The 57,671-nt window shown below is 31.9% G+C and carries 48 protein-coding genes and 1 other annotated feature (2 of these 49 cut by a window edge); of the genes, 13 read left to right on the top strand and 35 right to left on the bottom strand.

What is annotated here, in order from left to right:
- The 9 genes from cimA to EDC18_RS04285 all read right to left on the bottom strand — a co-directional run.
- Nucleotides 1-1,262: the 5' portion of a citramalate synthase gene (cimA, locus tag EDC18_RS04325; RefSeq protein ID WP_132250647.1), read on the bottom strand. The gene continues 328 nt to the left of window position 1, outside the view; the window shows 1,262 of its 1,590 coding nt (coding positions 1-1,262); its start codon is at nucleotides 1,260-1,262; its stop codon lies beyond the left edge, outside the window.
- Nucleotides 1,240-2,793: a 2-isopropylmalate synthase gene (locus EDC18_RS04320; protein WP_207669165.1), complete on the bottom strand. Its 1,554-nt coding sequence runs from the start codon at nucleotides 2,791-2,793 to the stop codon at nucleotides 1,240-1,242. Before EDC18_RS04320 ends, cimA begins: the two co-directional genes overlap by 23 nt.
- 344 nt (nucleotides 2,794-3,137) lie before the next feature.
- Entirely contained in the window at nucleotides 3,138-4,130 is a 993-nt protein-coding gene (gene ilvC, locus EDC18_RS04315) for a ketol-acid reductoisomerase (protein WP_132250643.1), read from the bottom strand.
- Nucleotides 4,131-4,163: 33 nt separating this feature from the next.
- On the bottom strand, nucleotides 4,164-4,664 hold the full coding sequence (gene ilvN, locus EDC18_RS04310) for an acetolactate synthase small subunit (protein ID WP_132250641.1): 501 nt from the start codon (nucleotides 4,662-4,664) through the stop codon (nucleotides 4,164-4,166).
- A 325-nt stretch (nucleotides 4,665-4,989) separates the two neighbouring features.
- Nucleotides 4,990-5,232: a binding site (T-box leader), on the bottom strand.
- Nucleotides 5,233-5,369: 137 nt separating this feature from the next.
- Nucleotides 5,370-7,784: a homocysteine S-methyltransferase family protein gene (locus EDC18_RS04305; RefSeq protein ID WP_132250639.1), complete on the bottom strand. Its 2,415-nt coding sequence runs from the start codon at nucleotides 7,782-7,784 to the stop codon at nucleotides 5,370-5,372.
- Nucleotides 7,781-9,583, bottom strand: a complete 1,803-nt coding sequence (locus EDC18_RS04300; protein WP_132250637.1) for a bifunctional homocysteine S-methyltransferase/methylenetetrahydrofolate reductase — start codon at nucleotides 9,581-9,583, stop codon at nucleotides 7,781-7,783. Before EDC18_RS04300 ends, EDC18_RS04305 begins: the two co-directional genes overlap by 4 nt.
- Nucleotides 9,584-9,595: 12 nt before the next feature.
- On the bottom strand, nucleotides 9,596-11,704 hold the full coding sequence (locus tag EDC18_RS04295; protein ID WP_132250636.1) for an ASKHA domain-containing protein: 2,109 nt from the start codon (nucleotides 11,702-11,704) through the stop codon (nucleotides 9,596-9,598).
- Between the two features lie 161 nt (nucleotides 11,705-11,865).
- A complete protein-coding gene (locus EDC18_RS04290; RefSeq protein ID WP_132250634.1) occupies nucleotides 11,866-12,363 on the bottom strand; it encodes a hypothetical protein in 498 nt (165 codons plus the stop codon).
- Nucleotides 12,364-12,391: 28 nt separating this feature from the next.
- Complete coding sequence (locus EDC18_RS04285) at nucleotides 12,392-12,844, bottom strand: hypothetical protein (protein WP_132250632.1); 453 nt, start codon at nucleotides 12,842-12,844, stop codon at nucleotides 12,392-12,394.
- A 178-nt stretch (nucleotides 12,845-13,022) separates the two neighbouring features.
- Between EDC18_RS04285 and EDC18_RS04280 the strand changes: the two genes are divergently transcribed.
- On the top strand, nucleotides 13,023-13,508 hold the full coding sequence (locus EDC18_RS04280; RefSeq protein WP_165878474.1) for a L,D-transpeptidase family protein: 486 nt from the start codon (nucleotides 13,023-13,025) through the stop codon (nucleotides 13,506-13,508).
- Nucleotides 13,509-13,659: 151 nt separating this feature from the next.
- On the opposite strand, the gene EDC18_RS04275 is transcribed toward EDC18_RS04280, so the two are convergent.
- Complete coding sequence (locus EDC18_RS04275) at nucleotides 13,660-15,078, bottom strand: hypothetical protein (RefSeq protein WP_132250630.1); 1,419 nt, start codon at nucleotides 15,076-15,078, stop codon at nucleotides 13,660-13,662.
- 318 nt (nucleotides 15,079-15,396) lie between these two features.
- Between EDC18_RS04275 and EDC18_RS04270 the strand changes: the two genes are divergently transcribed.
- Nucleotides 15,397-15,609, top strand: coding sequence for a transposase (locus tag EDC18_RS04270; RefSeq protein ID WP_279230902.1), 213 nt, complete (start codon nucleotides 15,397-15,399; stop codon nucleotides 15,607-15,609).
- A gap of 174 nt (nucleotides 15,610-15,783) precedes the next feature.
- On the opposite strand, the gene EDC18_RS04265 is transcribed toward EDC18_RS04270, so the two are convergent.
- The 7 genes from EDC18_RS04265 to EDC18_RS04235 form a co-directional block, all read right to left on the bottom strand.
- Nucleotides 15,784-17,052: an HlyC/CorC family transporter gene (locus EDC18_RS04265; protein WP_132250628.1), complete on the bottom strand. Its 1,269-nt coding sequence runs from the start codon at nucleotides 17,050-17,052 to the stop codon at nucleotides 15,784-15,786.
- 79 nt (nucleotides 17,053-17,131) lie between these two features.
- Complete coding sequence (locus tag EDC18_RS04260) at nucleotides 17,132-18,319, bottom strand: cation:proton antiporter (protein ID WP_442929344.1); 1,188 nt, start codon at nucleotides 18,317-18,319, stop codon at nucleotides 17,132-17,134.
- Nucleotides 18,320-18,685: 366 nt separating this feature from the next.
- The gene (locus EDC18_RS04255) at nucleotides 18,686-21,001 is read right to left on the bottom strand and encodes a DNA topoisomerase (protein WP_132250626.1); all 2,316 of its coding nucleotides are present in this window, start codon (nucleotides 20,999-21,001) and stop codon (nucleotides 18,686-18,688) included.
- Between the two features lie 119 nt (nucleotides 21,002-21,120).
- The gene (locus tag EDC18_RS04250) at nucleotides 21,121-22,056 is read right to left on the bottom strand and encodes a DUF4349 domain-containing protein (protein ID WP_132250624.1); all 936 of its coding nucleotides are present in this window, start codon (nucleotides 22,054-22,056) and stop codon (nucleotides 21,121-21,123) included.
- Nucleotides 22,057-22,210: 154 nt separating this feature from the next.
- Nucleotides 22,211-23,290, bottom strand: a complete 1,080-nt coding sequence (locus EDC18_RS04245) for a tetratricopeptide repeat-containing glycosyltransferase family 2 protein (protein WP_132250622.1) — start codon at nucleotides 23,288-23,290, stop codon at nucleotides 22,211-22,213.
- 64 nt (nucleotides 23,291-23,354) lie between these two features.
- Nucleotides 23,355-24,242: a hypothetical protein gene (locus tag EDC18_RS04240; RefSeq protein ID WP_132250620.1), complete on the bottom strand. Its 888-nt coding sequence runs from the start codon at nucleotides 24,240-24,242 to the stop codon at nucleotides 23,355-23,357.
- A 178-nt stretch (nucleotides 24,243-24,420) separates the two neighbouring features.
- Nucleotides 24,421-25,686 carry a hypothetical protein gene (locus EDC18_RS04235; protein ID WP_132250618.1) on the bottom strand — a complete coding sequence of 422 codons (1,266 nt, stop codon included), beginning with the start codon at nucleotides 25,684-25,686 and terminating at the stop codon, nucleotides 24,421-24,423.
- A gap of 218 nt (nucleotides 25,687-25,904) precedes the next feature.
- Between EDC18_RS04235 and hydE the strand changes: the two genes are divergently transcribed.
- The 3 genes from hydE (at nucleotide 25,905) to EDC18_RS04220 (ending at nucleotide 28,876) form a co-directional block, all read left to right on the top strand.
- Entirely contained in the window at nucleotides 25,905-26,948 is a 1,044-nt protein-coding gene (gene hydE, locus EDC18_RS04230) for a [FeFe] hydrogenase H-cluster radical SAM maturase HydE (protein ID WP_132250616.1), read from the top strand.
- Nucleotides 26,949-26,950: 2 nt separating this feature from the next.
- Complete coding sequence (gene hydG, locus EDC18_RS04225; protein ID WP_132250614.1) at nucleotides 26,951-28,327, top strand: [FeFe] hydrogenase H-cluster radical SAM maturase HydG; 1,377 nt, start codon at nucleotides 26,951-26,953, stop codon at nucleotides 28,325-28,327.
- A 123-nt stretch (nucleotides 28,328-28,450) separates the two neighbouring features.
- On the top strand, nucleotides 28,451-28,876 hold the full coding sequence (locus tag EDC18_RS04220; RefSeq protein ID WP_165878473.1) for a pyridoxamine 5'-phosphate oxidase family protein: 426 nt from the start codon (nucleotides 28,451-28,453) through the stop codon (nucleotides 28,874-28,876).
- 87 nt (nucleotides 28,877-28,963) lie between these two features.
- On the opposite strand, the gene EDC18_RS04215 is transcribed toward EDC18_RS04220, so the two are convergent.
- The 4 genes from EDC18_RS04215 to EDC18_RS04200 form a co-directional block, all read right to left on the bottom strand.
- Entirely contained in the window at nucleotides 28,964-29,206 is a 243-nt protein-coding gene (locus EDC18_RS04215) for a DUF1450 domain-containing protein (RefSeq protein WP_243115053.1), read from the bottom strand.
- A gap of 134 nt (nucleotides 29,207-29,340) precedes the next feature.
- The gene (locus tag EDC18_RS04210; RefSeq protein ID WP_132250610.1) at nucleotides 29,341-30,624 is read right to left on the bottom strand and encodes a glycoside hydrolase family 18 protein; all 1,284 of its coding nucleotides are present in this window, start codon (nucleotides 30,622-30,624) and stop codon (nucleotides 29,341-29,343) included.
- A 129-nt stretch (nucleotides 30,625-30,753) separates the two neighbouring features.
- Nucleotides 30,754-31,788, bottom strand: a complete 1,035-nt coding sequence (locus EDC18_RS04205) for a DNA methyltransferase (RefSeq protein WP_132250608.1) — start codon at nucleotides 31,786-31,788, stop codon at nucleotides 30,754-30,756.
- 3 nt (nucleotides 31,789-31,791) lie between these two features.
- On the bottom strand, nucleotides 31,792-32,448 hold the full coding sequence (locus EDC18_RS04200; protein WP_132250606.1) for an NlaIII/IceA1 family type II restriction endonuclease: 657 nt from the start codon (nucleotides 32,446-32,448) through the stop codon (nucleotides 31,792-31,794).
- A gap of 91 nt (nucleotides 32,449-32,539) precedes the next feature.
- Between EDC18_RS04200 and EDC18_RS04195 the strand changes: the two genes are divergently transcribed.
- A complete protein-coding gene (locus tag EDC18_RS04195) occupies nucleotides 32,540-33,613 on the top strand; it encodes a DNA adenine methylase (protein WP_132250604.1) in 1,074 nt (357 codons plus the stop codon).
- 61 nt (nucleotides 33,614-33,674) lie between these two features.
- Here the strand turns inward: EDC18_RS04195 and EDC18_RS04190 are convergent, their stop codons facing one another.
- Nucleotides 33,675-34,694, bottom strand: a complete 1,020-nt coding sequence (locus EDC18_RS04190; RefSeq protein ID WP_132250603.1) for an aromatic acid exporter family protein — start codon at nucleotides 34,692-34,694, stop codon at nucleotides 33,675-33,677.
- A gap of 92 nt (nucleotides 34,695-34,786) precedes the next feature.
- Between EDC18_RS04190 and EDC18_RS04185 the strand changes: the two genes are divergently transcribed.
- A complete protein-coding gene (locus tag EDC18_RS04185; RefSeq protein WP_132250601.1) occupies nucleotides 34,787-35,086 on the top strand; it encodes a hypothetical protein in 300 nt (99 codons plus the stop codon).
- Between the two features lie 68 nt (nucleotides 35,087-35,154).
- Here EDC18_RS04185 and EDC18_RS04180 read toward each other — a convergent pair whose 3' ends face one another.
- On the bottom strand, nucleotides 35,155-37,128 hold the full coding sequence (locus EDC18_RS04180; protein WP_132250599.1) for a methyl-accepting chemotaxis protein: 1,974 nt from the start codon (nucleotides 37,126-37,128) through the stop codon (nucleotides 35,155-35,157).
- A gap of 174 nt (nucleotides 37,129-37,302) precedes the next feature.
- On the opposite strand from EDC18_RS04180, the gene msrA reads away from it, so the two are divergent.
- A complete protein-coding gene (msrA, locus tag EDC18_RS04175; protein ID WP_132250597.1) occupies nucleotides 37,303-37,785 on the top strand; it encodes a peptide-methionine (S)-S-oxide reductase MsrA in 483 nt (160 codons plus the stop codon).
- 42 nt (nucleotides 37,786-37,827) lie between these two features.
- On the opposite strand, the gene EDC18_RS04170 is transcribed toward msrA, so the two are convergent.
- From EDC18_RS04170 to EDC18_RS04135, 8 genes are all read right to left on the bottom strand, one after another.
- A complete protein-coding gene (locus EDC18_RS04170; RefSeq protein ID WP_132250595.1) occupies nucleotides 37,828-39,579 on the bottom strand; it encodes a S8 family peptidase in 1,752 nt (583 codons plus the stop codon).
- A 19-nt stretch (nucleotides 39,580-39,598) separates the two neighbouring features.
- Nucleotides 39,599-41,344, bottom strand: a complete 1,746-nt coding sequence (locus EDC18_RS04165) for a S8 family peptidase (RefSeq protein WP_132250593.1) — start codon at nucleotides 41,342-41,344, stop codon at nucleotides 39,599-39,601.
- A gap of 14 nt (nucleotides 41,345-41,358) precedes the next feature.
- Entirely contained in the window at nucleotides 41,359-43,089 is a 1,731-nt protein-coding gene (locus tag EDC18_RS04160) for a S8 family peptidase (RefSeq protein ID WP_132250591.1), read from the bottom strand.
- Nucleotides 43,090-43,534: 445 nt separating this feature from the next.
- Entirely contained in the window at nucleotides 43,535-44,905 is a 1,371-nt protein-coding gene (locus EDC18_RS04155) for a hypothetical protein (protein WP_132250589.1), read from the bottom strand.
- A 209-nt stretch (nucleotides 44,906-45,114) separates the two neighbouring features.
- A complete protein-coding gene (locus tag EDC18_RS04150; protein WP_132250587.1) occupies nucleotides 45,115-46,788 on the bottom strand; it encodes a sensor domain-containing protein in 1,674 nt (557 codons plus the stop codon).
- A gap of 126 nt (nucleotides 46,789-46,914) precedes the next feature.
- Entirely contained in the window at nucleotides 46,915-48,369 is a 1,455-nt protein-coding gene (locus EDC18_RS04145) for a sensor histidine kinase (RefSeq protein WP_132250585.1), read from the bottom strand.
- Nucleotides 48,359-49,051, bottom strand: coding sequence for a response regulator transcription factor (locus tag EDC18_RS04140; protein WP_207669164.1), 693 nt, complete (start codon nucleotides 49,049-49,051; stop codon nucleotides 48,359-48,361). Before EDC18_RS04140 ends, EDC18_RS04145 begins: the two co-directional genes overlap by 11 nt.
- Before the next feature lie 101 nt (nucleotides 49,052-49,152).
- Nucleotides 49,153-49,725 (bottom strand): DUF4342 domain-containing protein, encoded by a 573-nt coding sequence (locus tag EDC18_RS04135; protein WP_132250582.1) that lies wholly within the window; start codon nucleotides 49,723-49,725, stop codon nucleotides 49,153-49,155.
- A 194-nt stretch (nucleotides 49,726-49,919) separates the two neighbouring features.
- Between EDC18_RS04135 and EDC18_RS04130 the strand changes: the two genes are divergently transcribed.
- Nucleotides 49,920-50,840 (top strand): diacylglycerol/lipid kinase family protein, encoded by a 921-nt coding sequence (locus EDC18_RS04130; RefSeq protein WP_132250581.1) that lies wholly within the window; start codon nucleotides 49,920-49,922, stop codon nucleotides 50,838-50,840.
- A gap of 116 nt (nucleotides 50,841-50,956) precedes the next feature.
- Here the strand turns inward: EDC18_RS04130 and EDC18_RS04125 are convergent, their stop codons facing one another.
- Nucleotides 50,957-52,195, bottom strand: a complete 1,239-nt coding sequence (locus EDC18_RS04125; protein ID WP_132250579.1) for a DUF3179 domain-containing protein — start codon at nucleotides 52,193-52,195, stop codon at nucleotides 50,957-50,959.
- A 133-nt stretch (nucleotides 52,196-52,328) separates the two neighbouring features.
- Here EDC18_RS04125 and EDC18_RS04120 point away from each other — a divergent pair, with 133 nt between their 5' ends.
- Genes EDC18_RS04120 through EDC18_RS04110 form a run of 3 tightly spaced genes read left to right on the top strand, consistent with a single transcriptional unit; the run spans nucleotide 52,329 to nucleotide 53,388 of the window.
- Nucleotides 52,329-52,523, top strand: coding sequence for a spore coat associated protein CotJA (locus EDC18_RS04120; protein ID WP_132250577.1), 195 nt, complete (start codon nucleotides 52,329-52,331; stop codon nucleotides 52,521-52,523).
- Nucleotides 52,524-52,539: 16 nt separating this feature from the next.
- Nucleotides 52,540-52,791, top strand: coding sequence for a spore coat protein CotJB (locus EDC18_RS04115; RefSeq protein WP_132250575.1), 252 nt, complete (start codon nucleotides 52,540-52,542; stop codon nucleotides 52,789-52,791).
- A gap of 24 nt (nucleotides 52,792-52,815) precedes the next feature.
- Nucleotides 52,816-53,388: a manganese catalase family protein gene (locus EDC18_RS04110; RefSeq protein ID WP_132250573.1), complete on the top strand. Its 573-nt coding sequence runs from the start codon at nucleotides 52,816-52,818 to the stop codon at nucleotides 53,386-53,388.
- 110 nt (nucleotides 53,389-53,498) lie between these two features.
- Here the strand turns inward: EDC18_RS04110 and EDC18_RS04105 are convergent, their stop codons facing one another.
- A complete protein-coding gene (locus EDC18_RS04105; protein ID WP_132250571.1) occupies nucleotides 53,499-54,137 on the bottom strand; it encodes a hypothetical protein in 639 nt (212 codons plus the stop codon).
- A gap of 187 nt (nucleotides 54,138-54,324) precedes the next feature.
- Between EDC18_RS04105 and EDC18_RS04100 the strand changes: the two genes are divergently transcribed.
- Nucleotides 54,325-55,656 carry an aminotransferase class V-fold PLP-dependent enzyme gene (locus tag EDC18_RS04100; RefSeq protein WP_132250569.1) on the top strand — a complete coding sequence of 444 codons (1,332 nt, stop codon included), beginning with the start codon at nucleotides 54,325-54,327 and terminating at the stop codon, nucleotides 55,654-55,656.
- A gap of 16 nt (nucleotides 55,657-55,672) precedes the next feature.
- Here the strand turns inward: EDC18_RS04100 and EDC18_RS04095 are convergent, their stop codons facing one another.
- Nucleotides 55,673-56,968 carry a ferritin family protein gene (locus EDC18_RS04095; protein WP_132250567.1) on the bottom strand — a complete coding sequence of 432 codons (1,296 nt, stop codon included), beginning with the start codon at nucleotides 56,966-56,968 and terminating at the stop codon, nucleotides 55,673-55,675.
- Between the two features lie 240 nt (nucleotides 56,969-57,208).
- On the bottom strand, nucleotides 57,209-57,671 hold the 3' portion of the coding sequence (locus tag EDC18_RS04090) for an L-lactate MFS transporter (RefSeq protein WP_207669163.1). The gene runs 731 nt beyond the window's last position; 463 of the gene's 1,194 nt are visible here — the last part of the coding sequence; its start codon lies beyond the right edge, outside the window — the gene reads right to left on this strand; it ends in the stop codon at nucleotides 57,209-57,211.

Here is a 57,671-nt window from a genome sequence, read left to right as displayed (position 1 = left end):
ACCTTTACCATTGCATAGGCACTAAATTTTGAGTCTTTGGCTGGTTTTTCTCCGATAATTTTGAAGTTTTCTAATTCAAAGAATGATTTGTATTTGCCTAAATGCTTTCTTATAATTAATTCAAATGTGCTTTCTGCACCTTCAAATTGGTAGCCTTCATGTTCTAATTCTTTTAATCGATCAATGATTTGTTTTGCTTCCTCAGAGTCTTTTGTAATCTCTGGTGCTATTTTTGCAATTTTCTTAAGTATTGTACTTCTACCTGCAACCTCTGACATTAAAAATCTTCTTGTATTCCCAACTAATTCAGGATTAATATGTTCAAATGAATGCGATGCTTTGTTTACACCATCTATATGCATGCCACCTTTATGGGTAAAAGCACTTCTTCCAACATAAGGTTCTTTATCGTATAGAACGATGTTTGCAATTTCTGCAACAAATAAAGCTGTAGACGTTAGTGTTTCTAGGTTTTCCTCTGGAATACAGTGATAACCTTTTTTAAGTTGTAAGTTACCAATTATTGTACTTAGATTAGCATTGCCACATCGCTCACCAAAACCAATATATGTCCCTTGAATATGTGTTGCACCTGCTTCAACAGCCATCATAGAATTGGCAACTGCCATTCCACAATCATTATGGGTATGTATCCCAACTCTTACTGAAAAGGTCTCACATACTTTTTTGGTAATCTCATACACTTCAAGAGGCATTGCCCCTCCGTTAGTATCGCATAATACCAAGCAATCTGCACCACCTTTTACAGCAGCTTCTAATGCTTGTAGTGCATACTCTGGATTGGCTTTATATCCATCAAAAAAATGCTCTGCATCGAAAAATACTTCTTTGCCATTTTCCTTAAAGAAAGCCATTGTTTCTTCTATCATTTTAAGATTTTCTTCTAAAGTTGTTTGTATAATATCTGTAACATGAAAATCCCAACTCTTCCCAAAGATTGCAACAGCTTCTGTATTTGCTTCAAGCATTGATTTAACATTGGCATCATCAGAAACATTAATATTTCTTCTTCTGGTGCTTCCAAAAGCTGTCAACTTAGCATTATTTAGTTGTATGTCTTTTACTCTTCTAAAAAACTCTAAATCTTTAGGGTTTGAACCTGGATTACCAGCTTCAATATAAGCCACACCTAACTCATCCATCGCTTTAACAATTTTTAGTTTATCTTCAACTGAAAAAGAAATTCCTTCTGCCTGAGCACCATCTCTTAGAGTTGAATCAAATATCTCTACCCTCGACATCTTCTGTTGCCTCCTTTTCTTGTTTCGATGAAGCATACAGCATTTTATTGATTGCATTAATATAACCTTTTATACTTGCTTCAATAATATCTGTACTTAGTCCACTACCTTTATAAATTTTACCATCTTTTAAAAGCTTAATCACTACAGCACCTTGAGCATCTTTGCCTTCAGTTACTGCTTGAATCTTATAATCCTCTAAGGAGAAATCTATACCAACAATCTTATCAATTGCTTTAAATGCAGCATCAATTGGACCATCACCAGTAGATACCTCTTCAAATACTGCCTCGTCTCTTGAAATTTTTACATTAGCTGTTGCAGTAATTGTATTACCACTGTTGGTAACAAAACGCTCAAAGGTATAAATTTCTGGTGTATGGACTTGTTTTTGACCTGCTAAGGCTTCTATGTCTCTGTCCGTTACTGTTTTTTTCTTATCTGCAAGAACTTTAAAAGCTTGGAAAGCCTCTTCAATTTCTTCTTTTGTTAAATTATATCCTAAATGGTTTAGTCTATCTTCAAAGGCGTGACGGCCTGAATGTTTTCCTAATACCATTTTATTTTCTGTTAATCCAACAGATTCTGGTGTCATTATTTCATAAGTACTTTTATTGGCTAATACGCCATGTTGATGTATTCCAGACTCATGAGCAAATGCATTAGCTCCTACAATAGCTTTATTGGCTTGAATCAAAGACCCTGTTACAGATGTAATCAAACGACTTGTTGGGTAGATTTCTGTTGTGTTAATGCCTGTCTCTACACCATAAATATCTTTTCTTGTTGCAAGCGCCATTACCACTTCTTCTAGCGCTGCATTTCCTGCTCGCTCTCCAATACCATTAATGGTACATTCTACTTGAGAAGCCCCTGCTCTAATGGCTGCTAATGAATTGGCAACACCTAAACCTAAGTCATTATGACAATGTACAGAAATATCCGCTTTATGAATGTTTGAAACATTATTTTTTATATAAGATATAATGTCGTAGAATTCATCCGGTGTTGTGTAACCTACTGTATCAGGTATATTTATAACCGTTGCACCAGCATTAATAACACTTTCAAAAACCCTACATAAAAAGTCTTTATCAGACCTAGATGCGTCTTCTGCTGAAAACTCAATATCTGAACAGAATTTTTTTGCGTATTTAACCATTTCTGTTGCTTGTTCTAACACTTGTTCTGGTGTTTTTTTAAGTTTGTATTGCATATGGATATCCGATGTTGCCAAGAAAGTATGAATTCTTGGTGATACGGCATATTTTACAGCTTCCCAAGCACGGTCTATATCTTTAGTAAGTGCTCTAGACAAACTTGCAACTGTTGAATTTTTAATGGTTTCTGCTACCTTCTTAACTGCCTCAAAGTCTCCTGGTGAAGCAATTGCAAAACCAGCTTCCATTACATCTACCCCAAGCTTTTCTAGCTGTAATGCCACTTTGATCTTTTCTTCTAAATTCATACTACACCCAGGAGATTGCTCTCCGTCTCTTAACGTTGTATCGAACACTTTAATTTGACGCATCTTTATACCTCCTTTATATTGCCAAACCTAACCTCATCTTGTTTCCAAGAAATAGTTGACTATTCTTAGTCATTTCATTTTGAAAGAAAAAACTTAAAGCTTATATCTAAATAACTCTAACTTTTTCTCATTTAACTAAAAATACGAATCTATTGATTTTTCTTTAGATTTAAATTTTTTCTTTCCACAAAATTATATGTAATGAGTCATGTTAATTTTCCATAAATTTTGTTATATCTCTTGTAATAATAATGAGTATTTATACTATTTTCTTATATATTAGGAAACTGTAAGTTTCCTAATATATAAGAAAGGAGGTCGGTCCAGACCGACCACTCAATCTATTATTTTTTAATCCAACTCATCATTTTACGTAATTCTTTTCCAACTACTTCAATTTGATGCTCTGATTCCATTCTTCTTCTTGCAGTAAATCCAGGACGATTTACTTTGTTTTCAACGATCCAGTTTCTAGCAAATGTTCCATCTTGGATTTCTCCTAATACTTTTTTCATTTCTGCTTTAGTAGCATCTGTTACAATACGTTTTCCAATTGAGTAATCTCCATACTCAGCTGTATCACTTATTGAATATCTCATGTAGTTTAATCCACCTTGGTTGATTAAGTCTACGATTAATTTTAATTCATGTAAACACTCAAAGTATGCACTTTCTGGTTGGTATCCAGCTTCTACTAAAGTTTCAAAACCAGCTTTGATTAATTCACTTACACCACCACATAATACTACTTGCTCACCAAAAAGATCTGTTTCAGTTTCTTCTTGGAAAGTTGTTTCTAAGATACCCGCTCTAGCGCCACCGATACCCGCTGCATATGCAAGAGCTAAATCTTTTGCATTACCAGTTGCATCTTGGTGAATTGCGATTAAACAAGGAACACCTTTTCCTTCTTCGTATTGAGAACGTACTGTATGACCAGGTCCTTTTGGAGCAACCATAAATACATCTACATCAGCTGGTGGTACTATTTGACCAAAGTGGATGTTAAATCCGTGAGCAAATACTAAAGCGTTTCCAGCTTCTAAGTTTGGAGCAATACTTTCATTGTAAATATCACCTTGTTTTTCATCAGGTAATGCTAACATAATGAAATCTGACATTTTAGTCGCTTCTGCTGCTGTTGCAACTTTTAATCCAGCAGCTTCAGCTGGTGCCCAAGATTTACTTCCTTCGTATAATCCTACAACAACGTTAACACCAGACTCATGAAGATTTAATGCATGAGCATGCCCTTGACTTCCATAACCTATAACTGCTACTGTTTTACCTTCTAATAATCCTAAATTACAATCTGTTCCATAATACATTTTTGCCATCTTAATGTTCCTCCTAGAATTTTAAATTTATTTTTATTTATAGTGTTGTATGTTTTCATTTCCTCTTTTGAGGCCTGCTAGACCTGTTCTTACAATTTCCTTAATTTCATAAGGTTGTAACAGTTCTACTAATGCATCTAATTTGCTTTGATCACCTGTGATCTCAATGGTAAGTGCTTCTGTTGCGACATCAATTATTTTAGCTCTAAAAATATCAGTTATTCCTATAATTGAAGACCTTGTATCTGCAGTCGCTTTAACTTTTATTAATGCTAGCTCTCTATAAACCGCATCATCACTAGGTAATTCTACTATTTTTTTAACATCTACCAGTTTATTTAGCTGTTTAACGATTTGCTCTAATATTTGATCATCTCCACGAGCAACAATTGTCATCCTTGAAACTTCTGGATCACTTGTAACGCCTACTGATAAACTATCAATATTGTAACCTCTTCGACTAAACAAGCCAGCAACTCTACTTAGAACACCTGAATGATTGGCCACTAATACAGATAATACAAGTCTTTTCATACAAACACCTCCTTAACTTTTTGTCGCATCTTCTAATTAATTGTTCCTTGAACACAGTAAATATATGTAAATACAAAGATTGATTTAACAACTTGCTATGTTACAAGGTTAATTTGCTAAAGCATTTGCTTCATAAGAAAAGCGTAATCCTTTTAAAGTACTATTTTATATACTTTTCAATAAATCTCTTACGCAATTTCTTTGATGACTTAGAATTTTCTTAGTAGGTCATTTTATATTTTTATTATATAAAATAGACCCTTTATGTTTTTATATAGGAAAAACAATTCCTTATATATAAAAAACCCCGTCACTACAGTTTACCTGTAGGGACGAGGATATATACCACGCGTTACCACCCTAATTGCCTTATATTAAAATAAGACCACTCATATAGGTTCTATCAAACCCTTGCCTGTAACGGGGCATACCGTTGACCGCTTACTAATACTTGTTCAGCGACACTGCTCCAGAGTGATCTAAAATTTTACTATTGTACTGGTTCACACCAACCACCAGCTCTCTGATACAATTCCATAAAATCTCAAGTCTCCATCATAGCATTTCTTGCTCAATGTTTTAATTTAATTTTAAACTAGTTGTATTGTAGCAAGATTTAAAACTTTTGTCAATGCTTTTTTAATATCAAATTACTTATGGTTTTATAAGTTAAATTAATAACCTCTTATTTCCTAATTAATTCTTTTACTGATTCAAAAGTCTTTTAACTAGATTAACTGCATCTGCAGCATCTTTAGAGTATCCATCTGCTCCAATTTCTTCTGCAAAGGATTCAGTAATAACAGCCCCACCAATAATCACTTTTGCTTTTAATTTCTCCATACCAACGGCTTTAACTACCTTTTTCATCTGCATCATTGTCGTTGTCATTAATGCAGATAACCCAATAATATCAGCATTGTATTCTATGGCAGCTTCAACAATGGCTTCACAACTTACATCTTTTCCTAGATCCACAACATTAAAACCATAGTTTTTAAGCATGAGTACCACAAGATTTTTACCGATATCGTGAATATCCCCTTCTACTGTAGCCATAATAACAACTGGTTTTTTCTCTTCTTCCTCTGAATCCCCAGTTTTTAGTAATGGTTCAAGAAATTCAATACCCGCTTTCATAGTCTCTGCACTTACAATCAATTGTGGTAAGAAATAAATTTGTTTGTCAAATAACTCTCCAACTTTATTGATGGCAGGAATTAAAAAAGTATCTATAATGTGTTTTGGCGTATGGCCTTCTTTTAACCCTTCTTTTATCAGTTCAATAATCTTATCTTTATTCCCTTTTATAACGGCTTCAAAGATAATATTTTTCACTTCTTTTCCTTGATTGGATGCCAATGCAACTTGTTCTTCTTGTTGTTCACTTGATTTTCTTATATATCTCATACTGCCTGGATCTTTATTTTGCAAGACATCTGAAGAATGCATTGCCATCATTAGTAGTTCAGAGGATGGATTGGCTATCGCCATTGTTAATCCACTTGCAATGGCCATTGTTAAGAAAGCACTGTTTAAGTAACTTCTATTTGGTAATCCAAAAGAAATATTGGATAGCCCTACAATGGTTGGCATTTCTAGATCCTCTTTACAGAACCTAATCACTTCTAGTGTTTCTTTTGCTGCTAGGGCATTGGTTGCTACTGTTGTAACCAATCCATCCACAACAATGTCTTCTCTTTGATAATTGAATGCTTTCGCCTTTTCTAATACAGTCTGTATGATTTCTTTCTTTTCTTCTATGTTTTTTGGCAATCCTTTATCTGATAAAGGAAGTAATACAAACATAGCTCCGTATTTTGCCACTATTGGTAACAACTCTTTTATTTTTACCTCTTCTAAGGAAATAGAATTCACTAAAGCTCTACCTGGATAAACCCTTAAAGCTGCTTCTATGACATCAATATGACTCGAGTCAATACATAAAGGCACATCTACTAATCTGCTAAGATGTTGAATCACTCTAACCATCATTTCTTTTTCATCAATACCATTCATGCCTACATTCACATCTAAAATGGTTGCGCCCATCTCAATTTGCTCTAATGCAAATCTTGTTACTTCATCTAAACTGCCTTCTCTTAGCTCAGCTTGTAATTGCTTTTTCCCTGTAGGGTTAATTCTTTCACCTACAATTCTTGTTTCGTTATCTAAGTCAATCACAACTGTTTTTCTTTCCGATGAGATACAACTCCCTTGTTTTGTATTAGGAAGTATTGTTTTAAGACCTGCTAATTCATCTTTTAATTCTTTTATATACTCAGGTGTTGTCCCACAGCAACCGCCAATTATGTTCGCCCCTACACCAATTAATTCTTTACAATAGCTGGCAAACGTATCTGATTTCATATCATATACTGCTGTGCCATCAATCATTTTAGGAAGGCCTGCATTTGGCTTTATAAATATTGGCACTTTGGCGTGTGGTTTTATTTTTTCAACAATAGGAATCATTTTTTCTGGACCTGTTGAACAGTTGATACCAACTGCGTCAGCACCTAAATTTTGTAATGTAATTAATGCTGTTAAAGGATCTGTCCCATATAAAGTAACGCCACTTTCATCATAAGTCATACTTACCATTACAGGAAGGTCACAAGATTCTTTTACTGCAATAAGGGCTGCTCTTGCTTCTTGCAAACTCATCATAGTTTCTATGACAAATAAATCAACGCCACCTTGTACAAGGGCCTTTACTTGTTCTTTATAGACGTCAATAAACTCTTCTAACACTCTATCTCCTAATGGATATATTTGTTCTCCCGTCGGGGATAAATTCCCTGCAACAAGGGCTTCACCTTTCGTTGCATTTTGGGTTACCTGAACCAAGGCTAGATTCATTTCTACCACTTTATCTTCAAGACCATAATCTCCAAGCTTAAAACGATTGGCACCAAAGGTAGGCGCATATATAATATTGCTTCCTGCTTCAACATATTTTCTTTGAACCATAGTTACAGCATCCGCATTTTCTAATACCCATTTCTCAGGACAAACCCCAATTGGCATGCCAAGTTTTTGAAATTCCGTTCCAGATGCACCATCTAATAAAATAGGTTCTTTTTTTTCAATTAAACTTTTAAATTCATTTCTTGTCATTTGTTTTCACCCTTTTTCAATGCATTTATTATTTCATTGATCATATTCACTCTATTAAAAGGTACCATAAAGTAATACCCATCTACAATACCTCTCATTTTAAGAGCGATATTCTTTCCTATCTCAATCCCTATTTGTTCACTTTCTTCTCTTGTCATGTTTTCATCAAATTGATTGATGATTTCATCAGGTACAGTTATACCTATGATTTCATTTTGTATAAATCGTGCGTTTCTTATATTAACAAGAGGCAGAATGCCACCAAGAATCTTAGTATCTAACTTACTTTTAATGTATGTGATTTTTTCCAAGGTTTTTTCATCATAGATTGGCTGTGTTAAAAAGAAAGTTGCACCAGCATCTATTTTCTTTTTCATTCGCTCAATTTCTTTATCCAAATTGGCTCTATTAGGGTTTAATGCACCACCATAATGTATAGGCTCATCTTTAAAGTGTTCAATATTCATTTCTCTTACCATTTCCATCAATGTAATGGAATTAAGATTAAATACACTTTTGATTTCATTACGATCCCCACTAGGAATAGGGTCCCCTGTAACCAATAACATATCCCTAATGTTTTCCATATAACCCCCAAGGATTTGAGCTTTTAACCCTATGATATTTTTGTCTCTACAACAAATATGTGGCATGGTTGGGATTTTTACTTCTCTTGCAATTTTAGAAGCAATAATAAGAGCATCTGCTCTTGGTTTACCCATTGGAGAATCTGCTATTGTAATAATATCAACCCCATTGGCTTTTAGTAGATTGGCTGACTCCATTACTTTTTCTATGTCCTTGCCAAATGGAGGATCTAATTCAACTGCAATAACTTCTTTGTTGTTCATTAGTTTTGCTTCAAATGGATTGATATTTCTTTCTTGAGTTTGAACCACTTTCTTTTTATTGGTAGGCTTTTTTACATCATTAACATCAAAGCTTTCCATAGCCTTTGCTAATTTTTCTATATGAATAGGCGTAGTCCCACAACACCCACCTATCATTTTCACACCAAGTTTGGCTATATTTATCATTGTATCCACAAAATAATCTGTATTGTCCATATATACTGTACGATCTTGCAAAATATCTGGGTACCCTGAATTCGGCATAGCGGAGATGATTTCTTCTTCATTCCAATGCAACTTCTTAATAATCTGATACAAATGGCCTGCCCCAATTCCACAGTTAAACCCATAAATGTCTAGTCCATTGATAGAACGTAAGTCGTCTAATAATCGATTGGCACTTTTCCCGATTTTAGTATACCCATAAATATTAAGGGCAAATTGAGCGATAACTGTTGTCTCTGGGTTTTTGCTTTTAATATATGGGATAATATCTTTTAAATAATGAATATCTGAAAAAGTTTCAAATAAAAAGGTATCCGCCCCTTCTTGTAAAAAGGTATCTACAATAATTTTATATTCATTGATTACTTCTTCATCACTAGTAAAGTCATTTTCCGGAACCGGACCAATACTAGCTGCTATGATAACATCATTATTGCTTTCTTGTACTGTTTTTTTGGCAATATTAAAACCCTCAATAATGATTTCTTTAACTTTATCTATTCCTTCATTCAAGACTTTCGTATTGGCAGAAAAAGTGTTGGTTCTAATCAGATTTGCTCCTGCTGCTATATATTCTTTATGTATCTTAGCAACCACCTCTGGATTGTTAAGATTTGCTTTTTCAGATAGTGTATGATTGGAATTAATCAGTTGAGAATAATAAGTCCCCATTGCACCATCTGTGATTAATATATGATCTTTTATATAGTCTTTAAAATTCACTTTTCCTGCCTCCTACTTAGTAAAGTTAATGTTCTCTATGAACTGTGTTTGAAATTGACTGTTGTTAGCCAACTCTATATATTTTGTTTCCTTAGATAATCTTTTATATAATTCTAATTGATTTTCTTCGTACAAGGAAAGTATCCCACCTTGCAATGAAGTGTTGTGTAACGTCTTTGTTCTAGTCAATAACATCTTCGGTATTAACCCAATATTTCCTGCATTATGACGGTTAACATACTCCCCAAAGCCACCTGTTAAATAGACAGTTTGAATATCATCATAAGTAATCCCTGTTTCTTTTAACAATATATCAATTCCTGTCTTCACTGCACTTTTTGCCATTTGAATCTGTCTTACATCTTGTTGGGTTATATATATATCTTCTACTAGATAAGCTTTCATATCCTTATCTGTTAATAAACCTGTCTCATCTATTCTATTGTTTTCCATAAGATAATGAATGGCATCTATTATAGCTGAACCACAGAGTCCTATAGGCGCTACATTTCCTATCACTGTATAATCCGTAGGACTTTTATAAATATTAATGGCACCGTTTAAAGCACCCATACCTTTTTCAATATGTGTCCCCTCAAAAGCTGGCCCTACAGCTGTTGAACAACTGATATACTCACCTTTTTTTCCTAGTACAATTTCTCCATTGGTACCAAGGTCTATTAATAATGAATATTTATCAACTTCATTCATGTTTGTATATATCATCCCTGAAAGAATATCAGACCCCATAAAAGAAGCAATGGTAGGAAGGACGATAACTTTTATATTTGGATTTATATTTAATAAATCCCCTGTATAAATATGCATATCCGTTGTTACAGGTCTAAAAGGTGATACCACAACGTCTTCTGTATCTAGCCCCATTATAAAATGAGACATAATGGTATTGGCACCTATGATTACTTTTTTTAGTTGTTCTTCTTTTACCGTTCCATTTTCCATAAGAGTTTTTATGAGTGTATTCAATTGATTAATTATGGTTTTTTGAAGGATTTTTATGCCATTATAATTCTCACTGGCCCAAAACGCCCTTGAAAGCACATCTAAACCAAACCTTTTCTGATCATTCTCTTGTTTTATAACCCCTACAACTTCCCTTGTCCCTAGATTCACTAATGCCATCTCTACTGTGGTCGTCCCTAAATCTACAGCTATACCATAATCATCCACTTCATTACCCTTATGATGGATTTGAATGGTATTGTTCTTAATGGTATCTTTTTCTTTTATTAAAGATAAGGTTAATGGTTTATTAACTTGAATCCCACAAGCCAATCGTATGCCCAGTTTTAAATCTTTTTCAGGAATAAGGTCTTTATCAGAAGCATTAATTTCAAAAGAAGGATTTAAAACTTTTATTTTGCAATTACCACATTTTTTATGACCTGTACAACTTTGTGGAATATAAATCTCATTATCATTTAATGCTTTTAATAAATTATAATTTTTATCTACCTTAATCTTTTTTATCTTATAACCATCCATTATAGTGACTTCAATTTGCTCTTTACGGTTAGGGCAATTTACAGCATCACATCTGCTACATAAACTAGCCTCTTTCACCTTAGTCTCCTCTTCACCACAAATAAAAGAAATGGTGTTAAGAGGTTTCATCATATAATGTTCATTTATTGAAACAGTGCTATTGGTATCAATTGCACCTAGAATTTCCTTATTCAGCTCTATAGGTAAGTGATTTCCCGGAAAATAAATAATACTCAGACCTTTTATAGGATTGTCTTTTACAAATCTCTCTTTAAAAGCATACAAACATTCTAGCAATATCTCATTGCTTAATATGTCTACAATATGGGTTTCTATTGGATTGTCTTTATACTGCTCCAATATTTCATCTATTTCACTACCCAATGTTATAATACCTGCTACCCCACTAGAATAGTTTTTTTTACTACTATTGTTCAGATTTTTTAACAGTATATTTTCCTGGTCATTGATTATAGTATAGTAGACTTTTGACTCAATGCAACCACATAAATCCTTAGACAAATGGTATACTTTATCTCTATGGTCTTCTAGATGATACTGACTAATAACATCATTTAATTTATCATTATTAAGTTGAATTGAAATTGTTAGCACAGCATTCACCCTTTTGAATAATTTTTTATCCTAAAGTATACCATAGATTAATTCAAGTGACTAGTAGCTTGATTATTAGTTTTTATTATTAGGATATAAAAAGGATTAACTACAGTCATTACTATTGCTACTGTAGTTAACCCTCATAAGTCAAATCATTATTAATTTAAAAATAAAAATTTGTAATTACCCGCTAATCCCCACAGTAATAATAAAAAACCACATACGATATAACAAGCAGAGATTATGTTAATCTTAAAATGTCTATAATTTTTAATTTGTGAGCGTATACGGTTTATGACATGTTTGCCTTCTTTTTTATTCAAGATTTTAATTTCATAATGAAATAAATCTTCTATAATATAAATATTATAGGGTATTTCATCTATATGGTTTACATCAAATGCATTTAACAAATCATTTTCCGTAACATTATACAATACATACCTTTTAAAAATAAAACCTAAAAACATTGCAATAAAAATAATACTTACTTCAAAATAAATTGTTCTAAAAATATTATTATGTATGCCAATTAAATATATAAATAGTACTCTAAATAAATTTGTATAAATACTCGATAGTATAAGTTTATGTGATAACAAATAAATCCCAAAACATATAAATAGTATACTCATTCCTACTAATATGTAGATCACTTTTGCAGCCACCCCCAATAACCCTTACTTAGCCAGCTTTATTATATTTTATCATTAAAAATCTTATTTTTAATATTATAGGATAAATAATTAAAGCAATTATATATAAAGCATACAATAATGGCAGGAATGCTATTAATAATTGAGAAACAAAGTAGGGATCGTTGAAAAATACATGAAGCTTTATTATATTTACAAGGGTTATTGTGGCACCTATTAATAATAAAAATTTATAAAAACCTTTATACAGTTCTTTAATTTGTATTAAATCATTCTCAGTAATTTCACTCCTTGAATGATTCCTGATTAATAGTTTTAAACCTATTAACCAATGGTTATAATGTCCTAATAGTATAATGTACATAATGATTGACAGTATCAATAATAAAGATGTTGGTATGTCAAATAAAATAAAACTGTTACTTTCTCCAATTGAAATAAAAAGAAATACTATAAATACTAATGTTAAAATAAAATACATACAATCCCCTCTTTCTTTGTCTTTGTTTTACCTCTGCTATGAAATTTAATTACCTTTATTTTATTATCATAGCAATTTTCCAACTATTTTCAACAATTATATTCCTTAACCCTTTATTTGAACTTAGAATTGGTATATCTCATACTATATATAAAGAATATAAAAAAGAGGCTATTTTATGCTATATACTGTAAAACCAGGTGATACTTTATCCAAAATAAGTAGTCAGTTCAATGTGCCACTCAATGCAATTATTTATGCCAATCAGATAACAACGCCAGATAGGATTCGTGTTGGTCAGCAAATTATCTTGCCAGATGAAACCAATAACCCTTTTTCTGTTTTAGTAGACACAAAAAAGAATCAATTAAAATTAAAAGTAAATAACAAAGAAGTAAAAACGTACAGCGTTGCTACAGGCAAACCTGCAACCCCTTCTCCTAAAGGCAACTGGAAAATTATAAAAAAAGGGCTTTGGGGTGGTGTATTTGGTGGTTTTTTTATGGAAATCGATGTTCCCCATGGCATCTACGGTATTCACGGCACAGATAAACCATGGTCCATTGGTAAATCTGTAAGCAATGGGTGTATTCGTATGTATAGCAATCAAGCCAGAGAACTTTATTATATGTTGCCAATAGGAACCCTTGTTGAGATTATATAGCAAAAAAAGAAGTGCTTGTTCAAAAAAAGCAAGCACTTTTCTTATATCTCTTTAAAAAGCTATTTTAGTTTTTTTATTCACCCTACTACATTTTTACGTTGCAACAATCTTTTTCACAAGTTTTAAAACATTATTAATTCATTACTTTATATTATATTTTAATTATATCAATAAACATGTCATACTCAAATAAACCATCGTTTATTAATATTCTCACTATACTCCCATCTTTTAATGTAATAACTGCAGTTTTTTTAGTTAATGCTTTAGAGTGACTTTCATTAGCATTTTCTTCTCCTGCAATCATTTTAGGATTTAAATAGTCATATTCATGGGTTTCATACTCTATTTTATAATTCTCGTAGGGATCATATGAATTCATTTTTTCAAAAGATACTACTTTGTTTTTCTCTGTTAAAAACTCAAATTTATAAATATTATCAGATAAATTATACTGGGGCGTTGCTTCAGGAATATATTCTTCATCTCTTAATAACTGATGAATATTACAAGATTCATTTGACGATATAGATATATCATTCATCGTTATACTCCCATCAACACAAGTATCATGGTTGAAATAAAACTCCGAAATTGTTTTTAAATCTTGCTCATATTCATGCTCAAACAAATATGCTTTACGATACCCATATATCGTATATTTAAAACCTTCCGAACCTTCAATTACGATTAACTCATCGTTATCTGTTAAAGATTCATTTCCCAAATATAAAATTTGACTATTCCTCTTTATTAAATATTCTGGATCCATTAAACCAATTGCCAACTGACGTATTCCAGAGGTACGCTTTACTAGATTAATATGATAAGATTCATTTGTTTCTATAGACTTAACATCTGCACTTATATATGCCATCTTATTAAAGGTAAAATCATTAATTTTAGATAATATTTGTCCTAGAAACAGCTTATCTGTATTACTTTGGGTTTGAATTCTTAAACCTGTTTGTGGATGCCACTCATAGAACCAACCAAATTCATCCACAATCCATTTCCATGTTAATGGAAAGTATATTCTACTATCCTGAATAATTAAATTGCTGTATATCTCTACTGGGTATTCATATTTCATTATTGGATATGCTTCAAGGGTATTATCTATGGACTTGCCATTGATAATTATTTCATTAGTAATAATACCCATTTCTATACTTTCCAAATTAATATTCCACTCATAATCTAGTGAAACAGAACTTCTTACTTCTCCTGTAGTATCAATAATGATTTCATTGTTTTCTCCTATGTTTACGCTAATTCCCAACCATTTGCAATTGATCCAATCAAGAGGTAAATAGACAATGTTGTTATATATAATTGTGGGATAAATGGCATTTATATCATTGATAAAAATACCATCAATAGATACATTAAATTTTCGCTCAGATATATTAATTTCTTGTTCCAAAGTTTCAATTCTACTATCAGGCACTCTAATTACTATTTCTGTTTCACTATCTTCTAGATAAGTTGCATATACTTCTGTGTTTAAAAGTAGCAGTGATAAAAACATACTACAAGTAATAAAAAATACAAATACTTTTTCTTTCATTTAAACGCTCCCTTTCTGTAATTAAAAACATAGTACATTCTTCATAATTTTTCCAGTTCTAGTCAATATAAAGAAAATTGATAGAATTTGCTTGCCTCTTGGGGAGTAAGAGGAACAAGATGAGTTATTAATATAATTATATCATTCTTTTTAAATTATTTACAGTATTTAAATTATTCTGTAACACAAATGTATTTAGGCATAATAAAAAGGTTCTATAATAAATGTTGGGGTGAAAACCTCAACTTTATTTTTTTGCAAAAAAATAATGCACTTATCTTCAATTCCCTTTAACATGTTAATTGTCTAGAAAAACAAATTGAAAGGAATGATAATAAGTGCACTCTAATTCTAGCTTGTGCAAATACATATAGACACTGGTCTAAAGAAATACTAAATGCTTTTAAATATAGATACACCGATGGTCCCACAGAAGGATTTAATAATAAAATAAAAGTATTAAAACGTGTTTCATATGGCGTTAGAAATTTCCACAGATTTAGAAATCGTATTTTACACATTACAAATTAAATAAGATGTTTTTTCTACAATTAACATATAGCTTTATTAAGTGCACCCTAAAACACATATTGTAATTAGAGAACATAAAAATAGCTCTAAAGTCAATAACGGAGCGGAATTGAAACTTATTCCACGCAAAAATTGACAAAGAGCCAGAAAAACAGGCATTATCTTCATCATCATTTAATCAGAATCTGCTCTTTCATCTTCATTCATTACCTCTACTGTTATCTCAAGCACCCGTTTGGAGTCGGTTTTTGTGACAACTACTTTAAGATTCTCATATATAAAACTATCTCCCTTTTTAGGAATTCTTCCGCACTCTTGCACCACCCAACCACTTACTGTTACAGCATCATAGTCTTCACTTTTACTTTTAAGTTCAAACTGTTCAAACAAATCTTCCAAGTCCGCATTACAGTAAATAAGGTACTTACCCTCACTGATTTTAGAAAAGTGTTCAATAATCTCATCATGTTCATCCCATATCTCTCCAACTAATTCTTCTAGAATATCTTCCATGGTCACGATTCCCATTGTGCCACCATATTCATCAACAACAACAGCTATGTGAGATTTAGAATGTTGTAATGTTCTTAAAAGTTCAGAAATTTTCATATGTGGTGCAACACATACTATGTTTTTTATAATCGACTGTATATCATCTTTTTCATTATGAAGCATATGATAAAAGTCTTTTTCCAGTATAACACCATTGATATTATCCACTGTCTCTCTATAAACAGGAATCCTTGAATACCCGTGATTTATAAATAAACTTTTAATTTCGCTAATTGAAGCATTTTCATTAATTGCAACTACATTCACCCTAGGGGTAAGAATTTCTTCAACATTAAGATCATTAAATTCTATAGCCGATCTAATAATTTCACCTTCATGCCGATTTATTCCACCTTCACTTTCAACTTCATCTACAAGAGTAATTAATTCTGCTTGAGTAATTGTATTGGCATTTTGTGTTTTAAGAACCTTTGAGAGTATTTTTTTCCAATAAGCAAACAAAAAATTCAGAGGAATAAAACCAAATACTAAACCTCTAATAACTGGGGTAAAAAACATTGCAAATCTCTCAGGCGATTCCTTGGCAAGGCTTTTTGGTGTAATTTCTCCAAAAGTTAGTACTAAAACTGTTGTTACTACTGTAGAAATAATCACACCTTTATCGTTAAAATAATATGTAAAGATTACTGTAGCAATAGATGCTAAAGCTATATTTACAATATTATTGCCTATCAAAATAGCCGAAAGAACATTATCAAAATTCTCTGATAGCTCTAAGGTTTTCAAGGCTTTTTTATTGCCACTGTTTGCCATATTCTTCAATCTTATTCGGTTAAAACTTGAAAAAGCCGTTTCTGCAGCTGAAAAATATGCAGAGAATAAAATTAAAATCCCATAAACAAATATTAACGTATTACTTCCACCATCCATAAAATATAATTCACTCCACTTTTCTTCTTTTAATCAATAACTAACGTCCTCTTTACTCTTTGATATACGTCATCTAATGTTATTCTATCCATTTCTTACCAACATTAATGCCAATAGCCCCTAGAGGCGCTGTAACAATAATGGACAACACTGCAATAGCAAGTATAATCTCTCCCGATGGAATGCCAGCTTCCATTGGTAATGCTCCAATAGCTGCTTGCACTGTGGCTTTAGGCATAAAAGCAATAATTAAAAAAAGTTTTTCTTTAAAATCGTACTTAGATCCTATAGTAGAAACCATAACACCTATGCTCCTAGCAACTAACCCCAGTAATAATAAGCCCAGTCCAATTAATCCAGCATCCCATGCCACACTTATATTCACTTGAGCACCTACCAAAACAAAAAGTAGAATCTCAGCAAACACCCATATCTTATTAAACTTCTGAGACAACCTCTTAGCCACAACAGGTTTTTTCTCTAATAAAATAAACCCAATGGTCATCACACCAAGAAGACCTGCTATCTCAAAAGCAAATTGACTATTCTTAATTATAGTTTCTAAAGTGGTCAGTAGAATGGCAAAGCCTAATATCAAAAGGACTTTTTTAGTATCTCTTATGCGATATTTATTAAATAAGAAGATAAAAAAACTACCTACAATTAATCCAAAAAGAATGCCTAAAATGATAGAAACAGGCACCCCTAAAATGAGTAACCCAATATTAAAATTCTGCCCTCCATACAAACCAAAAAAAGTACTAAACAAAGTAATAGCAAAAATATCATCCACTGAAGCTGCCGCAAGAATCAAAGTTGGTATCCCTTTCTTCTCTCCAACACCTTCATCAATAAACTTTAACATACTAGGAACAATCACAGCAGGAGAAACTGCCGCAATAATAAACCCAAGAATACCACCTTCAATAAAAGAAAAGTCTAAGAAATAAACAGCCAAGAAAGCAATGGTAAACCCTTCAACCAAACAAGGAATAAAACTAAGTTTAAGAGCCTGAGCCCCAACCTTATTCAAATCATCCCTCTTAATCCCAAGACCCGCACGAAGCAAAATAATAATCAAAGCAATCTTACGAAAATCAGCAGAAACCATAAGCATCTCATCACTCAACCAATTCAACCCATAAGGCCCTAAAAAAATACCTAACAAAAGCATCCCCAATAACCCAGGCAACTTCACCCGAGTAAAAATCAAATTAGCAATTAAACCAAGAACAAGAATCAAACCAATACTAGTAACCAGATCCAAAGAAACCGCCTCCTATGATTAAACTATCAGTAATAAATTAAAAATGAAAAATATTATATATATGTTTATGCATTGATATCTTTTACATCTTTTATCCCTTTTAAATCATTGCTCAATTGATGCGTTTTTAATCCTTGATAATAGTATGAGGATACATATATATAACGCTGTACCCTTTTAAACATTTCTACAGAAATTCTAAGTAAGCAAAGAACAAAATTCCGTAAAAAGCCTTAAGTGTCTGACCGAAGGGAGTTCTTAAGGCTTAGGAATTTTATTCGTAGCGCACTTAGAATTTCTAGAAATATTTAACAGGTACTGCTTTGCATATATTATTCTCATACGGCCGACCCCAAGACCAAAGTATTAAACCCTCTTAAAATTCTTAATCTCCAAAGCAGACCCATTACAATCCTTATTCACAACTACATCCCCAATCCCCTTCTCCTGAGTCTGAGGCAAAATCAACTCAACACCCTTAACAACTCCATCTGCACCAAGAGCCTTAACAAGCTTCTCATCAACTTTCTGCCCATAAGGTTTCAGCGTATCCTTCCAAATAGAAAACTTACACCCACTTCTCCAGTTGCTACAGAAAAAAGCCTTACTATTCTCAAACATCTCACCTGTTTCACAAGCAAAACACTTACAAATACCTTTACCTCTACTCTTAGAGCCTTCTAAATCCTTCTTCTTACTACTAGAAACCTTAATGGTTTTATCCAATACCTCTTTAGGAATAGCTTTAAACTTAGCAAAAAGCATATTCTGATTGTTCATGCCAATAACGCGCTGTACTTTATCCATAATATACTTTTCAAGTTTGGCCATATACTCCTCAGAGTTAATCTCACCATTAGCCACTAGATCCAAACCTTTTTCCCAAGAAGCCGTCAATTCAGGATTCAATAAAGAATTAATAGAATTATCCACGATATCATATATAATCTCACCAAGGCCTGTAGGGGTTAGAATCTGTGTCTTTTTATTCAAATCAATATAATGAATACTAATCAATTTCTTAAGAATCTCTGCCCGAGTGGCACTGGTTCCAATACCACTACCTTTTATCTGAGATCTTAACTCTTCATCTTCAATAAGCTGCCCCGCATTCTCCATTGCAAGAATGATATTACCTGAATTGTATCTTTTTGGTGGAGAGCTTTCTCCTGTTTTAACTTCTAATTCTTCTGCTATTAATTGAGTCCCTTTTTTTAGTTCCTTGTACTTATTTAAGTCTACTTCTCCATTTTGTTCCTTAGTATTCACGTATAAAACATCTTGGAATCCCTGATCAATACATACTTTAAAAGAAGTAAAAAATGTTTCATTTTTGATTTTCGTTTCTATTGTAAGCTTTTGATACACTGCTGGATCATAGAAAACAGCTATAAAACGTCTAGCAATTAATTCATAGACTTTCTGCACTTGTGGAGACAGTTTATATACAGTAGATATCCCCTGACCTGTAGGTATAATAGCATAGTGATCCGTTATCATCTTATCATTTACATACTTAGTTTTTGAAAACCCTTTATGTTTCTCTTTTTCTATAACAAAAGTAGCTGCCTCTTTTATCGGTCCATAACTTGTCATACCTTTAATATTTTTATGAATTTCTTTAGCCACGGCAGTTGATAAAACCCTTGCATCTGTTCTTGGATAAGTCACCAACTTCTTTTCATACAATTCTTGAGCAATTTTCAAAGTCTCATCTGGACTTAATTTATAATTCTTAGAACATTCATTTTGCAACTCTGCAAGATTGTATAGTAAAGGTGGATTTTTCTTTTCTTTTTTTCTCTCTACTTTATCAATAATACTTTGAGTAGGAATATTATCATTTAATAAATATTCAACAAAATCTTGTGCATCCTTTTCATTATTAAACCCATTGTCTCTATCTAATAATGGAGAATTAAAAAATTTACTGCCTTCAACAGCTTTCCATTCCCCTTCATAGGTTAAACCATCATAATTAAAGTTAGCATTTATTTTGTAAAAGGGCTTTTTAACAAACTCTCGTATTTCTCTTTCTCTTTTTACTATCATCCCAAGGACACAAGTCATTACTCGTCCTACCGCAATAACTGTATAATCCGCACCAATATAATCACTCACAGAAGGCCCATATCTTAAAGTAAGCAACCTAGAAAAATTAATCCCCATTAAATAGTCTTCTTTTGCTCTTAAATAAGCTGCCTCTGACAAATGATCATAGTCACTTAAAGGCTTGGCTTCTTTTATGCCTCTAAGGATCTCATCCTCAGTTTGGGAATCAATCCAAACCCTTTTTTTATCTTTACTATGTACCCCAGCCATTTGGTCCACTAATCTATATATGTATTCTCCTTCTCTTCCCGAGTCAGTACATACGTAAATCACATTAATATCATCTCTATTTAATAATGCTTTAACAACATTAAACTGTTTTTTTACAGCATTAATAATTTCATATTTATACTCTTTAGGAAGAAAAGGAAGATGTTCTAATCTCCATTTTTTTAAAGAGGGGTCATATTTTTCAGGATAGCTCATACTTACTAAATGACCAACGCACCAAGTAAATACAGCCCTATCTGACTCTAAATACCCATCACTTTTATTTGTATTAATCTTCATAGCTTTTGCAAACTCAATTGCAACACTAGGCTTTTCTGCAATAAATAACGCTTTACTCATCAAACCAATCACTTTCTATTAAAAACTTAATTATTATTATAGCATTGAATTGTTTTAATGACCATGTAAAAATAAAACTAGTATCAAACATTTTACATATTTGATACTAGTTTTAATCATTATTTATCTTCCTTTTTATTAATTTCTTTAGTACTACCTGTTTTGCTTTTAGCCTTATAATATTTTTTAACAATTAAATATATCAGCAGAAGAATACCTAAAACAATTACATATGGTAATATAACTATAATAAAAATTACTGTCTCTACGATAATGTTTTTCACCGTCTCCACTGAATCTATAAAACCAGATGAAACCTTTTCTCTAAATGTTTTAGGAGGGTCTTTAATTTCTGTAATCTCTATTACTTCTCTAAGATTAAGGGTTACTGTACCAAATGATACTTGATTCTCTAATCTACTCAGTCTAGATATATAACTTTCGATTTCATATCGGGTATCTGCTAAACTTTTCTCTAACTCTATAATATCCTTCAGCTCAGTACCTTGTTCTAAAAGATTAAGTAACCTTTCTTCTTTTATAACCAAAGATTTAATCCTAGCATCAAGATCAAAATACTGTAATGTAACATCTTCAGCAGAACTATTTTCTTGAGTAACATTTCCTAATGCCATTAAATCCTCTACAAATAAGGTCATTCTTTCTGTTGGAATCCTAAATTTATAGTAGGCACTTCTATTCCCATTGAATCGATTGTTTATTCCAGTCCCAGTTATATCTGCATTTTCTATATAACCAGCATATTGGTTGACTAACATATTAACATCTTCTCTGGCAGCATCAAAATCTAAGGTTTCCATAAGAATATTTTTTGTATGTATAATCTTCCTGTCTGTACTTAAAAGAATAGATTCATTACTCACTTGTTCATCAGAATCAAACCTTGGTACTTCTCTTGGCGATTCCGCCGGTGATGACGGTGTGGGCATGGGCGCTGGGGCTGGATCGTAATTCTCTGACTTAGATCCGCAACCAGATAAAAGAACTATTGTAATAAATATTGTAAATAAAAACCCTTTGGTATTAAACTTCATAATGTTCACCTCTCCATTAAAACTCAATATCTTTGATACGCAATATCCTTTAATAATGTTCCCTTGACTCTATTATCATTATTATTATAACATACCAGTAATAAAGATTAAATATTTTAAATAATTATTTTCTTTCATTAAAAGACCCTCAAACTCATTCATTTGAGGGTCTCTTTTTCAGCAAAGCTAACACAATATTGTTTTTTTTAACAGCAGGATGATTCGGTTTAACACCAGATGCCAATTCATTATAATTAGATGCTTTTTCATAATCCTCTAATTTCATATGACATAGACTTAGATATATATATGGGGTAAAATCATAACAATCAGGCATACAAAAACTCATAGTTTCTGGCTTTTCTAATCTTAGTGCCATTTCATACCAAAAAATAGCTTTGTTATAATCTTTTTCTTGTATATAATATTGCCCAAGTAAACAACATATTTCAGCTCTAGGTAAATCAAATTCAAAACTTTTATAAAGGGATCTTAAAGCGTCTTTTTTTCTATCTAGTTTTTTATATGCTTTAAACAAATCCATACAAGCATCTAAGTAAAACGAAGGGTGTTTAAAGTCCATTAATAAAAATTCTTCCAATATGTTAATTGCCTTTTCATAGTATCCTAGGTGTTGAAGTTCCCTGCCATAATAATAATAATTTCTTGGATTTATCTCAGAATTGTTATCAATATAATTTTCTAAAATACGTAAATTTCTTTCGGACCTTTCTTTGTTCTTCTTATGGGTTATACTGATATCTACTTTAACGATCTTACCTGAAACATCAATATACTCATGAACAGGTTCCACCCATTTAAACTCTTTTTCTCTTTTTAATAATCTCTCCCTATAAAAAGTAATGGTTGAAGCCTCTTTATCTTTTCCTAAATCATATTTCATCATTACTACATCAATGGAATCATCTAGTTTTTCTTTTAAAACCTTTATCTTTTTTCTGTCTTTTTCTAATATAATATCATCTGCATCTAACCATAGAATATACTCCTTCGTTGCTTTTGAAAAAGCATAATTTCTTGCTTCTGAAAAATTGTCCGTCCATTGAAAGTCATATATTTGAGGGTTATATTTTTCAATAACTTTTTTAGTGTTATCCCTTGACCCTGTATCAACTATAATTATTTCATCTACTAAATCAGCAACACTCGTTAAGCACCTATCAATAATTTCTTCTTCATTTTTTACAATCATACATAAACTTATTGTAATCAACTCGATTCCCCCTATTTTTAGAGAAATAGGGTTGCATAGCAACCCCTAATTCTCCTAACATTAACTATAATATATCTACTATTGCAAGTATATCTTCAACTATTCCTAATATGGTATTCACTGTACCTTCTAACTCATCTACTGTCTCTTCTAAACCTTCAATAATATCCTCTAAATCCCCTATTTGTACAGATATACCTGCTATTTCTGCTCCTAAAGCCACCACTTCTGCTGAAATTGCTGCTAATCCAAACTCTTCGTCTTCTACTATTGCTTCAATGTTGGCTACTTCTGTTTTGATTTCTGCTAGTCCAAAATCTTCGTCTTCTAATAGCTCTAGAATATCTTCCACATCTTCTGCTATTGCTTCAAGTCCAAACCCCTCATCTTCTACTATTGCTTCGATATTGGCTACTTCTGTTTTGATTTCTGCTAGTCCAAAATCTTCGTCTTCTAATAGCTCTAAGATATCTTCTACATTTTCCGCTATTCCTGCTAATCCTTCATCATCTAAGAACTCAATAATATTTTCTAAAAGTTCAATTACTTCACTAAAATCAAAATCAAGATTTTCAACTATTGACTCAATATTGGCTACTTCTGTTTTGATTTCTTCTAACCCAAAATTCTCGTCTTCTAACAATTCAATAACACTTTCAAGTAACTCTGTAACCACTTCTAAGTCAAAATTTTCAACTATCGATTCAATATTAGCAACCTCTGTTTTGATTTCTTCTAATCCAAAGTTTTCATCTTCAAGTAAATCTGTTATCCCATCTACAGAATTAAATAGTTGACCTAACAGCCAGAATAATTTTTTAAGGATTAGTTCAAAATCAGGTTTTGATGGGCATCCTCTTCTAGAATTAAGAAAATATTGTTGTATTTCTTCTTCAAGTTCACGTAGCATGTCTAGATTTTCAGGATTCCAATTACTATTCCTTCTTCTCATAATATAACCCCCTTTCTTCTTTTCTTAATTTATACTATGAAACTTGTACCTTTTTTGTGAATAATCAAAACTGTTTTTTCCCTTTCTAATAAATATTTAACATTAGATTTATATGCTAAAAAATAGCAGTTGCCTAGAATATAAAAAGAGTATCCAAACGGATACCCTTCTTTTCTCTTTAGTCCACACAGATCAATTCAGAATGTCTAAAGGTATTAGACGGTTGTAATACATTCGCCCCTGTAGACGTTGAAATAAAGTAAGTCACACCCTCTATGCCTGGGACTTGTACTTCAAAATAATCAATATCATCCATCGGCGGTAAAGTAATATCAATTTCAACTGTTTCACCTTCATTATCTGGAACAGTTACAGTTTCTGTCATAGCTGGTACAGAAATATCTGCAGCTTCTAAATCATATACTTCTATAGTAATTTCTTGTTCTGCACCTGAACGATTGGCGATTTGCACAAGTAGGTTATTCGAAGCTACTTGTCTAATGACTGGTCCTGTAGATAAAGTTTCACACTCCACACCAATGGCATCAAGTATTTCTTCTACCATATCTTCAATGTTAGCTACTTCTGTTTTAATTTCTTCTAACCCAAATCCTTCATCTTCTAATAGTTCTAATATATCCTCTAATAAATCTGTTAAAACATCAATATCTAATTCTTCTACGATGGATTCTATATTAGCTACTTCTGTTTTAATCTCTGCTAGTCCAAAACCTTCGTCTTCTAGTAGTTCTAATATATTCTCTAATAGATCTGTTAATACATCAATATCTAGCTCTTCTACGATGGATTCTATATTAGCCACTTCTGTTTTGATCTCAGCTAGTCCAAATCCTTCATCTTCTAATAGCTCTAATATATCCTCTAATAAATCTGTTAAAACATCAATATCTAAGTCTTCTACGATGGATTCTATATTAGCTACTTCTGTTTTGATCTCTGCTAGTCCAAATCCTTCGTCTTCTAATAGTTCTAATATATCCTCTAATAGATCTGTTACCCCTTCAAAGTCAAAGTCTAACTCTTCTACGATAGATTCTATATTAGCCACTTCTGTTTTAATTTCTGCTAGTCCAAAATTTTCATCTTCTAGTAGTTCTAATATATCCTCTAATAAGTCTGTTACGCCATCAAAGTCAAAATCTAACTCTTCTACGATAGATTCTATATTAGCTACCTCTGTTTTTATCTCTTCGAGCCCAAAATTTTCATCCTCAAGTAGATCTTGAATATCATCAATACCTTCTAAAAGTTCTCTTAACATAAAGAATAGTTTTTTAATAAGCATAAAAATATCAGGTTTAAAAGGTGGACAACCTCTTTTAAAGTGCTTCAAGTGTTCTTCTAACTCAGCTTCTAAGTTTTGAAATTCCTGTAGCCTTTCAATATTCCATGAACTATTTTCTCTTCTTACTTTTTTTGGCATTCTTATCTACTCCTTTCTTAATTTTTTTAGATTCAGTTTTTCTAGGCAATAACATAAACCCCCTTTTATATTTTTCTTACTATATATTATGAAAGCAGGACAACTTTGGTGCTATATTAGACATAGAATAACTGTTGATAAATAACACTATATCTAATAAAATATAATTATCCGTACAAATGACTTAGTCAAAAATAAATCCCCTAAGAGGAGCTTTTATGAAAAATTTAATAGACCAACTTTATTTGGAACACATACTATCAAAAGATGATATACTCTTTCTTTTAAATAACCTTACTAAAATTGAAGATGTAGACTATTTACATAAAAAAGCAAGAGATGCTTCACAAATATACTATGATGATAATGTATACATGCGAGGATTAATTGAATTTACCAACTACTGTAAAAACGATTGCTTGTATTGTGGGATAAGACATTCTAATAAATTTGCCTCTAGATACCGTTTATCCGAATTAGAAATATTAGAGTGTTGCGAAGAAGGCTCTAGACTTGGTTATAAAACTTTTGTTTTGCAAGGAGGAGAAGACCCTTATTATAATGATGATAGGATATTATCCATGATAAAATTAATTAAAGAATCATATCCTGATAATGCAATAACCCTTTCCTTTGGTGAAAAATCATATGAGAGTTATAAAAAATATTATGATGCAGGTGTAGATAGGTATTTGCTAAGACATGAAACTTATTCAAAATCTTTATATGAAAATCTTCATCCTAATATGTCCTTTGAAAATAGAATAGAGTGTCTAAAAAATCTAAAAACAATCGGCTACCAAGTAGGTGCTGGCTTTATGGTTGGCTTACCAGGTCAAACCAACGAAGACTTTGTAGAAGATCTATTTTTTCTCAAAGAATTAAGTCCACATATGGTAGGCATAGGCCCTTTTATACCACAAAAAGATACCCCGTTAGCCAATAAAGAAAAAGGGACTTTAGAAAAAACTTGTATTCTTTTATCTATCATACGATTAATGTTACCAAAAGTATTATTGCCTGCAACGACTGCTTTAGGTTCTATAAATCCAAAAGGTAGGGAGTTAGGTCTTAAATCAGGTGCTAATGTGGTAATGCCAAATCTTAGTCCTGTAAATGTCCGTGATAAATACGCTTTATATGATGGCAAAATATGTACTGGAGATGAAGCAGCCCATTGTAGACAATGTATTGAAAAACGTATTGAATCTGCGGGATTTAAAGTAGATATGTCACGTGGAGACCATTTTGATAGGAGATAGATATGATTATAAATAATTCAGACATACTTAAAATATTATCAAAAACAAAAGATGCCACGAATGAAGAAATTGAGAAAGTACTAAAAATTGCTGATACAAAAAAAGGATTAGACATAGAACAAATTGCTATATTACTAAATATCAAAGAAAAAAATCATTTAGAAAAACTATTAAAAATAGCAGGTAAGATAAAAGAAGAAATATACGGAAATCGTTTGGTAATCTTTGCTCCACTATATATTAGTAATTATTGTGTCAATAATTGTACATACTGTGGTTATAAAAAAAGCAATGCCATTCCAAGAAAAAAATTAACAATGAACGAAATACAAAAAGAAGTTGAATTAATGGAAAAAGCTGGTCATAAAAGAATTGCTCTTGAAGTTGGGGAAGATCCTGTTCACTGTGATATAGATTATGTATTAGATGCTATTAAAGCAATTTATAATACAAAAAATGAAAATGGTTCTATCCGACGTATTAATGTAAACATTGCTGCCACAACTGTAGAAAATTATAAAAAGTTAAAAGATGCCAATATTGGTACCTATATTTTATTCCAAGAAACTTATCATCAAGAAACCTATGAAAAAGTACATCCTAATTCATTAAAAGGCGACTATCATTATCATCTTACAGCCTTTGATCGTGCAATGGAAGCTGGCATTGACGATGTTGGGGCTGGTGTTTTATTTGGTCTGGCTAATTATAAGTATGAAGTTTTATCCCTTATGCTACACAATAATTACCTGGAAGAAAAGTTTGGTGTAGGTTTTCATACCATTTCAGTCCCTAGAATTAAAAAAGCTGAAGGCATGACTTTAGATATGTTTACTCATGTGATTGATGATGAAACATTTATCAAAATTGTTGCTATATTACGAGTTGCTGTTCCATATACTGGCATCATCCTTTCAACTCGTGAATCAGAGAACATACGTAAACATTTAATTCAATATGGTGTTAGTCAGATAAGCGCAGGATCGTGTACTGATGTCGGGGGTTATAGTGATGAGGAACAAGGTATCACTTCTGCTCAATTTGAAATTGCAGACCATAGGAAACCTATTGATATTTTAAAAGAACTAATTAAAGATAAACATATTCCCAGTTATTGTACTGCCTGTTATCGAAGTGGTAGAACTGGAGATCGATTTATGCGATTAGCAAAGTCTGGAGAAATTCATAATGTATGTACGCCAAATGCGTTAATGACTCTTATGGAATTTATTACGGATTATGGAGATGAAGAAATTTACCATTTAGGATACGAATTAATAATGGAAGAAATTTCAAAAATTAGTAATGAAAAAATTAAAAATCTGACATTAAATAATCTTAAACGTATTAATAATGGTGAACGGGATCTTTTTTTATAAGGATTGAAAGTTTTACTAAGTATCTATTCTACTATAATGCTAATACTATTTTTAAGAAAAAGATGTTCTGCAACTTTTTCCGTTAAGTATTCCAGTCTGCATATTAGAAAGGAGCTTGAAAATATGTCTCAATCAAAACATCATTTAGAAGAAAAAGTCAATAGATTCTTAAAAGAAAAAGATACAGGTGCATTTGCTACCCACGGTAATGATATCCGAGTGAGTCCAGTAAAATATTTTGTTGATGAAAAAAACAATATTTATATCCATAGTAATGGTGGTAGTAAGTTTGATAACCTTGAAAGAAAATCAGAAGCTTGTCTTCTAGTGAGTACTGAATTTGGCGATGATTTAAATAGAGTAAAAGGCGTGCAAATATTTGGTCATTGTGAAATAGGTGAAAATGGCTCCCCGTTATATGAAGAAGCTGATAGATATTGTCCTTGGAACTACGATTTAGATTCTGCAGTTATAAAATTAACCCCAGATCAAATTGTATATAAAGATGGCATTACAGAAGATGGAAGCAAACAAGTTTTACGATTATAATTAATATCTTACAGAATTCTTCACTATAGCTCAGAATGACAAATCACCCTTGTCACTCTGAATATAGTGAAGATTTTTTAAGTATCATTAATACTCTAATTCATCTATACTTTCATTATAATAACTCATAATTTTTTCATATAATTCATTAGGTGTATCCCCATATATTATTTCAACATCTACTGTTGCGAAAAAGGTTTCTTCACAATCTGTACAATGACCTAAACAAGGTTCTACTACAACTTCAACATCCGTTGTATTTTCCTCAATTTTTTGAACAACACTTTCTAATCCTTTACTCACATTATTTTCACAAAAGAATATCTCCAAAATAATTCCTCCTTTTACTTCTTGTACCAATATTTTGTTCAAAAAACTATAAAAAATACATAACAAATAGATTCTTACCAGTTGGCAAATTAAAAGCAGGTATCACCTAATTAGGTAACACCTACTTTTATTTGTCAAACTTTTTTTCTTACAATAAAATTATCCTCTATTAATAACCAGTTTTGTGGAAAATCTCTACCTAGAACCCAATAATAGAATCCTCGTAATCCTAACTCTTTTACCAAATCAAATTTTGCTTGAATGCTTCGAGCATCTTCAAACCATACAATATGAGAATTACCATCTTCATCTATATAAGTGAAAAATGGTGCTTGAGCATCCTCATCATATTCTATTTCTACCCCATATTCTCTTGCAATTTCTAGAGCCCTTTGAGGACTTAAAGACCTTGCGAAAGGCCCACCTGGCTCATAAGGTAATGTCCAGTCGTATCCATATAATGGGATACCCATCATTATCTTATCATTAGGCACAACTGAAGCTGCGTACTCAATAACTCTTCTAACTTCATTAATCGGTGCAACTGGTCTAGGTGGTCCACCTGACCATCCCCATTCGTAGGTCATAAAATAAATATAATCAACTATTTGCCCTTGGGCTTCATAATCATGACCCTCATACAATATACCTGGTTGATCTGGATAATATTTTGGTGCTAAAGCAGTAGAAACAGAGTATCCTAATGGGTTAAATAATTCAACTGCTCTTCTTAAAAACTCATTATATTGTTCTCTATTAATTTCCCCCAAATACTCTAAATCAAAATCAACGCCAGCATAACCTCTAGCTTCCATTATCGCTAAAGTTTCTTGTAATAAAACATTTTGTAATTCATCACTTTGTAAAACAGTGGTTGCTAAATCTTGGCTAAACTGTCCATCTTCCAAATTTGTAATAACCATTATAGGGTACACATCATTAGCCAATGCAGCTTGAATTGCTTCTTCATCATTTATTTGTCTTAATGTACCATCTGGGTTCATTTCATAACTAAATATGTTCAGATAAGTTAAATGTTCACCTACATTATCAATTTCTTCTACCGTTCTTGGTCCTGTAATATTCAAATCAACGTAAGCAGCAACATCAATAACTTCTCTAGGTACTTGTGGAAGATACAATCTTGTACCTACATCTAAAAAACCAGGATCTTCTAACGCATTTAATCGTATTATTTGCTCTACAGAAACCCCAGTTTCTGCACTTATAGACTCTAGAGTATCCCCTACATCAACAAAGTAGTAAGACCCCCATATAGGAATAACCAATGTTTGACCAACCACTAAATGCTCAGGATCCTCTATCTCATTAGAGTCTATTAACAAACCCTCTGGCACATCAAAATCTCTAGCAATCTCAAATACTGTATCCCCTGGTTCAATTACATAAATCTGCACAAAAACACCTCCGGTATTACCTAATATAAGATATTTCTTATACTAAATTATAAAACTAACTCTACTAATATAATATATTACCAAAGTTAGTCCATAGTTCAGCTTTTTAGGTACCAAAAGGCTCTTTTGTTATTTCTGAAAAATAAAAATATACTCATGCTTAAAAATATAAAAGCCACCAGCCAAAGCCCTATACTTCCATAAATTCCTCTGATTCCTCTTTCCTTTAGTCTCCTCGAAGTTCTTCACAACAATAGACTTTAGCTTAAAACCTCTCTTAGTAAACTCTTCCATTACATTAAAGCCAAGGGGAACCCATTTTCCACCCTCATACTTATCCCCAATAACCACTGCTGCAAATCTACCTTTTTCCAGATACTTAGTTGTATTTTCAATAACTTTTCCAAAGCCATCTAAAAATCCTTCTAATGAATTGGTATTAGACAAACATGCCTCTTCCTCACTGAACCTTATAATATCCCAATAAGGCGGATGCATTAACACAAACTGAACCTTCTTAATGCCTAATTCTTTCATTACCTCATCAAGGTCAACATTCGCACTATCCCCTATCACTATCTTACTTTCCAGATCATTAGCACTTACTTCATCAATTCTTTTTTTAGCAATGGCTCCAACAGATTCTTGTAACTCTATTCCAATACCATTACGCCCAAGTAAAGACGCTTCAATTAATGTAGTGCCACTTCCTAAAAATGGGTCTAAAACCCACTCACCTTCCTTTGTGTACCTTCTAAGAAGTTGATTTGGAATTTGTGGTACAAAATTCCCCCAATAATCTCCACTATGAGACCCTGAATTATCCCTTTGTTTTATAATCCACAAACTGTCTGTTAATATATCTTCGTATTCTTTCCATCTATTTAAATTAATGTCATTATATTTTCTCGTCTTTACCTCTGTTAAAGCTTTAAATAGTCTTTCATAATAGAATAAAATTCTATCTTTTCCACTTTGCTCTATCATATTATTAATGTACTCTAACAAAAAATCTCTATTAATCTCTAAAGTTTTATTATCAAATGGGTAGCAAATGACCTCTTCTTCCTTTTCTAGCTTATGAGTCATATTTTCTAACCCTAGCTTGATAGAAGCCGGACTTTCTTCATTCATTATCTTTTCTAATTGTGATATTAACTCCATGTATTACCCCCTATAATCCTTCACAATATTATTGATGGCTTCTCTCCATTTATCAGGATTAAACCAAAAACAACCTTCACATCCTATATGTTCTTCATACACCTTAGTACCCATATAAAAAAAGTCAATATTATATCCGGTTTGTCTTTCTCCTGTCTGGTTGCATTTTTCGCATTTTCTAGATTTTAATAAATTATTCTCTCGGGTTAGGAGCATAAATCTTTCTTCTATTACTCCATTGGACATATTCACATCATTAATATCTTCGTCATTATCCCATCTTACTTGTGGTTTTCTATGATCTATTTCTAATTTTGTTGGTACTTCTTTTCTTAGTGAATATGCATCTATACAGCCATAATACTCTTTGATTTTTTTAGCCAGTTTTCCTGGGATACCTGACCTTGCTTTAGTGCCATCATTTATCTCCAAAGACCTTAATTTTCTGTGGACTGTTGTTTGATCACAGTTTTCACAATGGATCTTGTTAAACCAATTGTCTTTTTCATCTTTATCTAATTGAAGACCCTTTTCTTGCCTCCATATCTGCCAAGTTTTTGCTTGTCCTGACCTTAATTCACACTTGGTACAATGCCATTTTAAATCTTTCATTATTTCAAAATCATAATGAGATGTTGTTCCTTCCTTAAATGGATTCATATAATGTTCCTCCTACTATTAGGTATTAACTGTTGTTTTAATGTCTTTTCTCTAGTATAATTATTTTATCATAAGAGAGGATGAACAACAAATGAATTATATAGGTTCAAAATTATCCTTATTGCCCTTTATTGAAGAATCCATAGAAAAAGTGATTCCTAAAGATTTAATTGGAAATAGTATTTTTTGTGATTTATTTGCTGGAACTGGTATTGTTGGTTCCTACTTTAAAAAGAAAGATTATACCGTTTATTCTAACGATATTCAATATTACAGTTATGTTCTAATAAAACATTTTATAGAAAATAATGAACCACTGGATTTTTATTCTTTGACTAGGCTTTTTCCTGAACTAAAAGGTGCCACACCAGAAGAAAGGTTATCCTTTATTCTTTTGCATCTTAATCATTTAGAAGGTGAAGAAGGCTTTATTTATAACCATTATTGTGTTACTGGGGAAGAAGGCTCAAAATTTAGCAGACGTTATTTTACAGATGAAAACGGAAAAAAATGCGATGCCATAAGAAAAGAGTTAGAAATATGGAAAAAAAATGCCTATGTATCGGAAAATGAATATTTCTATTTCCTTGCTATTTTATTAGAATCTATTGATAAAGTTGCTAATACCGCATCCGTTTATGAAGCTTTTTTAAAAGACTATAAAAAAACAGCTTTAAAACCTATTACTTTAAAACCACTGGATATTATTATTAATGATAAACATAATAAAGTTTTTAATGAAGATATAAATACATTAATCTCCACTATTCAAGGTGATATTCTTTATCTGGATCCACCCTATAATAGAAGACAATATGCGTCTAATTATCATATTTTAGAAACCATTGCAAAGTATGATACACCTGAAATCACTGGAAAAACTGGTATTCGTAAAGAGCCTGAGAAGAAATCATTATATTGCTCTAAAGTTAAAGCAACAGATGCCTTTGATCATCTAATTCAACAAGCCAAATTTAAATATATTTTCCTTAGCTATAATGATGAGGGAATCATTCCATTAGATACCATTGAGTCCATTATGAGTAAAAGAGGAAAATATGGTAGATTTGAGCAATCCTATAGAAGATATAAAGCTGATAATAACAGAAAATATGCTAAAGATGATACCATTGAATATTTACATTATGTAATAGTAGATCAATAAAAAACAGAAGGAAATCACTCCTTCTGTTTTTGTCTTTTTTTTATTTTTAATTTTTCTCTACCTAAATCTTTTCAGATAGCTGTTGAATCTTAGCGACAATGCCTTTAATATTATCTATGTTTTCATCCAACCTATTGTAAGCTGTCATATCCTTCTTAATTTCTATGAAAACTTTCTCATCATAAGGCTCATTATTTAATTTTTTCCTAACATTTAGCATGGCAGTTATTATGTCCTGTAAAATATCTAGGTTAATAACCCTTATGGTATCCATATTATTATTAGAAATATAAAAACAAGAATCGTAATTAATATGATTAATACCTCTTATGCTTTCAATAATTTCTTCATAAGTTTCTATTTTTCTTTTTTCATTCCTTGTAATGGTTATATCTTTCTTCATGTCCTTTATGTGTTTATATATCCAATCTATATTACTAAATGCACTTTGAATCTTATTTCGTATACTATCTATGTCCTCATTATTGTTTTCAATGGTTTCTTTTATTTTATTTAGAATAAGTATCTGCTCATTAATAATGTATATGATCCTTTTAACTGGTAGACTTTTATAAGCAAATAAAGAAAAGATAAAATTATAAAAGACAGCAATTAGAACACCAAAGGCCAATGCCATCATTCTTAATCGAAAAGTTAAAAAGGCACTTGGTTCACCTGCCACATTCAATTGAACATACTGAGTCATATAAATGGCTGTGAATATTGCTACAGGAGATATTGTTCTCCAATTCATACGAATACATATGTATAAGGTAAAGGCAACACTAAGGGCTACTGTAATGCCATTGATACCAAATAACGTAATAATAATAGCCGTTGAACTGGCTCCTATTGCTGTAGAATAAATTTGATCCCAGCCACTTTTTATACCACTTACCGTCACTGGCTCTAATGTCATCATTAATCCAAATAAAATGGAGATGATATCTAGTCTTAGTATTGGGCTATTAACAGCTATGATATAAGCTGTAAAAACAGATACAAAGGATTTTATTAAATAAATTTTTGTATCAAATAAATGTGCTTCTTTCTTTAATCTTAGAAAATGATATATTGCCATAATAATTACGCCTCTCTTATTATTCAAAATTAATAATTCTAGAATAATTATCTAACTATTTCACATACTAACATAAAAAAGGGGTGCTGACAATGAAAATAGAACCAATAACCACTTGCCCTATTTGCAAAAATAACGAACTTATTGCAAAACATGAAGCCACTTATGTTTATAGTTATAAGTTAGAAAATGATCCTAATTCCACTGAAGAATTTATTCCTTTTTTATTTGACACTAGAGACCATCTTACCTCTAATCAATACATCGAATGTCCAAGTTGCAATACAAAATTCTCTTGTGAGTTCGGTGATTTTAATAAAGGAATCAATATGACAATTCTTCAAAAGGCTATAAGGACAGAATTGGTTGAGTCACCGGATTTTTTAGGATAAGAATTTGAAAATGACTGTCTTCACAATTGAAAACAGTCATTTTTATTAGTCAATCATATTTACTCAGACTAGATAGTAAATTTATTAATCTGATTCCTTAATTTTTCACCTAATTGATTTAACACTTCTGCTTGCTTAGCAACATCTTCTATAGCTGAAGTTTGTTGTTCCATAGAAGCACTTATTTCTTCAGTTGCTGCAGCTGTTTCTTCTGATACAGATGAAACACTTTCTATGGCTTTTACAATATTATCTTTATCTTCAAGTATTTCTTCTAAAAATCCATTGGCTTGATTAATTAATCCTGTTATAAATCCAATAGATTCATTTACATTGTTAAAAGTTGTATTAACATTCTCCACTGCTACAGATTGTATATTTGAAATTTCTTTTACTTCTCCCATTATTTTAACAGTATTTTCACTTTCCTTTTGCATATCATTTATGATACTACCAATTTCTCTTGCTGATTTTTGTGCATCTTCAGCCAGCTTTCTAATTTCTTCAGCTACTACTGCAAATCCTCGTCCATGTTCTCCCGCTCTTGCCGCTTCAATAGAAGCATTTAAAGCTAATAAGTTGGTTTGTTCTGCAATTGAACTAATTGCTCCCAGGATAGAAGTTATTTGACTCGATTTATTGTTTAATGCTAGAATAGCCTCTTCAATCTTTTTAGTTGCCTCATCATTAAGTTTGGTCTTATGTCCTAAGTCCGTCATCACTTCATTACCTTTTTTACTTAAATCTATTACTTCATTTGTTTTACTAGATATACTTATTGTATTTGTTGACAAATGTTCTAACTTACTGCTTAAACCATCTATTAAGGCAGCACCTTTTTCTGCATCTCCAGCTTGTTCTGATGCTCCTATGGTAATTTGTTCTATGGTTAAGGCAATCTGTTCAGCTGAAGCATTTGTTTCCCCAGATGAAGCTGCTAATTCTTCTGAAGCTAAGGTTACATTACCGACCACTTCTTTTGTATTTCTTAGAAGATCACTAACATTTTCAACCATCTGATTTAAATCTCTTGCCAATTCATTAAGCTCATCTTTTGTTAATACATGAGCCTCTACTTTAAAATTACCCTCTTTTATTTGAGCCATTATTTTTCTAAGATGTTGTATTCCTTTAGCAATTGGGTTTGCAATAATTAGAGCTACAATTATTGAAAGTATTAATGCAAAAAAGCCTATAATTAAAGTATACATAAGAATCTCTTCTGTATGTTCATTAATTTCATCTACTTCAATTACTGCAGATATAACCCAACCTAACCTATCATTAGTGGTAAAAACCCCAATTCTATCACTATTGTTGTAATTATACTCTACTATACCTTCATGCTTTGATGTTACAGCATCAAATAATTCAGCAATAGGAATAGGCTCTCCTATAACATCTCTATTGTTATGTAATAATGTCTTTCCTTCTTTATCTACAACAAAAACATAACCTTCTTGTCCTACTTGAATTCCATCTATCATTTGAATGATATAATCCATATCTAAATCTAAAGACAAAACACCTGTTAGACTGTTATTGTTATATATTGGTTTAGCCACAGAGATGGTCATTTCATTATTTACTGGATCAAAATAGGGGTCCGTCCAAATAATTCTATTCTCAGCAACTGCATCTTCGTACCAAGGTCTAATTGTAGGGTCATAATCATTTCCTACATCGATAAATGGTCGAATAAACATATCCTTATCCCTAGAGCCAAAATAAATATAATTAACACTAGGATAGGTTTTTACAAAATTATTAAAAGCAGCACTGACATTTTCTGATAGTTCTTGATTATGATAAAACCCTTGGATATACGGGTCTCTAGAGACAAAATCCAATCCTTGTTCATATATAGCTAGAAAATTATCAATAGCATTTTCAATTTGAAAAATATATTGACTTGTATTGTTTTTTAAAATATCTTCTATTTCTTCAGATGATTTTCTATAAGTAAAAAAACCTATAGAGGAAATAATGGTTACCGATAGCAACATAATGGATACTATTAATTTAATTTTTATTGTTTTCATATTTCTTTTCCTTTCAATATAAAGTGGATTAATGCTCTTCCCCTCCCACTCAATCTATAATTGTATGTTTTATTATGTAAACTGTCAATAGTAATATGGTACCTTTGAGTTATTGATAAATTTTTATATATTGAGTAAAATATAATTATTACTCATTTGAGAGGAGAACAAAAAATGAAAGAAATCGTTTTAGCAGGGGGATGTTTTTGGGGTGTGGAAGCCTATTTAAACTTAATTCCTGGTGTAACGCACACTAAGGCAGTTTATGCCAATGGCATCACCAAAAATCCAACTTATGAAGATGTTCTAACAGGACAGACCAAGTTTGTAGAAGCTGTTTATATTGAGTACAATGAAAAAATTCTTTCTTTACAACAACTCATAGAGGCGTATTGGAAAATCATTGACCCTACTTTACTGAATCAACAAGGTCCTGATATGGGTGAACAATATAGAACTGGTATTTATTATGTTGATGAAGATGATCTTGCTACCATTAAAATATCTTTATCATTAGAACAGAAAAAATACACTAAACCAATTGTTACTGAAATTAAACCACTGGAGAATTTCTTTATTGCAGAAGAATACCATCAACAATATCTAAGAAAAAACCCAAATGGGTATTGTCATATCAATTTGTCACTATACAAATAGTAAGGAGAAAAGTTTTTATTGTCACTAAAAACTTTTCTCCTTTTAAAATGTCCCTCTTAATAACTCATATGAATTTAAAAGATTTAATGCCCCAAACCCCCACTCGTTATTTGGATAAGATATGCCCACTCTTCTTGTAGCACCTCTTATAAGTAGTTTTCTAATAATTCTTGTATCCATTTGCGGAAGTCTACCCTCTACAATACCCCATTCAAATAATATGGCTGCAGCACCTGCAACTTGAGCAGTTGAAATACTAGTGCCTGTTCTAGTACCATAAGTATTATTAGGTATAGGTCCTCTAATATTAACCCCTGGGGCTACCAAGTCTGGTTTAATCATTAAATTCCTTGTCGGTCCTCTTCCTGAAGAAATATACAAACTATCATCTAAGTGATTGTATGCCCCAACAGTAATAGGAATAGTATTGGTCCCTGGTATGGTGACTGTCATACTAGGACTAGGCAATAAAAATTGAGTGGCTGGATCTGACCAACCTTCTCTAGGTAGCCAAATATTATAATTACCAGAAACAACTAGATCACCATAAACTCTTAAAGTCCATATTCCTGGCGTTGGCTCTTCAATTCTAAATACAATCATTTGATCCCCTGTTCTTTTATCCATAAGTTGGTATTCTACATATACCCTAGATCGCTCTAATAATAATTTTATTTCTTCTCGTTGACCAATTCTTGGTGATAATCTACTAATAAATTCTCCCATAGGAGATAGGATACCAACTGAATATATATCAGGGGCACTTGCCCATAGTCTAAATGTAATCCCCTTTTCATTAGGTGCAATTCTTATATCCACGTCTTGAAATCTCTGACCTTGGGGATATACACCTAGATAATGATGGCCTAAATTGGCTTCATTTCCTGCACAAACAATTATTGCTACGCCAACCACATCTCCAACTTCAGCGATTATTTCTTCTATAATAGCCGTTCCATCGTGTCCTCCAATATTAGTGCCAAGTCCTATACAAATAACAATAGGACGCCTTAAGGCTACTGCTTTGTTAAGTAAATACTTTATACCCAATATGACATCTGTATTGGCATAAACAATGGCATCCTCTCTTATTAAATAATCTCTTTTTAAGTATGCTTTGGCTTCTTTTACTTTGACCATAAGAATTTCTGCATCTGGAGCAGCTCCTGCAAACCCTTCTTCAATAACATATCTGCCTGCAGCAATTCCTGCAAGAAATGTCCCATGTCCAGTATCATCTCTTGATGGGACAATATCATATGGATTTTCACTTTCTAGTGCCCTATTTATTTCTTCTTCCGTATACTCTGTTCCATATATAAAATTTTGTGGTGGATTGCCTTCAATAGTTTGATCCCAAATGGATACAATCTTCGTTGTATTGTCTTCATATAGAAAGGTGGGATGGGTATAGTCGATACCTGAATCTACAAAGCCAATTAATACGCCACTTCCTCTTAAAGGCACAAAAGGATGGGTATGAAAAGGCAATACCCCTGATGCATCCAAGGCATCTATGCTGTAAGGTCCTAGTACACTAGGAATAACATTAATATCTATTTCTTGAAACCTAAATAGTATTTCATAATATCTATCTAAAGGGATATGCACTAATACATACTTATCTGTAATAAATTGATAATGCCTTGCTTCATATATCCCCAATCTTTCTTCTAAATCTTTTGTAAAAGGAATTAGAATATCTGCATAGGCTTCTGAAACCATAACTTCATTGGTATTAGGCATTTCTTGAAATTGTTTTGTTAGTATATCTTTTACATTTTTACGAATCATAGACTTCTCCTACACATTATTAATCAATTGTCCCTCTTAAAATATTAAAGGAATTAATAAGATTTAAAGAACCATATCCCCACTCAAAATTTGGATAAACCACAGGCGGCCTTCTTGTAGCGCCACGCATAAGCATTTTTTTAATTAACCTAGTATTGAGTAATGGGGCATTTCCTTGTACTATTCCCCATTCAAGTAACAGGGCAGAAGCTCCTGCAACATGGGCTGCCGACACACTTGTACCTGTCATTGTTCCGTAGGTATTGTTTGGTAGTGGACCTAATACATTTACCCCTGGTGCTACCAAATCAGGCTTTAATCTACCATCTCTTGTAGGTCCTCGCCCTGAACCAATATAAACACTATTATCCATATGATTATATGCCCCTACACTTATAGGTTCCCTAGATGTACTTGGTAAGGTTAAAGTTGTATTGAAATTAGGTCTTAAAAATTGAGTAGCAGGCTGAATCCACCCTTCTCTATCCATCCACATATTATACTGTCCTGAAACAACCACATCTCCATATACTCTTATTGTCCAAATACCTTGTGTAGGTAAATCAAAACGAAGTAGAATTAACTGATCTCCTGATTTTTCCTCAATGCGTTGATACTCTATATATACTCTTGATCTTTCTAATAATAACTGAAACTCTTCTCTAACCCTTAAACGAGGTGCTATTCGTGGTATCACTTCTCCTGTTGGAGATATTATGCCTACTGAATAAATATCAGGGGTTTGAACCCAAATTTGAACATTTAATCCTCTTTCATTACCTGCAACAGTAATTTCAACATCTTGGAAGGGTTCACCTGGTGGATAGTTTCCTAAGTAATGATGAGCCAAATTAGCTTCATTTCCTGTTGATACCACCACAGAATACCCTCTTGTTCTTGCAATTCTAGACAAGTATTCTTCCAAAACAGAAGTGCCATCATGAGCCCCTTGATTATTGCCCAAACCGACGCATATAACCAATGGTCTACCATATATCGCTGCTTTTTGCATTAGATAATTTATACCTAGCATAATATCATTATCTTGATAGGTAATGGCGTCATCTCTTAATAAATATATCTCTCTAATATAATTTTTTCCTGGCTTTAATTTAACCATAATAATATCTGCATCTGGAGCAGCACCAGCAATCTGATCTACATAACGCCCTGCTGCAACACCTGCTAAAAATGTGCCATGACCTGTTTCATCAATGGAGGGCACAATCTCAAAGGGATTCTCACTTGCTAATGCATTATTAATATCGTCTTCTGTGTATTCTGTACCATATTGAAAATTCAAAGGGGGCTCTCCTTCTTGAATACTTTGATCCCATATGGATAATATTTTAGTTGTATTATCTTCATAAATGAAGGATGGATGTGTATAGTCTATTCCAGAATCTACAAATCCAACAATCACACCTCTACCTCTAAGGGGCACATAAGGTTGTGTATGAAATATTAATATCCCAGCAGCATCAATACTGCCTAGACCTGTTGGCCCAAGTAACCTTGGTTGCATCGGAAACTCTACTGCACTTACTAGTTGTTGTGGTATATCCGTAATCATATTCCTAAATGTATGTATAACCGCATATCGTTCATCAATAATCTGATAACAAATGCCATTTAAAGCTGACATAGCTGTAGCAATATTTCCTTCATACTGAACAATTAAATCTGCATATTCATTGGATACAATTACTTCTCTACAACTCACTTGAATGGCTTCTGTAGCATTTACACCCTCCTTATCATTCATTAAAACGCCCCTTTCTATCCTCTAAGTATTTCTAATGTATTTATAAGATTTAAAGTGCCATAACCCCATTGATTATTAGGATAATCAAATTGAGGCCTTCTTATTGCTCCTCGAACTAACATTTTTTTGACGGTTGTCGTATTTAACATTGGATTGTTACCTAGAAGAATACCCCATTCTAGTAAAAGTGCTGCTCCACCAGCAACATGAGCTGCTGCAACACTAGTACCTGTCATAATACCTATCTGGTTGTTAGGCATAGGCCCTAATACATTCACCCCAGGTGCTACTATGTCAGGTTTTAATCTACCATCTCTTGTTGGACCTCTTCCTGAACCTATAAACAAACTATTATCAAAATGGTTGTAAGCACCTACTGTTATAGGATTTTCAGCTGTACCAAGAGTCGTTACCGTTATACTTGGATTAGATCTTAAAAACTGTGTAGCTGGATTAATCCACCCCTCTCTTTCTAACCAAATATTGTATCGCCCTACAACTACAACATCACCAAAAAGCCTAATTGTCCACATACCCTCTGTTGGTTCTAAGAATCTAACTAAAATTAATTGATCTCCCGTCCTCGGCTCCACTAAAATATTTTCCACATTGATGACAGTTCTTTCTAAAACAAGTTGTATTTCATCCCTTCTTCCTAACCTAGGGGGTAATCTAGAAACAAACTCACCTGTAGGTGATAGGATGGCTATTGAATAAATATCTGGCGTATATGCCCATACTTGAATACTAAATCCTCTTTCACCAGGAGCCACTGTTATTTCTATATCTTCATAGGGCACTCCAACTGGGTATTCTCCTAGTGCATGGTGTCTTAAATTTGCTTCGTTGCCCGAAGGGACTACAACCACATACCCAAAGTTATTTGCAATCTCATTAACATATTCCTCAAGTATTGAAGTGCCATCATGGGCTCCTTGATTTGTACCTACCCCTAAGCATATTACCAATGGTCGATCGAGAGCCTCAGCTTGCTGCATTAAATATTTTACACCCATCATAATATCATTATCTTGATAAACTACAGCATCTTCATTCACTAAGTATAAGTCTCTTAAAAACTGTTTTCCTGGTTTTAATTTAACCATTATAATTTCTGCATCTGGTGCAGCTCCAATGATTCTACCATCCCCTGTACTTCTACCTGCTGCAACGCCAGCAAGAAATGTGCCATGACCTAATTCGTCCACAGAAGGAACTACTTCTAATGGATTTTCACTTTGTAATGCTAAATTAATCTCTTCCATCCTGTACTCTGTTCCATATTGAAAATTAAGAGGTGGTGACCCTATTTGTATAGTCTGATCCCAAATGGACAGTATTTTAGAAGTATTATTATCATATATAAAAGATGGATGGGTATAATCAATTCCCGAATCTACAAATCCAATAATTATACCATTCCCCCTTAGTGGTAGGTAAGGTTGATTGTGCAACATAAGTATGCCAGCATCATCAATACTACTAACACCATATGGTCCAAATAGTCTTGGAATCACACTAATGTCTATTAATGCAGGGTCTTGTGCTATTGGTCCTAATGGCGTATGTAAAACAGCATAACGTTCATCAATTATTTGATAACAAGGTGCATTATAAGCAATTAGGGCATCTGTTATATTTGCTTCATATTGAACAATAAAGTCTGCAAATTCATTTGATACAATGGCTTCTCTACAGTTTACAGGTACAAATTCAGTTTTTTCAATTTTATTGTTTTCATCCAAAAATATATCAGTCCCCTCATTTATATGAAAGTATTAATTTTAAACTTGCTCACAAGGATTAAAATTAATACTTCCAACAAAGTTTGTGCCTCTTGCGAAGCAAGGGGCATAGGCTTCGTTAATATGCTATTATTCAACTTAATACGCAAATAGTTTGTAATATATAAAGCTTTATAATCTTCTAGTTTATATTTAATTTTTATGCAGGATTGTATCAATTTATTATGAAAATATAAGATGGGAAGGAATTACTTCCCTTGTTTTAGAAAAGGAGAATTGTCTAAATATAGAAGAAAGTGACTTCTCACTCTAAAAACATTTGCTAATTTCTTATCTGAAGTCTACTGTATAGGAAGTAGAACTTTCCTCGTATGTTAAATTATTAGTTGTTCCCTATACAGAAAAAAGACCTACATTTACACTAAGTTAAATGCAGGTCTTTTCATTACACTTTTTCGTGGTGATAAGTGTATATTAAATATAAAAATTCTGTTGCCTCTGATGCTATCATAGCAATAACACCGATTAAGGCTACATTGTATAAATTCATTAAAGATGTGACAAATATGGCTAAAAACAGCGATATTAAAGAAATCATTTTGGCAGTTCTTATATACTTTGTCATATGATTGTTCATAAATAAGCCCCAATAAAACTCTCTACCTACCCTAATGGCTGGAATTAAACACATAACTTTTAGAACATCCATTGATAGAATAGTTACTTCTTCTGTAGCGTTAATCCAATGTCTCAATATATAGTATCCAATATTGGTAAAGGACATTACAATCATAATAACTGTTAATAGTACTCCTGTAATAATGGCAAATTTCTTAACAGATTTATAATTCTTACTATTATCTTTGTTTAAAAATCTAAGTGGTACTTGATGAAACATGTTTAATGGGCTAAGGACATTCATTCCTAATCCCCAGGCAACCAAATAAGTTGCCAAAGCAATTTCTGGTCTTATTGATCTTGCTAACCCTACATTTATAATAGGTTGGGCTGTCATCTTTAAAACAGAAGTAATGGCTAATGGTAGAAAAAAAGCAAGGATGTATCTTGTATTAATTACTTTGGCATCATAGGATCCTGTTTCTGCTTCTAACTTTTCTAATTGCTTAGGTATATTTTTCAAACTTAGTTTCGTTCCAAGAAACATTACTAAGGCTTCGATTATAGTTGCACCTAAGTGCATTCCTCCTGCAATAATCGCAGCTGACACAAAAGTTATTTGATCCACATATATAATAATCAATAATACATAAATGATTCTTAATGCTGTAGCTAATGGAACTAGATAGGTTTTTTTAAACTTTATTGCTATGGCTTGAAAAAAATCTCTAAACGTAATGGTTATTGACGATAACATAACTACCTTAAGTATGGTAACAGAAGTTGCAACTAAATCATCATCCACTTCCATTAAATTCTTAAAAGTCCAAGGTGCTAAACTTGTTGTTGCAAATATAAGGTACGCTATAGAAGCTATTATTGACATTATAACAATAAATTTTCTTACTATATAATAATTTTCTTTATTATCCACTAGAGCAATTACCGTTTGTTTAATCATATTAATTGGACCCATAAACATATTATTTAAACCCTTTGCTACTGCAAATGCTGCAGCATAATATTCAGGCTCAGGTAATCTCATTAGCCCAGCATTATACAATGTATGGGTTAGTAGCATTAAAAAACCCGTTGCCGCCAAGGGTAAATAAAATACAAATTGTTCCACCAATGATACTTCTTCCTCTTTTTCTAATGAACTTTCTTTTTCACTTTTACTTAAATCGCTAATAATCATCACGTCCTAACCAGATATAAAACATACTATTATTATAAATAATTATACTAGCAAAATCTACTTATTATTTGTTCATTTTAATTTTATATGCAAATTTTGCTGTTTTCTTTTGATAGTAGTTGCTCAAATAACTCTTTTCTATCATCAAAAAAAATCTATGAGATATTTCTCCTAGATTTTCTTTCAAATATTATTCATATGTATTACTCTTATCCATTTTTCATAAATGTTTCGAAGGAAACTTTTTCTAATGGTCTACTAAAAAGATATCCTTGACCAAATAAACAATTTTTATTTTGAAGGAAATTTAATTGCTCATTTGTTTCTATACCTTCAGCAATAATATTAAGTCCCAAACTATTGGCCATTGCTATAATAGCTGTTACTAGTTCAGTTTCTTGCCCATTTAAATCATTTATAAAGGATCGGTCAATTTTAAGTTTATTAATGGCTAATTTTTTTAACTTACCTAAAGAAGAATACCCAGTACCAAAATCATCCATAGATATTTTTATGTTATTCTCCCTAAATCTTTGTAATGTTTCTATTACTCTATCTAAGTTACTCATTGAAATACTTTCTGTAATTTCTAATTCTATGTATTCTGGGTCTAATTGTTCATTCTTTAGAATCCCTAGAACTTTGTCTGCAAAATTTTCTTCTTCTAGTTGTTTTACAGAAATATTCACAGCAATAGGTATTTTTTTATACCCTTCCTCTTGCCACTTTTTGTTTTGTTTACATACTTGTATTAATACCCAATCTCCAATCTCTTTTATTAATCCATTTGCTTCCGCAATAGGGATAAACTTTGAAGGAGGAATATTTCCATACATTGAATGCTTCCATCTTAATAATGCTTCTGCGCTGATTAGTTCTCCCGTGTTTATATTTACTATAGGTTGATAGTAAACAGATAACTCATCTTTTTCAATAGCTTTTCTTAAATGCGTAGATAATTTAAATTGCTCATCTAAATCTTCCTTCATACTTCTAATAAACCTAATGACTTTTTTCTCTTTTTCTTTTTTTGCTTGATACATTGCTATATCGGCATTCAACATTAATTCTTCTGCCTCAGTTGTATCTTCTGGGAATAAGGATATACCTATAGAGCTAGTAATGTAAAATTCATTGCCATAAATGTTTACAGGGTTTTTAAACTTATCCTTAATGAGATTTGTAAAATGAATAATTTCTGATTCTTCCTTAACATCTGTGATCAACCATGCAAATTCATCTCCCCCTAATCTAGCCACAATATCATTAACGGTAGATAATTTTTTCAGCTCATCAGCAAACATTTTTAATACGATATCCCCAATCTCATGGCCCATTGTATCATTAATGGTTTTAAAGTTGTCTATATCAAAATAAAGTATTGCGATATTCTTATTAAGGCTTTTTGCTTTATTTATTTGATCCTTTATTTCTTTCATAAAAAAAGTACGATTGTATAAACTTGTTAATAAATCTTTGTGTGCATATTCTTTTAACTTGTCCTGGGTGAATACATCTGATATTTCTAAATCACTATTAAGCTTTTTAATTAAAATAATCGTATCTTTTTTGTTTCTTATTAATACCAATTCATTATTTAATATATTTCCATCTCGTTTAATGAATTCCCATCTTTTTCTTGATATTTCTTGCTTTTCTATTTTAAACTTATCAATAATTTCTAATATTTTAGCATCTATTTTTGAAAATTTAGAGATGTTTTCACCTATTAGAGTTTCCTTATTATCATATTCTAATAATTTATATGCCTCACTATTACAACTTAATATTGTATATTTATCATCTATAATTATGAGACCCTCTATATAATTCTCAAAATTAATATTAATGTACTCACTTCTATTACCATTAGAAATATTCATCGTAAGCCTCCTACAAGCACAAGAAAGTATTAAACAGATAGATTTTTTTAATTTTTTCGACCATTTTTATAGAAAATTACTTTTATTATATAACTGTTGTAAAATAATGTCAATGTATTGTCATGACTAATTAGTCCCATTTTCTACATCAAAATATATAGTAAAAACTGAACCTTCTCCTAATTTCGACTTAACTTTTATCTTTCCGTTATGTGCCAATACAATTAATTTAGCAATAGATAAACCTAGTCCATGGCCATTTTTATTGTTATTTCTAGATTCGTCTGCTCTATAAAAACGACTAAATATTTTATTTAAATCTTTCTTAGAAATACCTATACCTGTGTCTATAATACTCACCAAACATCCATCATTTTCTGTTTCACATTTTATGGTTATTTTTCCACCTGGTTCAGTGTATTTTAGTGCATTATCAATAAATATTCTTATGCCTTGCTTAATCGATTGTTTGTCACCATATATAATAGGACTACAATTTATTTCACTTTCAATGATATGGGACTTTGCAATCATTTTTGTTTCTCTAATCATTTCATTAAGTAGGTCTTTCAACTCAAATAATTCTTTTTCCAGCTTTAATGTTTTTTTATCATGTCTTGCTAAATACAATAATTTCTCGACCAATTCCTGCATATTATTTGATTCATTCTTAATTGCTATAATTGACTCATTTAGAACTTCTTTATCTTCTTTTCCCCATCGATTGAGCAAATTGGCATACCCTTGAATTACAGCTATAGGGGTTCTTAACTCGTGAGAAGCATCAGATACAAATTGTTTTTGATTATTATAAGATGTTTCTATTCTATCCATCATATCATTAATGGTCTTAGCCAAATCTTTTAATTCATTCTTTGTACCTGCTACATTTATTCGATGACTTAAATTCTGAACAGAGATTCTTTGTGCTATTTCAGTCATTTCCATTATGGGTTTTAATACTTTCTTATTGATTTTTCTTCCTTTTTTTATAATACTAAAGATCCTTAAGAGTTCAATTATTAAAATAACTTTAATGATATTAGACAATATGGACAAATATTTATTTAGGGAATGAATAATTGTTATTTGTATGTCATCTTCATTTATGGCATTCAAGTAATAAAGGGTTCTACTGGTTCTATCAAAATGCAATCTATTCACAGTATACAATTTTTCATCTTCAACAGTTGTGTATATTAAGTTGTTTTGTGTAAATATGACAATCTCTTTTTTTGTTACATTTCTTAATGGCATAACAACATTGTCTATATCTTCTTCTCTAGAGATTCCCATTGCAATTTCTGAGTATAACACTTGATCTTCTCTATGAATAATAGGGACCATAATAACTAAAAAACCAATGCAATATAAAAAGATTATAAATATCAATGAAAATAATAATAACCTTATATATATTAGTGAGATTCTAAGACTTATGGAAAACCTTAAGTTACTAATAAATCCATTTACTATGCCACTAACAGCTGAACTGATATTGTTAAATACTCTTTGTATTGTTCCTGTAAAAGCATTAGTATCATCATTTTTTGGAGATTTGGTTTTATTGTCATTTCTCATATTTAAATAGATACCCCACTCCTCTAACAGTATGAATGTATTTCACATTATATTTTTGATCAATTTTACTACGAAGATATCTTATATACACATCAATAATATTTGTATCTCCCATATACTCATATCCCCACACTTTATCTAGTAATTTATCTCTTGTAAGAACAATATTATCATTTCTCATTAAATACTCTAAGAGTTCAAATTCTTTCTTAGTTAATGCAATGTCTTCATTATTATAGGTTACACTGTATGATGTAATGTCTAATTTTAGTAATCCTGATTCTATAATGTCTGTGGATGTATTCGTATTGTTGTTTTTACCCTTTTTCCTACCTAGGGCAACTCTTATTCTAGCTAGCAACTCTTCTATGGCAAAGGGTTTTGTCATATAATCATCAGCGCCCATATCTAATCCCATCACTTTATCAGAAACATCATCTTTGGCTGTTAACATAATTATAGGAACATTTGAACTTTGACGTATTCTTCTGCACACCTCTATACCACTTAATTCAGGTAACATTAAATCCAATACAATTAAATCACTTGTGTTTTCTAGAGCTTTATTAAGACCTGTTCTACCATCATTTGCAATATCTACTTCATATCCTTCGTATTTTAACTCTAATTCAAGAAATCTGGCAATTTTATTTTCATCTTCAACCACAAGTATTTTTGCCAATATTACCCTCTCCCTTTTTATTTATATATTCTAATTTTATAAGAATAGTGTGACTTCGTCAAACTTTTAAAATAGAAGAAAGGACAACCTTAGTTGTCCTATTAGTCCTCTATAATTATCTCGCCGTACTCATCATCATAAACATCAACAATTTCATCCTCTTTATCAAACTCTTCTACAAAGCTTTTAACAGATTCTTTTACATTAGATGCAGCTTTTTCTACAAATTCATTTACTTTTATATCTGAATGGCTTTTTTCTTTTTTAAATCTAATTTTATACCCTAATATCAATGTTAATACTAAAGTAAATACAGCTAAGTGAGGGGCAAATATAATAAAGAACAAAGTATAATTAATGGATATATTTGCAATAATGTCATTATTTCTTTTTACAACCAAACGGTTCTCATTGCCTTTTCTAAATAATTCCTTAAGGCTGTCTCCAAATGATTTTTCATCTTTTTGATTTGTGTCATTTGTTTTGCTTTTTTCTTGGCTGTTATTATTGTTTTTACTTTGACTTTTTTTTGTATTATATACCAGACCTCTTTTTTCTAGTTCACATAATGCTTTTACCACATCGTCATTGTGTTTTTCTAGTATTATTCTAGCCTCCTCGTAATTTATATCTGCTTTACCTCTTAAGTATTCGATTTTTTCTATTGTGTTCATATGAACCCGCCCTTTCAATTTAATTTATATGTTCATTATATCTACCAATCCTTAATTTAAATTTAAATAAAGATTAAAATTTCATTAGAATTTTCCCAATCATCTTTTATTATACATTATTTATTCTCACCTGAAAATAAATAGCTATATAGATTTAATCATGATAAACTATACCTATCATAAGGAGGTGTTCTATGTACAATTTTATTGTTAATCCTAACTCTCAAAGTGGCAACGGCTTAAAAATATGGAAAAAACTTGAAGGTGAATTAATTAATAGAAATGTTAAGTATATGGTGCATTTTACAAAACGACCAAAACATGCTTCCCAGATTGCAAGAGAACTTACAAAAGATAATAAAAAAACGACTATTATTATATTAGGTGGTGATGGTACTACTAACGAAGTGATTAATGGTATTGAAAATCCTGATACAGTAACCCTTGGATACATCCCAACTGGATCTTGTAATGATTTTGCAAGAGGTTATGGTTTACCTCTTAAACCACTAGACGCACTTGATGTTGTGTTAAATAATGCTCATTATATACGTCCTGTTGATAATGGTGTCGTTGTTACAGATAATGGTAGTACTAAGTTTTGCAGCAATGGTGGTTTTGGATTTGATGCTGTAATTTCTCAAAAAGCATTAAAATCAAAACTAAAAAAATTCCTTAATAGAATAAAATTAGGGAAACTTATCTATGTTTTTATTTTATTAAAAGAACTTTTTTTCTATAAACCAATGGATGCTACAGTAACTATAGATGATAAGACTTATTTGTTTAATAGATTATACTTCGTTGCTTTTACTATCCACCCTTATGAAGGTGGTGGAATGAAAATATGTCCAGATGCTAATCCATTTGATCAAAAAATTGATTTATGTGTTGTCTATGATATACCCAAACTAAAAATCCTTACTTTATTCCCCTTAATTTTTTTAGGAAAACATGTTAATTTAAAAGGTGTTAAAGTTTTTCAAGGGCATAATGCAACCATAAAAATGAGTAAACCAACTGCTGTCCATACAGATGGTGAATCTTATGGAAAACATAAAAGTCTATCATTAAAATGTACCCCTGATCAAGTCAAATTAATCTTAAATAAATAATTTTTTAGTAATTCCTTTACATAATTCAATCTTTTGTTATTCTGATTCTAACAGCTATATGGTCCAATAGCCGTCTTTACCAAAATAACAAAAGATTTTTTACATCTATAATGCCTTTATTCGTAGATCAATGTATCTGGATAATATGCAGCCCAGGCAAACCAGAAAGGATTCATTGATTCAATTATTTCTAGTCTTTCTCCTTGTAATGGACCTTCTATTGCAACACCTAACAAGTTCCATCTACTATTAGTTTGTCTATCATAAATTTCATTATTAATTGGTATAAAATCAAGTTTTTCTCCTTTTAAGTATGGGCTAAATACACCTGTATAACCTATCTCTCTTCCCTCTTCAATGTTGGCAGTATCCAGATTAGATACCATACCTATTTTATAAAAGACAACTAACTCTACCCCATTAATAATATCTTCTACAACTCTTTCTTCACTCAAAACAGAATAAGGGTACGCCTTATAAACATCTCCTATTTGAACCCCTACAACTCTTTCCATAGCTGGAAACCTTTTATCAATTTCACCAATATAAAAGAAGGGCTCTCTTCTAGTATCATACCCTGCATAAGGATTTTCTGAATATCTTCTAATATAGCCCGTGTCCGTACCTAAAACAAGTCCTTGTGAATAAGCCTTAAGGTACACATTTAACGGGACGATACTACTTGAAATGGAATTAAGAGAAGATGTTGTCATTTCACCAACAATGGCCTTGCCTGTAAATGCCTCCCATAAACTTTTCGTTTCAAAGTCATATAGTATTTCACTTGCATGTTTAAGTATCCCTGAAGTATCAAATGTATACGTGTTTTCTCCCACTTCTCTACTATATACATTAGAAGTATTACTTAGTGGACTATAGGTAATTAAAATAGGTTTATCTTTAAAAATATCATTAACTGCCCCATGCCATAACAATATTTGTAATGGATAGGCTTTTGCATAATCACCCTCTTGAATTACTAAGACTGGTGCATTTGGTTCATAGAATTTAGTTGCTCTCCCTGACACCCAAAATCTCGGATTAATTAAATAGGGGTGTACATTTTTACTTTTAACACTATACAATTCATCTAAATTAACATCATAAATGTCCCAATTGATATCTAAATCCAAATCTATATCTTCAACAATGCTCCTTATTGGAAGATCACACTTTTTTATATTTTTATTATTAAGTTCTAAAATGTATTTACACTCGTCATATTCTTGTAGATGGTACTTATATTTTTGAAAAAACTCAATATAAGAATGCATTTCCAAATCTAAACCAATTAATTTTTCATATTCTTTAAGCTTCTTTTTATGATAATTTAACACATTATTAATGTCTTTCATTCATTACACTCCCACATTTCACTCCTTATTTATAAATATGTTATTTAATATAAATAGTGCTTTATTTTCAAGACAAACACATTCTTTATTTACTTGCATATTTTATTAATAAAAAGCGATAAGGAGATTTTGTATGAGACATTATCCAACTAAATGTATTGAAGAAACTTGTGGGAAACCAATTCCTGATCTTCCATTAGCCAAAGCTTTTGTTAAAGTTCAACCTTATGTAGGTCTTGTGCCATTAAAAGAAGGTTTTAAACGGGGAAGTATCTGGCCGAACCTTTATGAACCTTATGTTCCTCATCCTAAGAAAATTAGAAGATAATGGAGGTTAACTGTAAATGAATAAGCATTTATTATTAAGAGAAATCCAAGAGTTAGAATTCGCTGGGATTGAGTTAAATCTCTATCTAGATACTCATCCAGATTGCGAAAGAGCTTTAATGGATTACAATATGATTAGCAAAGAATTAAATAAAAAGAAAAGAATGTATGAAATGCATTATGGTCCTTTAACGAATTTCGCTGAAAGCCCAAGTCAATTTCCTTTTGCATGGGTAGACGGACCTTGGCCTTGGGAAAACAAGTGTTAGTTAAATAAATGTGGAGGTTATGATATGTGGATTTATGAAAAAAAACTAGAGTTTCCTGTTAATATAAAGAAAAAGGATCTACGAATGGCGAATTATATATTGACTCAGTATGGTGGTCCTGACGGGGAATTAGCAGCTGCTCTTAGATACTTAACTCAAAGGTATACTATGCCAACAGATAAAGCTAAAGCATTGCTTACGGATATTGGTACTGAAGAATTGGCACATGTTGAAATGATTTCAACAATGGTATATCAATTAATTCAAGATGCAACACCAGACGAAATGGCTAAAGCTGGCTTAGGTGATTATTACGCTGTTCGCGGGGAAGCCGTTTACCCTGCTGACCCTGCAGGAAACCCTTTTACTGCAGCATATTTCCAAGCTGTTGGAGATCCTATAGCTGATTTACACGAAGATATGGCTGCAGAACAAAAAGCGAGAGCAGCTTATGAACGTCTTATTAATTTAACAGACGATATAGATGTAATTGAACCTCTTAGATTCTTACATCAACGAGAAGTTATCCATTTCCAAAGATTTGGTGAAGCTTTAGATGATGTTCAATTCTATTGTGATCACCGAAAAGTATTTTAAAGTAAAGTGACACTTTGCAAGTTAATTCTTGTGCTTTAGTTAGTTTTATTTATAGATAATTGCCAAATTCAAGAACGACCCGTAGCACTTAAAGTGCATACGGGTCTTATTTAATTCACATCAAAATATTTTACATTTTCATCATCTGTTAATAATAATTGAATATTTCCACTCCCATCAATAACCTCTTTAGGAACGTGAAAAACTACAAATCCATTTACTTCATCATTTCCATCTAATACTTTTTGACTACTTGTAAAATCCGAATGAAGTAAAGTTTGCATTGGCGTATAAAGATAGTTATTATCTATAAGTAATTTAACACTTGATGATCTAAAGTACTCATTAATAAGTATAGAGTGTTGTTGAAGATTCTGTATGTTTAATTCAATAGAAATTAGGTACATATCATTAAAAGCATCTAAGTATAAATAGATATCATACTCTGTTTGTTCTTTAAGCCTTTCTAGCTTATTCATTCCTAAATAGTCTATTTTTATATTTGTTTCATTAATATAATTGTCAACTAGATTATCTACTACTTCATTATTGGAACTGATATGAACTATATCTTCACTACTTAACTGGTCATTAATGGTATTATTTATATTTATCATTTCATTTCCATTATGTTTATTAAGCAATTGAGCAATGGTTTCACCTATCTCAACATATGCATTTTCCGTTAAATTGCTTGAGGTACAACCTGTAAGGATTATTACCAAGATTATAACTAATAGTTTCTTCATTCTATGCCTCCTTTTATGTTTTATAATGTCTAAAATTCTATTATATAATAACCATTCTTACTTACATAATTTACTTTTTTATCTTACCATTAATTGTTTCCATCTGCAACGGAATTATTTATTGAACAACTTTCAAAGTATATTTGTCCTCTCATATAATATATAAAAACATTATGGTGGTAAGCAAATGAAAAGTTTTGATAATTTTCGTGATATTATTATAGGTATCGATACTAAAGTGCCTATTGAAAATGGGGGATATACTCAAAGCATTAATTTTGATAATGCTGCTACTACCCCTCCCATAAAACCTGTACTAGACGCTATTAACAATTTTTCACCTTGGTACTCTTCCATACACAGAGGTACAGGCTTTAAATCAAAATTGTCTTCATCAGTTTATGATAGTGCCCGAGAAACTATAGCAGCTTTTGTTGGTGCCAATTTACTAGATGATACTGTTATATTTGTAAAAAATGCAACTGAAGCTATAAACAAATTATCATTTCGTTTGTTTGAAACAATAGGTACTGGCGTTGTCTTATCTTCTTCCATGGAACATCATTCAAATGATCTACCTTGGAGAAATAAATACTTAACGGATTTTATTGAAACTGATGAAAATGGGGCACTAGATATTGATGATCTTGAATGTAAATTACTTAGATATAACGGCAGAGTGAAATTAGTTACCGTTACAGGGGCATCTAATGTGACTGGCTATATTAATCCCATTTATGACATAGCAAAGATTGTTCATAAATACGGCGCAAAACTTGCAGTCGATGGTGCTCAACTGGTACCGCATATGCCTATAAATATACGAAAAGATAATCCTTTAGAACATATTGATTTCTTAGTTTTTTCTGCTCATAAAATGTATGCCCCCTTTGGTACTGGCGTGCTTATAGGACCAAAGTCATTTTTCAAAATTGGTGTCCCAGAAATTGTAGGTGGCGGCACTGTAAAAGTTGTAACGAAAAATACCGTCGTATGGGATGATCCTCCTAACAAAGAAGAAGCAGGTAGTCCAAACATAATGGGAGTAATTGCCCTAGAAGCTGCCATAAAAACATTACAAAGGATGTCACTTTCAAAAATACTTCAACATGAAAAAAGCCTAACCAATTATACATTAATACGGTTAAAAGAAATTCCTGAAGTAACTCTCTACGGGAATCAAGATAGTAGCTTTCATCGTGTTGGTATAATTCCTTTTAATATAAACAATGTTCATCACAATATTGTGGCAGAAGCCCTTTCTAATGAGGCAGGCATTGCCGTAAGAAGTGGTTGTTTTTGTGCTCAACCCTATGTTCAAAAACTTTTAGCAATTCCACCTGAACAACTTATGTATAGTATAAGGTATCCCAATAGTCCACATCCTGGTTTAGTGCGAATCAGCTTTGGATTCTATAATACTATTACGGAAGTTGATACACTTATTAATGCGTTACAAGAAATTGTATCTAACAAAGAAACGTATATAAAAAAATACACAAAAAAAATCCCTAATTAAAGGGATTTTTTTAATTCTATCTATTTAAAATAATTAAATAATTTAATTTATCAGCATGCTCTAGTTCATCTGTAATTATCTCAAATAAAATATCCCTATGATATCTATCATCTAAGCCTGCTCTAATATCACGATATTGTTCTAAAGATTCTAATTCATCTAGTAAAGCAATTTGTATGCCTTCAAGGAAGGTTAAAGGTTCTACGAAATCCAACACTTCTGGCACTTCAATAGTTTCACCTGTAAATTCTGAATAAATACTTTTAAACATCTCTATATGCTTAATTTCATCATTTCTAATATCTAGAATAAGATCTCTTTGTGCTTCATCTGGGGATTCTCTTAATAAGAAATTATATAAAAGCTCTTTATCTCTTTCTAACAATATGGCTTCTCTCATTAAATCTAATGCTTCATCTAATGTTCTATACTGTCTCATTTCCATATTTGGGGTAATCATAGGTGGTTGGTTCATTGGATTATCAAATCTTTCATCGTCCATCATATAATAATCATCTTCTCTATAAAAGAATTCGTCTTCCATATGATTATAAATGGGTCGAATTGGTGTAGGATATCCAGGTCTCATCTCTGGAGCTATATTGATAGGTGGTTGATCAATCTGTCGTGGGTCTGGCGGCGTTAGATCAATAGGTGGAAATACGCCAGGTCTTCCATTTACCGGTGGTTGCACTCCTGGCTGTACTCCTGGTACGCCATTTACTGGTGGTTGCACCCCTGGCTGTACTCCTGGTACGCCATTTACTGGCGGTTGCACTCCTGGCTGTACTCCTGGTACGCCATTTACTGGTGGTTGCACCCCTGGCTGTACTCCTGGCACGCCATTTACTGGTGGTTGCACTCCTGGCTGTACTCCTGGCACGCCATTTACTGGTGGTTGCACTCCTGGCTGTACTCCTGGCACTCCGTTTACCGGTGGCTGTAATATTATTGGTTCATCCACTGGTGGTTGTGCAAAAGGTGGTTGACCTACTGGAGGTTGATCTACTTGAGGCTGGCCTACCTGTGGTCTACCAATTGGTGGTTGATCTATCTGAGGACTCCCCATTGGTGGTTGTTGTCCTATAGGTCTTTGGTTCATTAGTCTTTGATTCGGCTCATCTAATGGTCTTTCATGTATTGGTGGTGGAGATAATGGATCTCTTGGTTCAAGAAGATCATTATCTCTATCTGTATCACTATTTTCATAATCATAATTGCTCATATAATAAACTGGATATCTTTTCTCATCTAGATCTTTTTGATAATAATAGTAATCGTAATAATTTTTATCATATTTTTTATGCACCACATTACACACTCCTTTTCTACTCTAATTTATAAATATGATTTTTCCAAGTGAAATGTGCTTATATTTAGCCAACTCTATCTTCTATTTATACAGTTATATTCATAGATAAGGCCTATTATTAAAAATTTATCTCAATAATGCCTCTGCATTTATTTTAACTTTTATAGAGGTGATTATAGTAGGACTCCAAAATAATATAAAAAAACTATAGCTCCAAAAAGCTATAGTTTTTTTTTGATACTATTCCACTATTATAGTGTCTTTTTCATCTTTGAAAAAAATTAGGGAAGTTATAATTCCTAAAAGAGCTACCACTACTATAATAGGAAAAACATAACTATAGGTCCCAAAAATACTTCTTATCTCACCAGACAATAAAGTTCCTATTACAGCTCCAATACCATAAAATGTAAATACATAACCATAATTTTGACTATAATTAGTTTGTCCAAAGTATATAGCTGTAGATGTTGGTGCTATTGCTAACCAACCTCCTAAATTCATAAAATATAATGAAAATGCAATAACAAAAATTACAATTGAACCTTCTGTTGCAAATATCATTAATATAGAAGCTATCATAATAAGTGTATATGACGTAATGGCTGCTTTCTTAGGTCCATATTTATCAGTTAGTGATCCAAAAAGAGGTCTTCCAATGCCGTTAAATATAGAAAAAATTGATACAAACATGGCACTTCTT

The organism is Natranaerovirga pectinivora, assembly GCF_004342165.1.
GTDB classification, from domain to species: Bacteria; Bacillota; Clostridia; order Lachnospirales; family DSM-24629; genus Natranaerovirga; species Natranaerovirga pectinivora.
The sequence above is the reverse complement of the archived record's forward strand: the minus strand, read 5'-3'. Positions and strand labels throughout refer to the sequence as shown.

Coding starts and splice junctions, on each gene's coding strand:
- EDC18_RS04320 (WP_207669165.1), bottom strand. CDS start 2,793: ATGCGTCAAATTAAAGTGTTCGATACAACGTTAAGAGACGGAGAGCAA.
- ilvC (WP_132250643.1), bottom strand. CDS start 4,130: ATGGCAAAAATGTATTATGGAACAGATTGTAATTTAGGATTATTAGAA.
- ilvN (WP_132250641.1), bottom strand. CDS start 4,664: ATGAAAAGACTTGTATTATCTGTATTAGTGGCCAATCATTCAGGTGTT.
- EDC18_RS04305 (WP_132250639.1), bottom strand. CDS start 7,784: ATGACAAGAAATGAATTTAAAAGTTTAATTGAAAAAAAAGAACCTATT.
- EDC18_RS04285 (WP_132250632.1), bottom strand. CDS start 12,844: ATGTATTTTATTTTAACATTAGTATTTATAGTATTTCTTTTTATTTCA.
- EDC18_RS04280 (WP_165878474.1), top strand. CDS start 13,023: ATGCTATATACTGTAAAACCAGGTGATACTTTATCCAAAATAAGTAGT.
- EDC18_RS04275 (WP_132250630.1), bottom strand. CDS start 15,078: ATGAAAGAAAAAGTATTTGTATTTTTTATTACTTGTAGTATGTTTTTA.
- EDC18_RS04265 (WP_132250628.1), bottom strand. CDS start 17,052: ATGGATGGTGGAAGTAATACGTTAATATTTGTTTATGGGATTTTAATT.
- EDC18_RS04255 (WP_132250626.1), bottom strand. CDS start 21,001: ATGAGTAAAGCGTTATTTATTGCAGAAAAGCCTAGTGTTGCAATTGAG.
- EDC18_RS04250 (WP_132250624.1), bottom strand. CDS start 22,056: ATGAAGTTTAATACCAAAGGGTTTTTATTTACAATATTTATTACAATA.
- EDC18_RS04240 (WP_132250620.1), bottom strand. CDS start 24,242: ATGAGAAGAAGGAATAGTAATTGGAATCCTGAAAATCTAGACATGCTA.
- EDC18_RS04235 (WP_132250618.1), bottom strand. CDS start 25,686: ATGCCAAAAAAAGTAAGAAGAGAAAATAGTTCATGGAATATTGAAAGG.
- hydE (WP_132250616.1), top strand. CDS start 25,905: ATGAAAAATTTAATAGACCAACTTTATTTGGAACACATACTATCAAAA.
- hydG (WP_132250614.1), top strand. CDS start 26,951: ATGATTATAAATAATTCAGACATACTTAAAATATTATCAAAAACAAAA.
- EDC18_RS04220 (WP_165878473.1), top strand. CDS start 28,451: ATGTCTCAATCAAAACATCATTTAGAAGAAAAAGTCAATAGATTCTTA.
- EDC18_RS04205 (WP_132250608.1), bottom strand. CDS start 31,788: ATGGAGTTAATATCACAATTAGAAAAGATAATGAATGAAGAAAGTCCG.
- EDC18_RS04200 (WP_132250606.1), bottom strand. CDS start 32,448: ATGAATCCATTTAAGGAAGGAACAACATCTCATTATGATTTTGAAATA.
- EDC18_RS04195 (WP_132250604.1), top strand. CDS start 32,540: ATGAATTATATAGGTTCAAAATTATCCTTATTGCCCTTTATTGAAGAA.
- EDC18_RS04190 (WP_132250603.1), bottom strand. CDS start 34,694: ATGGCAATATATCATTTTCTAAGATTAAAGAAAGAAGCACATTTATTT.
- EDC18_RS04185 (WP_132250601.1), top strand. CDS start 34,787: ATGAAAATAGAACCAATAACCACTTGCCCTATTTGCAAAAATAACGAA.
- EDC18_RS04180 (WP_132250599.1), bottom strand. CDS start 37,128: ATGAAAACAATAAAAATTAAATTAATAGTATCCATTATGTTGCTATCG.
- msrA (WP_132250597.1), top strand. CDS start 37,303: ATGAAAGAAATCGTTTTAGCAGGGGGATGTTTTTGGGGTGTGGAAGCC.
- EDC18_RS04170 (WP_132250595.1), bottom strand. CDS start 39,579: ATGATTCGTAAAAATGTAAAAGATATACTAACAAAACAATTTCAAGAA.
- EDC18_RS04165 (WP_132250593.1), bottom strand. CDS start 41,344: ATGAATGATAAGGAGGGTGTAAATGCTACAGAAGCCATTCAAGTGAGT.
- EDC18_RS04155 (WP_132250589.1), bottom strand. CDS start 44,905: ATGATTATTAGCGATTTAAGTAAAAGTGAAAAAGAAAGTTCATTAGAA.
- EDC18_RS04150 (WP_132250587.1), bottom strand. CDS start 46,788: ATGAATATTTCTAATGGTAATAGAAGTGAGTACATTAATATTAATTTT.
- EDC18_RS04145 (WP_132250585.1), bottom strand. CDS start 48,369: ATGAGAAATGACAATAAAACCAAATCTCCAAAAAATGATGATACTAAT.
- EDC18_RS04135 (WP_132250582.1), bottom strand. CDS start 49,725: ATGAACACAATAGAAAAAATCGAATACTTAAGAGGTAAAGCAGATATA.
- EDC18_RS04130 (WP_132250581.1), top strand. CDS start 49,920: ATGTACAATTTTATTGTTAATCCTAACTCTCAAAGTGGCAACGGCTTA.
- EDC18_RS04125 (WP_132250579.1), bottom strand. CDS start 52,195: ATGAAAGACATTAATAATGTGTTAAATTATCATAAAAAGAAGCTTAAA.
- EDC18_RS04120 (WP_132250577.1), top strand. CDS start 52,329: ATGAGACATTATCCAACTAAATGTATTGAAGAAACTTGTGGGAAACCA.
- EDC18_RS04115 (WP_132250575.1), top strand. CDS start 52,540: ATGAATAAGCATTTATTATTAAGAGAAATCCAAGAGTTAGAATTCGCT.
- EDC18_RS04110 (WP_132250573.1), top strand. CDS start 52,816: ATGTGGATTTATGAAAAAAAACTAGAGTTTCCTGTTAATATAAAGAAA.
- EDC18_RS04105 (WP_132250571.1), bottom strand. CDS start 54,137: ATGAAGAAACTATTAGTTATAATCTTGGTAATAATCCTTACAGGTTGT.
- EDC18_RS04100 (WP_132250569.1), top strand. CDS start 54,325: ATGAAAAGTTTTGATAATTTTCGTGATATTATTATAGGTATCGATACT.